Annotated in this window: 60 protein-coding genes, 1 tRNA gene and 1 pseudogene (1 of these 62 only partly in view); 33 read left to right on the plus strand and 29 right to left on the minus strand. The window is 61.1% G+C overall.

The genetic code is table 11. From position 1 onward, the window contains the following. Positions 1-1,227: the 3' portion of a peptide chain release factor 3 gene (locus tag QM780_RS15070; RefSeq protein WP_415071261.1), read on the plus strand. 393 nt of this gene lie to the left of the window's left edge; 1,227 of the gene's 1,620 nt are visible here — the last part of the coding sequence; its start codon lies off the left edge, out of view; the stop codon is at positions 1,225-1,227. Positions 1,228-1,408: 181 nt separating this feature from the next. Here QM780_RS15070 and QM780_RS15075 read toward each other — a convergent pair whose 3' ends face one another. Next, entirely contained in the window at positions 1,409-1,720 is a 312-nt protein-coding gene (locus QM780_RS15075) for a hypothetical protein (protein WP_415071262.1), read from the minus strand. Between the two features lie 165 nt (positions 1,721-1,885). Here QM780_RS15075 and hisF point away from each other — a divergent pair, with 165 nt between their 5' ends. Beyond that, the gene (hisF, locus tag QM780_RS15080) at positions 1,886-2,662 is read left to right on the plus strand and encodes an imidazole glycerol phosphate synthase subunit HisF (protein ID WP_415071263.1); all 777 of its coding nucleotides are present in this window, start codon (positions 1,886-1,888) and stop codon (positions 2,660-2,662) included. Positions 2,663-2,902: 240 nt separating this feature from the next. Here hisF and nth read toward each other — a convergent pair whose 3' ends face one another. After that, on the minus strand, positions 2,903-3,655 hold the full coding sequence (gene nth, locus QM780_RS15085; protein WP_415071264.1) for an endonuclease III: 753 nt from the start codon (positions 3,653-3,655) through the stop codon (positions 2,903-2,905). Between the two features lie 92 nt (positions 3,656-3,747). Here nth and QM780_RS15090 point away from each other — a divergent pair, with 92 nt between their 5' ends. Beyond that, a complete protein-coding gene (locus QM780_RS15090) occupies positions 3,748-4,224 on the plus strand; it encodes a DUF2244 domain-containing protein (RefSeq protein ID WP_415071265.1) in 477 nt (158 codons plus the stop codon). 140 nt (positions 4,225-4,364) lie between these two features. Here the strand turns inward: QM780_RS15090 and QM780_RS15095 are convergent, their stop codons facing one another. From QM780_RS15095 to trxB, 10 genes are all read right to left on the minus strand, one after another. Further along, entirely contained in the window at positions 4,365-4,577 is a 213-nt protein-coding gene (locus QM780_RS15095; RefSeq protein WP_415071266.1) for a hypothetical protein, read from the minus strand. A 16-nt stretch (positions 4,578-4,593) separates the two neighbouring features. Continuing rightward, positions 4,594-4,989: a VOC family protein gene (locus QM780_RS15100; RefSeq protein ID WP_415071267.1), complete on the minus strand. Its 396-nt coding sequence runs from the start codon at positions 4,987-4,989 to the stop codon at positions 4,594-4,596. A 16-nt stretch (positions 4,990-5,005) separates the two neighbouring features. Then, on the minus strand, positions 5,006-5,614 hold the full coding sequence (gene leuD / locus QM780_RS15105; protein WP_415071268.1) for a 3-isopropylmalate dehydratase small subunit: 609 nt from the start codon (positions 5,612-5,614) through the stop codon (positions 5,006-5,008). Between the two features lie 15 nt (positions 5,615-5,629). Beyond that, positions 5,630-6,061 carry a hypothetical protein gene (locus QM780_RS15110; RefSeq protein WP_415071269.1) on the minus strand — a complete coding sequence of 144 codons (432 nt, stop codon included), beginning with the start codon at positions 6,059-6,061 and terminating at the stop codon, positions 5,630-5,632. Positions 6,062-6,281: 220 nt separating this feature from the next. Then, a complete protein-coding gene (locus QM780_RS15115) occupies positions 6,282-6,779 on the minus strand; it encodes a hypothetical protein (protein WP_415071270.1) in 498 nt (165 codons plus the stop codon). A 186-nt stretch (positions 6,780-6,965) separates the two neighbouring features. Beyond that, a complete protein-coding gene (locus QM780_RS15120; protein WP_415071271.1) occupies positions 6,966-7,376 on the minus strand; it encodes a metallopeptidase family protein in 411 nt (136 codons plus the stop codon). 70 nt (positions 7,377-7,446) lie between these two features. Then, positions 7,447-8,259 (minus strand): class I SAM-dependent methyltransferase, encoded by an 813-nt coding sequence (locus QM780_RS15125; RefSeq protein ID WP_415071272.1) that lies wholly within the window; start codon positions 8,257-8,259, stop codon positions 7,447-7,449. A 145-nt stretch (positions 8,260-8,404) separates the two neighbouring features. Then, positions 8,405-9,811 (minus strand): 3-isopropylmalate dehydratase large subunit, encoded by a 1,407-nt coding sequence (gene leuC / locus QM780_RS15130; RefSeq protein ID WP_415071273.1) that lies wholly within the window; start codon positions 9,809-9,811, stop codon positions 8,405-8,407. A 263-nt stretch (positions 9,812-10,074) separates the two neighbouring features. Beyond that, positions 10,075-10,968 carry a LysR family transcriptional regulator gene (locus QM780_RS15135; RefSeq protein ID WP_415071274.1) on the minus strand — a complete coding sequence of 298 codons (894 nt, stop codon included), beginning with the start codon at positions 10,966-10,968 and terminating at the stop codon, positions 10,075-10,077. A gap of 173 nt (positions 10,969-11,141) precedes the next feature. Beyond that, positions 11,142-12,110 (minus strand): thioredoxin-disulfide reductase, encoded by a 969-nt coding sequence (gene trxB / locus QM780_RS15140; protein ID WP_415071275.1) that lies wholly within the window; start codon positions 12,108-12,110, stop codon positions 11,142-11,144. A gap of 166 nt (positions 12,111-12,276) precedes the next feature. Between trxB and QM780_RS15145 the strand changes: the two genes are divergently transcribed. Beyond that, complete coding sequence (locus QM780_RS15145) at positions 12,277-13,578, plus strand: MFS transporter (protein ID WP_415071276.1); 1,302 nt, start codon at positions 12,277-12,279, stop codon at positions 13,576-13,578. On the opposite strand, the gene radC is transcribed toward QM780_RS15145, so the two are convergent. The 3 genes from radC to rplS all read right to left on the minus strand — a co-directional run bounded on the left by radC (position 13,575) and on the right by rplS (position 16,015). After that, positions 13,575-14,336 (minus strand): RadC family protein, encoded by a 762-nt coding sequence (gene radC / locus QM780_RS15150; RefSeq protein ID WP_415071277.1) that lies wholly within the window; start codon positions 14,334-14,336, stop codon positions 13,575-13,577. The genes QM780_RS15145 and radC overlap by 4 nt on opposite strands. Positions 14,337-14,351: 15 nt before the next feature. Continuing rightward, on the minus strand, positions 14,352-15,173 hold the full coding sequence (gene map / locus QM780_RS15155; protein WP_415071278.1) for a type I methionyl aminopeptidase: 822 nt from the start codon (positions 15,171-15,173) through the stop codon (positions 14,352-14,354). A 149-nt stretch (positions 15,174-15,322) separates the two neighbouring features. Beyond that, the gene (rplS, locus tag QM780_RS15160) at positions 15,323-16,015 is read right to left on the minus strand and encodes a 50S ribosomal protein L19 (RefSeq protein WP_415071279.1); all 693 of its coding nucleotides are present in this window, start codon (positions 16,013-16,015) and stop codon (positions 15,323-15,325) included. Between the two features lie 288 nt (positions 16,016-16,303). On the opposite strand from rplS, the gene QM780_RS15165 reads away from it, so the two are divergent. Both QM780_RS15165 and QM780_RS15170 read left to right on the plus strand, forming a co-directional pair. Continuing rightward, positions 16,304-16,648, plus strand: a complete 345-nt coding sequence (locus QM780_RS15165) for a hypothetical protein (protein ID WP_415071280.1) — start codon at positions 16,304-16,306, stop codon at positions 16,646-16,648. Positions 16,649-16,768: 120 nt separating this feature from the next. Next, complete coding sequence (locus QM780_RS15170) at positions 16,769-17,161, plus strand: hypothetical protein (protein ID WP_415071281.1); 393 nt, start codon at positions 16,769-16,771, stop codon at positions 17,159-17,161. A 263-nt stretch (positions 17,162-17,424) separates the two neighbouring features. Here QM780_RS15170 and QM780_RS15175 read toward each other — a convergent pair whose 3' ends face one another. The 10 genes from QM780_RS15175 to hrcA all read right to left on the minus strand — a co-directional run bounded on the left by QM780_RS15175 (position 17,425) and on the right by hrcA (position 28,798). Beyond that, the gene (locus QM780_RS15175) at positions 17,425-19,098 is read right to left on the minus strand and encodes a L,D-transpeptidase family protein (protein ID WP_415071282.1); all 1,674 of its coding nucleotides are present in this window, start codon (positions 19,096-19,098) and stop codon (positions 17,425-17,427) included. 135 nt (positions 19,099-19,233) lie between these two features. After that, positions 19,234-19,962, minus strand: a complete 729-nt coding sequence (gene trmD, locus QM780_RS15180) for a tRNA (guanosine(37)-N1)-methyltransferase TrmD (RefSeq protein ID WP_415071283.1) — start codon at positions 19,960-19,962, stop codon at positions 19,234-19,236. A gap of 166 nt (positions 19,963-20,128) precedes the next feature. Then, on the minus strand, positions 20,129-20,416 hold the full coding sequence (locus QM780_RS15185; RefSeq protein WP_415071284.1) for a DUF1330 domain-containing protein: 288 nt from the start codon (positions 20,414-20,416) through the stop codon (positions 20,129-20,131). Between the two features lie 112 nt (positions 20,417-20,528). After that, entirely contained in the window at positions 20,529-21,536 is a 1,008-nt protein-coding gene (locus QM780_RS15190) for a L,D-transpeptidase family protein (RefSeq protein WP_415071285.1), read from the minus strand. Positions 21,537-21,670: 134 nt separating this feature from the next. Further along, on the minus strand, positions 21,671-22,480 hold the full coding sequence (gene pyrF, locus QM780_RS15195) for an orotidine-5'-phosphate decarboxylase (RefSeq protein ID WP_415071286.1): 810 nt from the start codon (positions 22,478-22,480) through the stop codon (positions 21,671-21,673). Between the two features lie 209 nt (positions 22,481-22,689). After that, positions 22,690-23,289, minus strand: a complete 600-nt coding sequence (locus QM780_RS15200; protein WP_415071287.1) for an NADPH-dependent FMN reductase — start codon at positions 23,287-23,289, stop codon at positions 22,690-22,692. A gap of 94 nt (positions 23,290-23,383) precedes the next feature. Next, the gene (dnaJ, locus tag QM780_RS15205) at positions 23,384-24,532 is read right to left on the minus strand and encodes a molecular chaperone DnaJ (protein ID WP_415071288.1); all 1,149 of its coding nucleotides are present in this window, start codon (positions 24,530-24,532) and stop codon (positions 23,384-23,386) included. Between the two features lie 158 nt (positions 24,533-24,690). Then, the gene (gene dnaK, locus QM780_RS15210; protein ID WP_415071289.1) at positions 24,691-26,616 is read right to left on the minus strand and encodes a molecular chaperone DnaK; all 1,926 of its coding nucleotides are present in this window, start codon (positions 26,614-26,616) and stop codon (positions 24,691-24,693) included. A 352-nt stretch (positions 26,617-26,968) separates the two neighbouring features. Next, positions 26,969-27,616, minus strand: a complete 648-nt coding sequence (gene grpE / locus QM780_RS15215; protein ID WP_415071290.1) for a nucleotide exchange factor GrpE — start codon at positions 27,614-27,616, stop codon at positions 26,969-26,971. Positions 27,617-27,706: 90 nt separating this feature from the next. Beyond that, positions 27,707-28,798, minus strand: a complete 1,092-nt coding sequence (hrcA, locus tag QM780_RS15220) for a heat-inducible transcriptional repressor HrcA (protein ID WP_415071291.1) — start codon at positions 28,796-28,798, stop codon at positions 27,707-27,709. Positions 28,799-28,949: 151 nt separating this feature from the next. On the opposite strand from hrcA, the gene rph reads away from it, so the two are divergent. From rph to QM780_RS15255, 7 genes are read left to right on the plus strand one after another with little or no spacing between them, the layout of a single operon-like run. Continuing rightward, positions 28,950-29,663: a ribonuclease PH gene (gene rph / locus QM780_RS15225; protein WP_415071292.1), complete on the plus strand. Its 714-nt coding sequence runs from the start codon at positions 28,950-28,952 to the stop codon at positions 29,661-29,663. Positions 29,664-29,683: 20 nt separating this feature from the next. Then, positions 29,684-30,109 carry a DUF1772 domain-containing protein gene (locus QM780_RS15230; RefSeq protein WP_415071293.1) on the plus strand — a complete coding sequence of 142 codons (426 nt, stop codon included), beginning with the start codon at positions 29,684-29,686 and terminating at the stop codon, positions 30,107-30,109. Beyond that, positions 30,094-30,528: a VOC family protein gene (locus QM780_RS15235; RefSeq protein ID WP_415071294.1), complete on the plus strand. Its 435-nt coding sequence runs from the start codon at positions 30,094-30,096 to the stop codon at positions 30,526-30,528. The genes QM780_RS15230 and QM780_RS15235 overlap by 16 nt, the downstream gene beginning before the upstream one ends. Continuing rightward, the gene (gene rdgB, locus QM780_RS15240; RefSeq protein ID WP_415071295.1) at positions 30,525-31,403 is read left to right on the plus strand and encodes an RdgB/HAM1 family non-canonical purine NTP pyrophosphatase; all 879 of its coding nucleotides are present in this window, start codon (positions 30,525-30,527) and stop codon (positions 31,401-31,403) included. The genes QM780_RS15235 and rdgB overlap by 4 nt, the downstream gene beginning before the upstream one ends. Further along, the gene (gene hemW, locus QM780_RS15245; protein ID WP_415071296.1) at positions 31,396-32,697 is read left to right on the plus strand and encodes a radical SAM family heme chaperone HemW; all 1,302 of its coding nucleotides are present in this window, start codon (positions 31,396-31,398) and stop codon (positions 32,695-32,697) included. The genes rdgB and hemW overlap by 8 nt, the downstream gene beginning before the upstream one ends. Positions 32,698-32,706: 9 nt before the next feature. Beyond that, complete coding sequence (locus QM780_RS15250) at positions 32,707-33,288, plus strand: YqaA family protein (RefSeq protein WP_415071297.1); 582 nt, start codon at positions 32,707-32,709, stop codon at positions 33,286-33,288. 26 nt (positions 33,289-33,314) lie between these two features. Beyond that, complete coding sequence (locus QM780_RS15255; RefSeq protein ID WP_415071298.1) at positions 33,315-33,842, plus strand: disulfide bond formation protein B; 528 nt, start codon at positions 33,315-33,317, stop codon at positions 33,840-33,842. A gap of 1,134 nt (positions 33,843-34,976) precedes the next feature. On the opposite strand, the gene QM780_RS15260 is transcribed toward QM780_RS15255, so the two are convergent. Together QM780_RS15260 and QM780_RS15265 are read right to left on the minus strand one after the other, a co-directional pair. Then, positions 34,977-35,537 (minus strand): HNH endonuclease, encoded by a 561-nt coding sequence (locus tag QM780_RS15260; RefSeq protein WP_415071299.1) that lies wholly within the window; start codon positions 35,535-35,537, stop codon positions 34,977-34,979. Positions 35,538-35,670: 133 nt separating this feature from the next. Further along, positions 35,671-36,366, minus strand: coding sequence for a DNA-3-methyladenine glycosylase family protein (locus tag QM780_RS15265; RefSeq protein ID WP_415071300.1), 696 nt, complete (start codon positions 36,364-36,366; stop codon positions 35,671-35,673). A 354-nt stretch (positions 36,367-36,720) separates the two neighbouring features. Here QM780_RS15265 and gluQRS point away from each other — a divergent pair, with 354 nt between their 5' ends. The 11 genes and pseudogenes from gluQRS to QM780_RS15320 all read left to right on the plus strand — a co-directional run bounded on the left by gluQRS (position 36,721) and on the right by QM780_RS15320 (position 45,841). Beyond that, a complete protein-coding gene (gene gluQRS, locus QM780_RS15270; RefSeq protein ID WP_415071301.1) occupies positions 36,721-37,581 on the plus strand; it encodes a tRNA glutamyl-Q(34) synthetase GluQRS in 861 nt (286 codons plus the stop codon). A 236-nt stretch (positions 37,582-37,817) separates the two neighbouring features. Next, positions 37,818-38,219: a hypothetical protein gene (locus QM780_RS15275; RefSeq protein ID WP_415071302.1), complete on the plus strand. Its 402-nt coding sequence runs from the start codon at positions 37,818-37,820 to the stop codon at positions 38,217-38,219. A gap of 95 nt (positions 38,220-38,314) precedes the next feature. Further along, positions 38,315-39,253 (plus strand): 16S rRNA (cytidine(1402)-2'-O)-methyltransferase, encoded by a 939-nt coding sequence (gene rsmI, locus QM780_RS15280; RefSeq protein ID WP_415071303.1) that lies wholly within the window; start codon positions 38,315-38,317, stop codon positions 39,251-39,253. Continuing rightward, positions 39,250-39,633 (plus strand): YraN family protein, encoded by a 384-nt coding sequence (locus QM780_RS15285; protein ID WP_415071304.1) that lies wholly within the window; start codon positions 39,250-39,252, stop codon positions 39,631-39,633. Before rsmI ends, QM780_RS15285 begins: the two co-directional genes overlap by 4 nt. 432 nt (positions 39,634-40,065) lie before the next feature. Next, a complete protein-coding gene (locus QM780_RS15290; RefSeq protein ID WP_415071305.1) occupies positions 40,066-40,629 on the plus strand; it encodes a F0F1 ATP synthase subunit delta in 564 nt (187 codons plus the stop codon). Between the two features lie 127 nt (positions 40,630-40,756). Further along, the gene (gene atpA, locus QM780_RS15295; RefSeq protein ID WP_415071306.1) at positions 40,757-42,286 is read left to right on the plus strand and encodes a F0F1 ATP synthase subunit alpha; all 1,530 of its coding nucleotides are present in this window, start codon (positions 40,757-40,759) and stop codon (positions 42,284-42,286) included. A 25-nt stretch (positions 42,287-42,311) separates the two neighbouring features. Further along, positions 42,312-43,190: a F0F1 ATP synthase subunit gamma gene (locus tag QM780_RS15300; RefSeq protein WP_415071307.1), complete on the plus strand. Its 879-nt coding sequence runs from the start codon at positions 42,312-42,314 to the stop codon at positions 43,188-43,190. Between the two features lie 14 nt (positions 43,191-43,204). Next, on the plus strand, positions 43,205-43,609 hold the full coding sequence (locus QM780_RS15305; protein WP_415071308.1) for an organic hydroperoxide resistance protein: 405 nt from the start codon (positions 43,205-43,207) through the stop codon (positions 43,607-43,609). Between the two features lie 21 nt (positions 43,610-43,630). Beyond that, positions 43,631-45,065 (plus strand): annotated as a pseudogene (atpD, locus tag QM780_RS15310) (F0F1 ATP synthase subunit beta). 62 nt (positions 45,066-45,127) lie between these two features. Continuing rightward, positions 45,128-45,400 (plus strand): hypothetical protein, encoded by a 273-nt coding sequence (locus QM780_RS15315; RefSeq protein ID WP_415071309.1) that lies wholly within the window; start codon positions 45,128-45,130, stop codon positions 45,398-45,400. 42 nt (positions 45,401-45,442) lie between these two features. Further along, positions 45,443-45,841 (plus strand): F0F1 ATP synthase subunit epsilon, encoded by a 399-nt coding sequence (locus tag QM780_RS15320; RefSeq protein ID WP_415071310.1) that lies wholly within the window; start codon positions 45,443-45,445, stop codon positions 45,839-45,841. Positions 45,842-45,870: 29 nt separating this feature from the next. Here QM780_RS15320 and QM780_RS15325 read toward each other — a convergent pair whose 3' ends face one another. Further along, positions 45,871-46,167 carry a hypothetical protein gene (locus QM780_RS15325; RefSeq protein WP_415071311.1) on the minus strand — a complete coding sequence of 99 codons (297 nt, stop codon included), beginning with the start codon at positions 46,165-46,167 and terminating at the stop codon, positions 45,871-45,873. Between the two features lie 261 nt (positions 46,168-46,428). On the opposite strand from QM780_RS15325, the gene cyoA reads away from it, so the two are divergent. The 8 genes from cyoA (at position 46,429) to QM780_RS15365 (ending at position 53,853) form a co-directional block, all read left to right on the plus strand. Then, a complete protein-coding gene (gene cyoA, locus QM780_RS15330; protein ID WP_415071312.1) occupies positions 46,429-47,577 on the plus strand; it encodes a ubiquinol oxidase subunit II in 1,149 nt (382 codons plus the stop codon). A gap of 18 nt (positions 47,578-47,595) precedes the next feature. Beyond that, on the plus strand, positions 47,596-49,602 hold the full coding sequence (gene cyoB, locus QM780_RS15335; protein WP_415071313.1) for a cytochrome o ubiquinol oxidase subunit I: 2,007 nt from the start codon (positions 47,596-47,598) through the stop codon (positions 49,600-49,602). 12 nt (positions 49,603-49,614) lie between these two features. After that, positions 49,615-50,256, plus strand: a complete 642-nt coding sequence (gene cyoC, locus QM780_RS15340; RefSeq protein WP_415072059.1) for a cytochrome o ubiquinol oxidase subunit III — start codon at positions 49,615-49,617, stop codon at positions 50,254-50,256. Continuing rightward, complete coding sequence (gene cyoD / locus QM780_RS15345) at positions 50,253-50,657, plus strand: cytochrome o ubiquinol oxidase subunit IV (RefSeq protein WP_415071314.1); 405 nt, start codon at positions 50,253-50,255, stop codon at positions 50,655-50,657. The genes cyoC and cyoD overlap by 4 nt, the downstream gene beginning before the upstream one ends. Further along, positions 50,654-51,490, plus strand: coding sequence for an SURF1 family protein (locus QM780_RS15350; RefSeq protein WP_415071315.1), 837 nt, complete (start codon positions 50,654-50,656; stop codon positions 51,488-51,490). Before cyoD ends, QM780_RS15350 begins: the two co-directional genes overlap by 4 nt. A gap of 110 nt (positions 51,491-51,600) precedes the next feature. After that, entirely contained in the window at positions 51,601-52,836 is a 1,236-nt protein-coding gene (locus QM780_RS15355; protein WP_415072060.1) for an ATP-binding protein, read from the plus strand. 1 nt (position 52,837) lies between these two features. After that, on the plus strand, positions 52,838-53,374 hold the full coding sequence (locus QM780_RS15360; RefSeq protein WP_415071316.1) for a response regulator transcription factor: 537 nt from the start codon (positions 52,838-52,840) through the stop codon (positions 53,372-53,374). 59 nt (positions 53,375-53,433) lie between these two features. Next, the gene (locus QM780_RS15365; RefSeq protein WP_415071317.1) at positions 53,434-53,853 is read left to right on the plus strand and encodes a hypothetical protein; all 420 of its coding nucleotides are present in this window, start codon (positions 53,434-53,436) and stop codon (positions 53,851-53,853) included. A 306-nt stretch (positions 53,854-54,159) separates the two neighbouring features. Here QM780_RS15365 and QM780_RS15370 read toward each other — a convergent pair. Then, positions 54,160-54,236: transfer RNA gene (locus QM780_RS15370), tRNA-His, on the minus strand. Positions 54,237-54,658: 422 nt separating this feature from the next. On the opposite strand from QM780_RS15370, the gene QM780_RS15375 reads away from it, so the two are divergent. After that, complete coding sequence (locus QM780_RS15375; RefSeq protein ID WP_415071318.1) at positions 54,659-54,829, plus strand: hypothetical protein; 171 nt, start codon at positions 54,659-54,661, stop codon at positions 54,827-54,829. Positions 54,830-54,846 lie beyond the last annotated feature (17 nt).

The raw sequence follows: 54,846 nt of genomic DNA on the forward strand, positions 1-54,846 counted from the left end.
CGCAAGCTGTTCGAGGTTTGTCGCCTGCGCGACATTCCGATCATCACCTTCATCAACAAGATCGACCGCGAGGCGGAAGATCCGTTGACGCTGCTCGATCAGATCGCGGCGGATCTGGCGCTCGACCTGGTGCCGATGGCGTGGCCGGTCGGCATGGGCGTCGATTTTCGCGGCGTGCTCGACCTCGTCGGCAACAAGATTCTGCTGCCTGAGAACGCCGAGCGGGGTGCGTCTTATGGGCATTCGCAACCGCTTGAGACGTTCGAAGGCCTGCGGCGGATCGAAGGGATCGACGAGCGGATCGCGGACAGGACGATCGAGGGCGTGGAGCTGGCGCAGGGCGCACTGCCACCATTCGATCTGCAAGCTTTCCGCGAGGGACATCTGTCGCCGGTGTTCTTCGGCAGCGCGCTTAAAAATTTCGGCGTCGAGCAGCTGCTGGACGCACTTGGGCAATGGGCGCCGGGGCCGCTGCCGAGGGCTGCGACGCAACGCACGGTGATGCCCGGCGAAGATCAGGTGACCGGCTTCATCTTCAAGGTGCAGGCCAACATGGATCCGAACCACCGCGACCGCATTGCGTTCATGCGGCTGTGTTCGGGGCGGTTCAAGCGCGGCATGAAACTGCTGCATGTGCGCGACAACAAGCCGATGACGATTTCGTCGCCGACATTCTTCTTCGGTCAGGGCCGCGAAACGGCGGACGAAGCCTGGGCGGGCGATATCATCGGCGTGCCGAACCATGGCACGCTGCGCGTCGGCGATACGCTGACGGAAAAGGAAGCGCTGAAGTTCACCGGCATTCCGAATTTCGCGCCGGAGCTTTTGCGCCGCGTCGTCATTCAAGACGCGATGAAGGCGAAGCAGCTCAACCGCGCTTTGGATGATCTGGCGGAAGAGGGCATCGTGCAGGTGTTCACGCCGGTCGCCGGCGGGCGGCAGATCTTGGGCGTCGTCGGGCAACTGCAGTTCGAGGTTCTGCAGTCGCGCGTGGCGAACGAATACAGCGTGCCGGTGACGCTGGAGCAATCGCCGTTCGAGCTGGCGCGCTGGATTTCGTCGGATGATCCGGCAGAGCTTCAGAAGTTCGTCAACGCGCACCGCGGCGAGATCGCGACGGACCGTGACGGGGCGCTGGTGTTCTTGGCCGAAAGCCCATGGATGCTCAAATACAAGACGGAGCGGTTTCCGGACGTCAAATTCGCGGCGCTGAGGGAGCGTGGGTGATAATCAGCGCCGCCGCTATCCGAGAGGGCAGGGGCGACTGCCACGGCGCCCTAGTAAACGGGACATGTGCGAAGAACATTGCCACTCACGGCGGCCGCCCCTGAAGACGAAATGTCGGAGTATTGCGATCGGAAGTTTGATGTGCGTCAAAAACTTCGCGATCTAACCATTGTGCCGCACGTCAGAGCGAAATGTTGGGTTCGCGACGTGTCGGATGCGAGAATTTCTCTTCAACGCTTGTGAGCCAGGTCTGAAGCGCGCCTTCGAGGGCGTCTGTTTGTGCGGAAGCCTTGCTGTGCTGAAGTTCCGTCACGGTGCCTTCGCCGTCGAGCGATTTGCGGATGGCGGCGTGTTGGTCAGCGAATTTCGCCAATTCGTCGGCCTGATCGCCGATGATGCCATGGGCTTCGAGCTGGCTTTTGGCCTGAGCAATGCGCTCGTCGATCGCTGCCAGCCGGGCGCGAAGGTTGGTCGGAGCAAATTCGTCTACCATGGGGTACCAGATTCCTTGCAGTTTTCACGCGCAACAGCGCTAAACGGCTAAACGCCGCGCAGCCGCCGAAGTTCCCGCCATGCATATATATCCAATGGGCTCGACGGCAACGGACGCACCGTGATACTTGGCCATTAAGTTTAGCAGAAAGCGCTTCCTGCCACTATGCTGAAAGTTCGCATCATTCCATGTCTCGACGTCAAGGACGGGCGTGTCGTTAAGGGTGTCAATTTCGTCGATCTGATCGACGCCGGAGATCCGGTCGAGGCGGCGGCCGCCTACGATGCGGCGGGCGCTGACGAGCTCTGTTTTCTCGACATTACGGCAAGCCACGAGAACCGCGACACGATCTTCGATGTCGTCGAGCGGACGGCCAACCGCTGCTTCATGCCGCTGACGGTCGGCGGCGGCGTGCGGACGATCGAAGACATTCGCAAGCTCCTCGAAGCGGGCGCTGATAAGGTTTCGATCAATACGGCGGCGGTCAATAATCGCGCGTTCGTGAAAGAGGCGAGCGAGAAGTTCGGCGCGCAGTGCATTGTCGTCGCGATCGACGCCAAGCGCGTTTCCGGCGAGGGCGAGCCGCCGCGCTGGGAGATTTTTACGCACGGAGGGCGAAAGCCGACGGGCCTCGATGCCGTGCAATACGCGCGCGAGGTCGCCGAACTCGGCGCGGGCGAAATTCTGCTGACGTCGATGGACCGGGATGGAACCAAAGCCGGGTTCGACGTCGAGCTGACCCGGGCGGTGTCGGATGCGGTGACGATCCCGGTGATTGCATCGGGCGGCGTGGGCACGCTGCAGCATCTGGTCGAGGGTGTGACGGGCGGCCATGCGAGCGCGGTGCTGGCGGCGTCGATCTTTCATTTCGGGACGTACTCGATCCCGCAGGCGAAGGCCTATATGGCGGACGCCGGACTCGCGATGCGATTGGATACCTAGTGAAATGTCATCGTCGGGCTTGTCCCCGCGGATCCATCGGGCAGGATGCTTCATGGCGAAATGGATCCTCGGCGTAAAGCCGAGAATGACATGTATTGGGGTTTGCTTCTCCTCCGTCATGCCGGCGTAGGCCGGCACCCAGACAAGCATCAGTTTCGAGACAGTGTCTGTTTGACTGGATCCCGGCCTTCGCCGGGATGACGATGTTGAGGTGTGGTTCGCGGGCTTGGCAACCAACGGCTAAGGCGCGGGCGTCTTGTCCGGAAAGCGGCAGATGTCGGCGATGAGGCAGCGCCAGCACTCGGGTTTGCGCGCCTTGCAGACGTAGCGCCCGTGTAAGATCAGCCAGTGGTGTGCGTGCAGCAGATATTGGTGCGGGATCACGCGCAGAAGATCTTCCTCGACGGCGAGCGGCGTCGTTCCATTCGACAAGCCGATGCGATTGGCGACGCGAAAGACGTGGGTATCGACCGCGATCGTTGGTTCATGGAAGGCGATGTTCAAGACGACGTTTGCTGTTTTGCGGCCAACGCCGGGGAGTGATTCCAGGGCGTCGCGGTCGTGAGGGACGCGGCCGCCGTATTCGTCGACAAGACGTTTCGATAATCCGATCACGTTCTTGGCCTTGGCGCGATAAAGACCGATGGTCTTGACGTAGTCGCGCAGCTTGTCCTCGCCGAGCGCGAGCATCTTCTGCGGCGTGTCGGCAACCTTGAAGAGGGCGCGCGTCGCCTTGTTGACGCCGGCGTCGGTCGCCTGGGCGGAAAGGACAACGGCGACAAGAAGCGTGAACGGATTAACAGATTCCAGTTCGCCCTTGGGCTCAGGGTTCTCGGCGTGAAAGCGCCGGAAAACCTCACGAATTTCGGCTTCGCTGAGGAGCCGCGCCTTGCGGGGTTTGCTTGCGGCAATTGCAGCGGGCTTTCCGGCCTTGCGTTTTACGGCGGAACTCCCGATGCTTGTGGGGCGTACAACCGGGGGGACTTTAGCCATCAGGACTCCGGTTCTCGGCGCCAGTTGCGCCCGAGAGATGGTGTGGTGAGACGGATAGCCGGCCACGAGACATGAGCGATAATCGAAGCGAAATGCAATCCGGGAAAGACGCGCGGTTCGTGCTTCATCCCCATCGTTCGCTGACGCCGAACGGTTTCCTCATCATGATGTCGCTCATCAGTCTCGTCAGCTTCATCGTCGGCATCGTGTTCTTTCTGATGGGCGCGTGGCCTGTGTTCGGCTTTTTCGGGCTCGACGTGGCGCTGATCTATTGGGCCTTCAAACTCAATTACCGCTCGGGCCGTGAATACGAGACGGTCGATCTGACGCCCGAGCTTTTGACGCTTACGCATGTCCATCCGTCGGGAAAGCGCGAAGCCTTCGAGTGCAATCCCTATTGGGCGCGCGTCGCGTGCAAGGTCGACCGGCCTGACGGGCGCACGTCGCTCTGGCTTTCGGCGCAAGGAAAGGCCGTCCGGTTCGGGACGTTCCTGACGGATGCCGAGCGGCGTGATTTTGCCGATGCGCTGACCGGGGCGCTGGTCGCGTCGCGAGGCTCGAAGTTTTGATATTTTCCGTCATCCCGGCGAAGGCCGGGATCCACTCAAATCTCGACTGACAGATGATGATACTTGCCTGGGTGCCGACCCCGGCCTTCGCCGGGGCAGGCTCTACGTCGGCATGACGGAGCAAGGAGCACACGCGGAGCCTAGTCGTTCAGCATGGTCAGCGCAGCGCGGCGATCGCCGGGCTTTAATTTCAGAAATTGCGTGCGCGCGGCCTTGATATCTTTTTCGCTGCCGGTTTCGGCGGCGACCTTCAAGGCTTTGGTAGCGGCGTGATCGGCACCGATCAGAAACGACAGGGCGCCTGCAAGACGTCCGGCGAGCGCCGCATCGAACTTGAAATCATCGTCCGCCATCAGGGACCTTCAATCGTTACTGAAAGCGGCCGCCGCGCTGCAAGACTTCGATCTTGTAGCCGTCGGGATCGTCGATGAAGAAGAACGTGCCGAATGGCTTGCCGTCGTGCGTCATGTTCTTGATGTCTTTCGGCTGATAGCCGGCGGCGATGATTTTCGCGCGCGTGGCTTCGAGATCATCGACGGCGAAGGCGATGTGACCGTAGCCGTTGCCGAGATCGTAGGATTCGGTACGGCCCTTGTTGACCGTCAGCTCGACCTCGAAATCGTTCTCGGCATTTTTCAGATAGGTGAGAGAGAAATCCGGCCAGTCGCGGCGTTCGGAGACTTTCAGGCCGAAGCAGGTCTCGTAGAACTTCACCGAGCGCGCTTCATCGAGCACGCGGATCATCATGTGGATCGCCTTGGCCATTTTCTTTTTTCCCGGATCAGAGCCACGGGCGCGAAGACGCCGTCGCGCTTTCGAAGGTGTCGATCGACTTGCCCTTTTCGAGCGTCAGGCCGATGTTGTCGAGGCCGTTCAGCAGGCAATGCTTGCGGAATGGATCGATGTCGAACTTGATCACGCCGCCGTCGGGGCCGCGGATCTCCTGCTTTTCGAGATCGACCGTCAGCGTGGCGTTGGCGCCGCGGCCGGCGTCGTCCATCAGCTTGTCGACTTCCGATTGCGGCAACTTGATCGGCAGAATGCCGTTCTGGAAGCAGTTGTTGTAGAAAATGTCGGCGAAGTCGGTGGCGATGACGCAGCGGATGCCGAAATCCAAAAGCGCCCAGGGTGCGTGCTCGCGCGATGAGCCGCAACCGAAGTTGTCGCCTGCGACGAGAATCGTCGCCTTGCGATACTGTGGCTTGTTCAAGACGAAGTCTTCGATCTCCTTGCCGGTCGCGGGATCGTAGCGCATTTCGTAGAATAGCGACTTGCCGAGGCCGGTCCGCTTGATCGTCTTCAGGAACTGCTTCGGGATGATCATGTCGGTATCGACGTTGCGGATCGGCAGGGGTGCCGCGACGCCGGTCAGAACCGTGAATTTGTCCATGCTCAAATCTCCTCTTCAGGCGCGCAACGTGTCAGCCAGCGCCCGGAAATAGCCTTCGGCCGAGGCAAGCCGCCGAGCGTGCCGGAAAGCGCCGAACTCCCGGATGGCGGCTTCAAGATCGAAGGGCTTTAGATGTTCCAGGCGCCGTTTAACGCCAGCCCGCTTGCGGCCGTCAAGATCAACTTCGAGTGTCGCGACAATCGTTTCGAGATAGCCCGAAATGCGCCCCAGCTCCCGGGTTGCGGCGAGAAGCGCCGGGAGATCGTGCGGGTCGCCCTCCAGAACCGTGAGACTACCGGCCGCGCGGGCCAAAGTGGCAGCAACTTCCTCGGCATAGAGGGCGACTTTCTCACGGCGCTGCCCATCGATTTTGGCGGCGAGCGCGAGCCAGCGGTTAACCGTGCGTGCGAGGTCGGAGAGGCGTTGGGCGTAGTCGGCAAGCCGCATGGCAGATCCTTCGGTCGAGCGGATCTGCGAGTTTACGGCCGCCGCGGAGGGCGGGGATAAGTTTTTGCCGGTCTGCCTCAGGCTTGACTGGATCCCGGCCTGCGCCGGGATGACGGAGGAAAACCGGATCGGCTCAGTTGTCATCCTCGGCTTTAGGCCGAGGATCCATTTTGCTTCCGGTTGCGCTGCCCAACGGATCGCCGGGCCGAGCCCGACGGGGTTAGCGGATGCTGGGGTCCTCGAAGCACTTGCGCATGTACTGGCAGCGATAAGAGCCGGAGAAATGCATGGCATCGCCCTTGGCTGGGGTGATGAACGTGCAGATCTCGTCAAGGCCTTCCTGCTTCAGCCAGCCCTGACGACGGCCGCGCTGAACGGCAAAGCAGTCGGCGGTTTCCTCGTCGGGACCGCGGAACTGATGGCCGCACTCGTGCGCGTAAATCCACTGCTTGACCGGGGTCGAGACCTTGTCGAGCAGGCGCGGGTTCATGATCAGGAAGCCCGGATAGGCGGCGCCGTAATCGTCGAGTTTGTTGTCGATGACGGTCGGGCGCTGGCCGCAATACTGCGTGTTGCCATCGAGTTTGAATTTGCCGGGCGGGACGATGTAGCTCTCGCCGCCGACGGTGGAGATGTACTGCTCGGGCGTCGGAATGCCATCGCGCGGCGTCGCGGACGTGTCTTGCGCTTCAGCCGATGGCGAAAACGCGATCGCCATGGTCAAGCAACCACCCAGGACGAACCTGGAAAGGAATCGTCGTACGCTCATCCGCTCAAACTTTCAGACATTGCCCCCGCCTGCGTTCAGCCTGCCCCTACAACATGACCTGAAATGTCCTTAGGCTCAAGCTTAGCCGTCTTGTGACATAAACAGGGTTAAGCCGATGTGACTTCCGGCCACGGTTCAGTCACTTATGCGCGATTCGATGGTTTCCATGTCATCGTCGGAAAAGCCGAAGTGATGGCCTATTTCGTGGACGAGGACGTGGGCGACGAGGTGGCCGAGCTCTTCCTCGCCGGAGGCCCACTCATCGAGGATGGCGCGGCGATAGAGAAAGACCATATCCGGCTCGCGGGTGTGATCGCCGACGCTTTTGTGGTCGAGACTGACGCCCTGGTAGAGGCCGGTCAGTTCGAACGGGTCTTCGATATCGAGTTCATCGAGGATGTCGTCGGATGCCAGATCCTCGATGCGAATGACGATGTCTTTGGCGAGTGTGCGGAATTCGACCGGCAACCGGTTCCAAGCGGTTTCGGCGAGCGCTTCGAAGTCGGCAAGGCCGGGGGCCGTGGCGTTGCTCCAATCGGTCGGCATCAGGCGCGCTCCTCGTGGCTGGAGCCGAGGAGATAGGTCGGGCGAGCCGAAATGGGAAGGCCTGTTTCGATCAGCGCGTCTTGTCGGCGACGATGAGGAGTTCCTGCAACGTGAAATGCAGTTCACCTTTGTCGTCGCGGCGCGGCTTCAGGAATGTTCTGAGGGGCACGGGCCCCGAAGCCAAGATGCGGTCGAGTTCGGCGACCGTCTCGGGCGTGCAACGCATGCGCTCGACCCATGAGGCGAAGTCGAGTTCCTTTTCCATCTGCTCACGGGCAGCGATGGTGAAGCCGTTCGACTTCAAGAGATCGACCCAGACTTGCGGCGGCGGCGCGAAGCCGTGACTGGGGTCGCGAAGTTTCTCGAAGCTGTTGTAATCGGCGATCGCGGTTTTGATTTCATCGGCGCTGGCGTTTGGCAGGCGCTCACGATCCGGCGCGACGTTGTCGACGAGTGCGAAACGGCCACCGGTTTTGAGCACGCGGCGTACTTCGCGGACGAACGCTTCGAGATTTGGGAAGTGGTGCGCGGCGAGGCGGCAGCAGACGAGGTCGAAGCTTTCGTCGGGAAACGGCAGCGCGTCGGCAGCGGCCTTCGCCGTCAGCATGTTGGCGATGCGGCGCGCGTTCGCGAGCTTTGCGGCTTCGAGCAGCATCTCGTCGGTGACGTCGCTTGCGATCATGCTGGCGATATGCGGCGCGAAGATCGCGGCGGTGTGGCCGGCGCCGGTGGCGACGTCGAGCGCTTCCCAGGTTTTTTGAGGTGCCGTGAGTTCGACGATGCGGGCGAGGCTTTCGCCCTGCGCGTGAACTGCCGATGTCGCGTAATCGGCAGCCGCGCGGCCGAATTGGGATTGAACGGAAGCTGTCGTGTTGTCAGCCATGGCGCACATCCTCTTTTGTCATCCCGGCCGCAGCGCAGCGGAGAGCCGGGACCCATCAATCAGCAGACCCGTAGCAACAGTCTGGGTCCCGGGTCTCGCCACAAACGCGGCTCGCCCAGGATGACAGTGTGCGTTTGGGCGCGGATTACGCCTGCCACTCCCGCACATCGACGAAGTGACCTTCGAGGGCGGCGGCAGCGGCCATGATCGGCGACACGAGATGCGTGCGGCCCTTGTAGCCCTGACGGCCTTCGAAGTTGCGGTTCGAGGTCGAGGCACAACGCTGGCCGGGCTTCAACTGGTCGGGGTTCATACCGAGGCACATCGAGCAGCCGGGCTCGCGCCATTCGAAGCCCGCGTCCTTGAAGATCTTGTCGAGGCCTTCGGCTTCCGCCTGTTCCTTCACGAGGCCAGAGCCAGGAACGATCATCGCATAAGCCAAGCGGGATGAAATTTTCTTGCCATCGACGATCTTGGCGACGGCGCGCAAATCTTCGATGCGGCCGTTCGTGCACGAGCCGATCCAAACGACGTCGAGCGGGATATCGGTGATTTTGGTGCCGGGGGTGAGGCCCATGTAGTCGAGCGCGCGCTGCATCGAAGCGCGCTTGTTATCATCATGCACGTCGGTGGGATTGGGAACGATGCTCGCGACCGAGGTCACGTCCTCGGGGCTCGTGCCCCATGACACGATCGGCGGCAGCTTCGCGGCGTCGAGGCGAACCTCGCGGTCGAAGTGCGCGCCTTCGTCCGTGCGCAGCGTCTCCCAATATTTCATCGCGGTGTCCCAGGCCGCGCCTTTCGGGGCCTTGGGGCGATCCTTGAGGAAAGCGAAGGTTTTTTCGTCGGGTGCGATCATGCCGGCGCGGGCGCCACCTTCGATCGACATGTTGCAGACCGTCATGCGGCCTTCCATCGACAGCGAACGGATGGCTTCGCCCGCATACTCGATGACGGAGCCGGTACCGCCGGCGGTGCCGATCTCGCCGATGATCGCGAGCGTGATGTCTTTCGCGCCGACGCCGTTGGGCGCGACGCCGTCGACCGTCACGCGCATGTTCTTGGCTTTCTTCTGGATGAGCGTCTGCGTTGCGAGGACGTGCTCGACCTCGGACGTGCCGATGCCGTGTGCGAGCGCGCCGAAGGCGCCGTGCGTCGACGTATGGCTGTCGCCGCAGACGATGGTCGTGCCGGGCAGCGTGAAGCCCTGCTCGGGTCCGACGACGTGGACGATGCCCTGGCGCTTGTCGCGCTCGTTGAAATATTCAATGCCAAAGTCGCGGGCGTTCGTTGCCAGCGTTTCGACCTGCACGCGGCTTTCCTCGTCGGCGATGCCCTTGGTGCGGTCGGTGGTCGGCACGTTGTGGTCGACGACGGCCAGCGTCTTGTCTGGCGCGCGAACCTTGCGGCCGGCCATGCGCAGGCCTTCGAACGCCTGCGGGCTCGTCACCTCGTGCACGAGGTGGCGATCGATGTAGAGAAGGCTCGTTCCGTCCGGCGACTGCTCGACCACGTGATCGCTGAAAATTTTATCGTAAAGCGTCTTAGCCATGACTTTTCGTAAGCCTTTTGGGATGCGGCGGATCAAAACGAAGGCGTTAGATAGCGTCAGAGCGGCATTTCCGCAAATCAGCGCTCGTCGCAGCGCCGATCAGCAAAAAGCCGGGCTACAGGAGCCCGGCAGTTGTAGGAGTTGGCAGTCTACGCGAAGCCCGGGGCGGCGGTGGCAATCAACCACCCAGAGCGCCGCGTTCATGGCTCCGAAATGGTGGTTTACCGCCCGGCCCGCAAGGCCGCGCTGCGACGGAAACGTGTTTAGTTTCCTCTATTTTTTGCAATCTTCGACAGCAGGAAATCGCGCAGGAGCTGGACCTTCTTGGAGGATTTCAGCTCCTCGGGATAGGCATAGACCATGTAGAGCGACGGTTGCTCGATGTCGGTCAGCACGGGCACGAGTTCGTTAAGATCGTCCGTCAGATAATCCGGGATCATGCCGATGCCGATGCCGGCCTTGATGGCGTATTTGATGGCGACGACGCTATTCACGCGAAGGGCGGCTTCGCGCATCTCGCCGTTGCTGCGGCCGGCCGTTTCGATCCAGGACATGGCATCGAGATGCTGGGCCGAGGGGCCGGTGTAGCCGATGATCCGGTGCTGATCGAGGTCGGCAAGCGTTTTGGGCGTGCCGTATTTGCGGATGTATTGCGCGGATGCAAAGGCGCGAACCCGGCTTTCGAACAACGGCCGGCGGATGAGGTCGGCCTGCTCCGGTTCCCGGGTCCAAATGGCCGCGTCGGCGGCGCGCATGCCGATGTCGACCTGATCGTCGTTGAGGATCAGCTCGATGCGGATTTCAGGATAAAGCTCGCCGAATTCCTTAAGGCGCGGCGTCAGCCAAATGGTGCCGAAACCGATCGGCGCCGTGACGCGCAATTCTCCCGACGGCTTCGTGGTCGAATTGGACAGAAGCGTTTCGGCGGTCTGCAGCTTGGCGAAAACCTCGGCGACCGTGCGATTCAGAAGCTCGCCCTGTTCGGTCAGGACCAAGCCGCGGGCGTGGCGATGAAAGAGGGTGACGCGCAAATTGGCTTCGAGAGCCGAGATCTGCCGGCTGACGGCGGACTGGCTCATGTGAAGCTGCTCGCCGGCATGCGTGAAGCTTCCCGCCTCCGCTGCGGCGTGGAAGATTTGAAGCTTATCCCAATCCATTCGGAAGCTCGCCAGTGGGGGGTTACTGGGATTGATCAGACTTTAGCCATGCACCTGAAGCAATGCAACGAAAGCATGGCAGATATCAACCCATACGGGGGTATGGGTGCGAACCTGTCGCGCGCGGCGGCAGATCGGATTGATCTGGCTATAAGATTGATGGCCGGCGGGGCTTATTCGGCGGCGTCGGCCTGGTCTTCCATACGGGCCAGATAACGCTCGGCTTCGAGCGCCGCCATGCATCCCATTCCTGCCGCGGTCACGGCCTGACGGAAAACCTCGTCTTTGACGTCACCGGCCGCGAAGACGCCGGGGATCGCGGTCGCGGTCGAATCCGGCGCGGTAATGAGATAGCCCGACGGCGTCGTCTCAAGCTGACCCTTGAACAGTTCGGTTGCCGGGGCATGGCCGATGGCGATGAAGACGCCGTCGGTCTGCAATTCCGAGGTCATGCCGGTTTTGACGTTCTTCAGAACGACGCCGGTCACTGATTTCGGGTGCGGGGCGCCGATGACTTCCTCGACGACGCTATCCCAGATGACGCTGACTTTCGGGTTCTTGAACAGGCGTTCCTGCAAGATCTTTTCGGAGCGCAGGAAGTCGCGGCGGTGGACCAGTGTCACCTTGTTGGCGAAGTTAGTCAGGAACAGCGCTTCCTCAACGGCGGTGTTGCCGCCGCCGACGACGACGACATCCTTGCCCTTGTAGAAGAAGCCGTCGCAGGTGGCGCACGCCGACACGCCGTGGCCTTTGAAATGCTCTTCGGACGGCAGGCCGAGCCAACGGGCTTGCGCGCCGGTCGCGATGATGAGCGCGTCGCAGGTGTAGTTATCGCCGCTGTCACCTTCGAGGCGGAACGGTCGGGCGCGCAGATCGACTTTGTTGATGTGGTCCATCACGATGTGGGTGCCGACGTGCTCGGCCTGCGCCTGCATCTGCTCCATCAGCCAGGGGCCCTGGATCGGATCGGCGAACCCCGGATAGTTTTCGACGTCAGTGGTGATCGTCAGCTGGCCTCCGGGCGTCGAACCCTGGATCAGGGTCGGCGAAAGCATCGCGCGGGCGGAATAGACCGCTGCCGTGTAGCCGGCCGGGCCGGAGCCCAGGATGATCACCTTGGCGTGGTGGGGTTTCTTGGTCATGGCTCACATCTCCGCCCGCAACCCGCGGATCAGGGTTAGCTAATTAGGGGTGCGGGTTGGCTATCGTCAATGTCGCCGGGACGGGGCAAAACGTTTCCGGGGACGATGTGCGGCACAGCGGCACGGGGCGTGCTAAGGTTGCGGAAAAACAAGGGGGAAAGCCAGCGTGCAGGATGCCAAGGCCGCGCCGGGCCTGAGCTTCGGCCAGCGAATCAGAGCCATCCTGATCGGCTCGTCGGGCAATCTGGTCGAGTGGTACGACTTCTACGTTTACGCAGCCTTTTCGCTTTATTTCGCCAAAGCCTTCTTTCCGGAGGGCGATCAGACGGCGCAGCTTCTGAACACGGCGGCGATCTTTGCCGTCGGCTTTCTGATGCGGCCGATCGGGGCGTGGCTGTTCGGGCGGATGGCCGACCGGCATGGGCGGCGCATTTCGCTGACGGCGTCGGTGCTGTTGATGTGCTTCGGCTCGGCGATGATCGCGGTGACGCCCGTTTACGCAACGATCGGGGTCGCGGCGCCGGTCATTCTTCTCATCGCGCGCATGATCCAAGGATTGAGCCTCGGTGGCGAGTACGGAACGAGCGCGACCTATCTTTCCGAGATGGCGACAGCGAAGCATCGCGGCTTCTATTCGAGCTTCCAGTACGTGACTTTGATCGGCGGTCAGCTGACGGCGATGCTGGTCCTGATCGTGCTGCAGAAGCTGGTGCTGACGGCCGGGCAGCTTGAGACGTGGGGCTGGCGGATCCCGTTCGCGATCGGAGCGCTGCTCGCGCTTATCGCCTTCGTCATGCGGCGCGATCTCTACGAGACGGAATCGTTTACGCGCGCGAAACGGCGCGAGGGTTCGCTGTCGGCGCTGCTGCAGCATCCGCGTGAAGTCGCCATCGTCATCGGCCTGACGATGGGCGGGACGCTGGCGTTCTATACCTACACGACCTACATGCAGAAATTCCTGGTCAACACGGCGGGGTTTTCGAAAGACACGGCGACGCTGATCTCGGCGTCGGCTTTGTTCGTTTACATGCTTCTGCAGCCCGTCGTCGGCGCGCTGTCCGACAGGATCGGCCGGCGGCCGGTGCTGATTACTTTCGGCATTCTTGGCACGCTCACGACGGTGCCGATTTTGACGGAGCTCGCGCGCGTGCGCGATGCGTGGGATGCGTTTCTGCTCGTCGTCGCAGGACTTGCGATCGTGTCCTGCTATACGGCGATCAATGCAGTCGTGAAGGCAGAGCTTTTTCCAACCTCGATCCGGGCGCTGGGCGTCGGCCTGCCTTACGCGCTGACGGTTGCGCTGTTCGGCGGTACCGCGGAATGGGTGGCGCTTTGGCTGAAGCAAGCTGGGCATGAAACGTATTTCTACTGGTACGTTTCGGGCTGCATCGCGCTGTCGCTGATCGTCTACGCGACGATGCGGGATACGCGGGATGTTAGTGAGATCGATAAATTCAGCGGCGCCTAGATCAGCTTCAGCGCCTTCAAACTCGCGTGGCCGTTGCGGCCAACGATGACGTGATCGTGGACGGTGACGCCCAAAGGCCGAGCAGCATCGATGATCTGTTTCGTCATGTCGATGTCGGCGCGCGATGGTGTCGGATCGCCGGAGGGATGATTGTGCACAAGGATGATCGCGGTCGCTGATAATTCGAGCGCGCGCTTCACCACTTCGCGGACGTAGACGGGTGTGTGATCGACCGTGCCGTGTCCCTGCACCTCGTCGGCGATGAGCTGGTTCTTTTTGTCGAGGAACAGAATGCGGAACTGCTCGCGTGTTTCGAAGCCTTGCGCGAGGCGCAGGTAATCGATGACGCCGCTCCACGAGGTCAAAGCCGAGCGCGACTTGATCTCGCCTTTGGTCAGGCGCTCGGCGGCGGCCTTGATCAGTTTTAATTCTTCGACGGCGCGGTCGCCGACGCCTTCGATTTCCTTCAGTCGTTCGGGTTGAGCGGAAACGACTTCGGCGAACGATCCGAACCTCGTTAGCAGGCGCTTGGCAATCGGCTTGGTATCGATCCGCGGAAAGGCGCGGAACAGGATCATTTCGAGGAGTTCGTAGTCCGGCACCGCATCGGCGCCGCCATTCTGAAATCGTTCGCGCAGACGGCGGCGATGGCCGTGGCGGTCGTCGGGTTCGTTTTTCGGCTTCTCATTCGCCGGGGCAAAGAATGTCGGCTGCTCTTCGGCGCTTGTCCTGTCGCGAGACCCCCCGGAACGCGACATCGCCTTTACTCCCGATTATGCGGCGTACGGCGGGTAGTGATAGCCGGCGGGCGATTCCGTGAAGATCTCGCAGCCGGTTTCAGTGACGCCCACCGTGTGCTCGAACTGGGCGGAGAGCTCGCGGTCGCGCGTGACGGCCGTCCAGCCGTCGGCCAGGATCTTCACGTGCGGCTTGCCGAGGTTGATCATCGGCTCGATGGTGAAGAGCATGCCGGGCTCGAGCACGGTGCCTTCGCCCGGATCGCCGTAGTGCAGGATGTTCGGACGGTCGTGGAAGACGCGGCCGAGGCCATGGCCGCAGAAGTCGCGGACGACGCTGCAGCGCTCGCCTTCGGCGAAGCGCTGAATGGCGGCGCCGATGTCGCCGGTGGTGTTGCCGGGTTTCACGACGGCGATGCCGCGCATCAGCGATTCATAGGTGACATGCATCAGCCGTTCGGCGCGGCGAGAGACCTCGCCGACCGGGTACATGCGGCTGGTGTCGCCGTGCCAGCCATCGACGATCAGCGTGACATCGATGTTGACGATGTCGCCGGTGCGCAGCGGCTTGTCGTTCGGCATGCCATGGCAAACGACGTGATTGATCGAGGTGCAGGTGGAATAGCGGTAGCCGCGATAGTTCAGCGTCGCGGGAATGGCGCCGTGGTCGAGCGCGAAAGAGAGCACAAGCTCGTCGATTTCAGCCGTGGTGACGCCGGGCTGAACGACGGGTACGAGCATGTCGAGCGCTTCGGCCGCCAACCGGCCCGCCTTGCGCATTGCCGCGAAAGCGTCCGGGCCATGCAGCGGGATCTTGCCGTCGCGGCTGGCTGTTTTGGTGACTTCGATGTTGGACATGGAACTCCACGGCGGGGCTGTTTTCGCCAGTATATGTAGTGCGAAACCGGCGCCAATGAAATACGTGGCCGATCGTTGCGACACCCAAGCAAAAAGCGCCGGGAATTCCCGGCGCTTTGCACTTTCGGCAAATCTTGCGGAGGCGGCGATTACTTCGCTTCTTCGGCAGGGACCTCGGCGGCGGTGATCTCGGCGAGCAGCCGCTGGGCCTGACCGACCCAATCCTGTTTCTCGATCGCGCCCTTGAGGTTCAGCGTCTCGTCGAGGTTGGCGATATCCTCATCCGAGAGGTTCGCGATCTGCTCGATCTTGTAGGCGTTGAGCTGCTTCAGGCGGTTCTGCAGATCGACGTCGATGCCTTTGATCTGCGTCAGATCCTCAGCCTCACCCTTCGGCTTCTTGAAGCCCTTCCAGGCGGCGTTCAGGCGGCGGGCACGAGCGTCGGTGCGCTCGAAAATGCGGGCGGCCTTACCGCGGCGGCCACGGAGATAGTAAAGCTTCGCACGGCGGACCTTGCCGCGGCGAAGAACCTCGATCTCGGCAATGAAGGGCGAATAGATCGGGAAAACACGCTCGACGCCTTCGCCGTAGGAGATCTTGCGGACCGTGAAGTTCTCGTTGAGGCCGGCGCCGGAGCGGGCGATGACGACGCCCTCGTAGGCCTGGAAGCGGACGGTCGGTTCTTTCTCGACCTTCTTTTTCTTGTCTTTGGGGTCGGCTTCGGCGGCTTCGACGACTTTCACCATCACCTTGACGGTGTCGCCAGGGCCAAATTCGGGGACGCCTCGCTTGGCGAGAATAGCGTCCATCTGCTCGCGCTCGAGCTGCTGGATAAGGTTCATCTTGTTGATTCCATTTCGTTTTTTGATGAAGCAGAGGATCGGCTTGGCGTCTTTGACGACCCGAGCCGGTCATGCAACCCCGAAGGGCAACCCGTTTGAGGGGGAATATCGTTGGCGCGGGTGATAGCCGAAGAGGCCGCATTTGTCGAGTGGGGTGGGCGAGGCGGAGACGTTGGCGCGGCATCCTCGTCGCACGGCCCGAAGCCCGGGGTGTCATCAGCGGAACTGCGGCGGGCCAAGAGAACGGCGGAGTTTGGAGAACCGCAACTCTTCAAAGGAGATCCTGCAATGACGACGCAGATCGCATTCATCCTCTGTTTCGGACTCATCCTAGGTTCGGAGCTTCTTTTCTACTGGTTCACGCGCCGCCCGGCATCAGGGGCCTTTTTCGGCTCGGAGCTCGAGCGGGCGCAGAGGAAGGTACAAGTCGCGCGGGTCCTGGGCGCTACGCTCTTTTTCATTTCGTCGCTCGGGAAACTGGGAATCTATTTTGGATGGATCCCACCGGATGTCCGGCACAATTTTCTTCCGCTTCTGGGCCTACCATTTCTGCTGGCCATCGCCCATTACTTCAAAGCGCGTTGGAATGTGAAGCGCATCAAAGACGCTGCTGGAGGGGGAGTGCTAAGCTAGGTTGCGTGGGACAGATTCGAATTGCCACAGTCGCACAGGCGCGATCAATCTCTTAAGCCTCGAACGGACATAGAGACCGTTCCATCTGCTATGCTTCTAAGGCGCGAATCACACTCGGAGGTGGGAATGGCCGACTGCCCGCTCGTCATCATTCGTTGGCTCGACAGCCGGCAGCCCAGCGGCCAGTGGCGTTATCTGTCGGCGCTGCCAGAGGCCCGGCCGGTGGAAGTCGCGACGGTCGGATGGCTTGTGCGGGACACTCTCGACGTCAAGGTCATTTGCCAGAGCGTCGGCGATCTCGAATACCCCGAAAAAGCACAAGCGAGCGGGATCATGACGATACCCACTCGCTGCGTCCTTTCGATCGAAAGGCTGACGGAAGTAGAACGCGGAACTAACGCTTTTGCTGCCCCTGGTTCTGCTGGTTCGGCTGATTTTGCTGGTTCTGGGCATTTTGCTGCGATCTCTGATGATCTGGAGATTGCGACAACACTGACGCTGCAAGCTCTTTGATCTCTTCAGAGTTTAGAGACTGGGGGTTCGATAGCGCTTTCGAGGCTATCGAACTTACTCGGGCAGACGTTTTCTCATTCTGAGCCATGACAGTTACTCACTTTCTCAAAATTGAGGAACCAACTTACTTGCGCAAGCAACTGATCACGTTGCGATGCGGGAGTCGCTGCCGCGTTCCAAGTTATCCACCGATTAGTTCGTATACGCAGAAAGCGCCGATTTCAGCGTGTGATCACGCTAGCGGCGAAAATTTCGCTGCAACGTCAGTAGTCTAAGCCGAGGGCGTTGCCGATGATATTGCCGAGCGTTGCATTTTTGCTGGCGGGATAGCGGTCGTCGTCGTCATCGATATTGCGGCTCTTGGCAGCCAAGGCCTCGGGGTTGAAGTCGGGCTCTACGGGCGCGAGATGGTCGCGGCCCTTGTTGATCCTGTTCCATTGGCCGTCGAGCGCCTGGGTGATGCGCTTTTCGTGGCCGTAGATGTCGGAGAAGGTTTTCAGCTTGCCGTCGTCGGTCACCCAGGCGGTGAAGTAGACGATGTGAATCGGGATTTCCTTGGTGATCGGAATCTCGTTGTTGAGCGGGCCGGAGCGATCGAGTTCATCGACCTTGGCGGCATCCCAGCCCTTATCCTCTTTGAGGATCATCTTGGCGAGTTCCATCGGCTTCCAGACGCGGAGGCAGCCGTGGCTGAGCGCACGGGTCGCGGGTTTGAACATCCATTTGTCCGGCGTGTCGTGCATGAAGATCGTGTGCTGGCTCGGGAACGAGAACTTCACGTGCCCGAGCACGCTCTTCGATCCCGGCGGCTGCAGGACTTCGTAATTACGGATGTCGGTCGAGCCCCAGTCGGTCTGCCGCCAGTCGATGACGCGGGCGCCGTCCTTGGTGCGGATCTGCAGGCCGTACTTGCCCATCATGCCGCCGCCGCGGATGAGGTTCGGCCAAAGCTCGTTGACCATGATGCTTTCGGGCACGCGCCATGCGGGGCGCAGCACCACATATTTCAATGGCCGTGAAAAGATCGTCGTCTGCTTGTCGACGAGGCCGGCGACGATCTTTTCGGAGCGAACGATCTGGCCGTCCTTGTAAACATACTGCATGAACTCGGGGACGTTATTCAGGACGTAGAAATCGCCCATGTTGGGCCACATCCAGCGCCACTCTTCCATGTTGGCGCGAATGCGTTTGGCCGCTGGGCTCAAGCGTCCGCTGCCGTCCTTCGGCAGCATCGTCAGATAGATCTGGCGCAGCTTCTCGAACTGCGGCTGTTGCGGCTCGAGGCTGCGCAGATAGGCGTCCGGCTCATGGGTGGCCGCGAGCGCCTCGATGATGATTTTCGGGTCGATCCATTGCGGGCGGCGATCAAGGTTCGTCGTCAGCTGCTCGGAGGGATCGGGAATGCGGCCGCCGCGCGCGTCGCGGGCGTAGAGCAGGGCTGCCTTCGAATACATGATCTCGGCGTCGGCGAGGGAGTCGGTGTCCGTCATCGAGAGTGCGCCGTCGGCGAGCGTGGGAAGCTTGAAGCGCGCGACGTCGAGCGCGTAATTGCCGGCGTTTGCAATTTCAGCGGCAAGCGCCTTGGCCTCGAGCTTCACGCCTGATGCCGTCACCCACAGGGCTTCGCCGTGGCGGGCGGCGTAGAAATCGACGAGCGCCTTTTGATCCTTGAGGTCGTGCTCGTCGTCGGCGGCAGGTTCGGCGGCAAGCTTGGCGCGCGCGGCCGTCAGCACCGGGTCATCCTGGATTTGAGGCGCAGCGGCGACGGGAGCAGGCTCCACAGGCGGCGTCGCGGCGGGCTCTGCTGTTGCTGCATTCTGCGGAACCGCAGCTGCGTCCGGGTGCGCCGGCTCGGCCGGCATCGGATCGGCCATCGCAGGGCATGCGAGCAGCATCGCAGCCGATACGCCAGCGAGCAGTTTTTTATAGCTTCCCATTGCCGTCTCTCGATTGGTCACGCGCACGTGCCGAGAGTTCCGTCCGCATGGCCGGTGGCACGGCCAGCGAATCTTTCCCCCGCGGTATTTGCCCAAGAAATCCTGGCCGTGCAAAGGCGAAGCGGTGACCGGCTCTCACTTTCGGGAGCGGGTGGGATCAATAAGATCCGGGCGGCGGGCGGCCGTCAGGGCTTCCGACTGGCGCTGCCGCCAGTCCGCGATTTTCTTATGATCGCCGGAGAGCAGAATGTCGGGAATGGCGCGCCCCTGCCATTCGCGGGGTTTGGTGTACTGCGGATATTCGAGCAGTCCCGTCTCGAAGCTTTCGCTCGTCAGGCTTTCGCTGGCGCCGAGGACGCCGGGGAGGAGGCGAACGCAGGCCTCGATCAGGACCATGGCGGCGACCTCGCCACCGGCCAGCACGTAGTCGCCAATCGATATTTCGCGCAGGCCTTGCGCGTCGATGACGCGCTGATCGACGCCTTCGAAGCGGCCGGCGAGCAGCGTTACACCCGGCCCTTCGGCGAGGTCGCGGGCGAGTTTCTGGGTCAGAGGCGTGCCGCGCGGCGACAGATAGATCAGCGGCGCATCGGGCGAGCGTTCGCGGGCATGATCGAGCGCAGGGCCCAAGACGTCGGCGCGCAGCACCATGCCGGCGCCGCCGCCTGCGGGCGTGTCATCGACCTGACGATGGCGGCCCAAACCGAAGTCGCGAATTTGAATGGTGTCGAGCGACCAGATTTGAGCTTCGAGCGCCTGTCCGAGCAGCGAGATACCGAGCGGCCCCGGAAACATCTCCGGAAACAGCGTCAGCACCTGCGCTCGCCAGGGTGGCCGTCCGTCGCTGGTCGGGAAGTGGGCCATTTATGTTGTCATCCTCGGCTTCATGCCGAGGATCCATCGTGCAATCGCGTTATTGCCCGATGGATGCTCGGGACAAGCCCGAGCATGACATTGCTGGAGCTTGCCTGTCTCTCAACTTCCGTCATGCCGACGGAGGTCGGCATCCAGCCAATTGTCGGGGTCGACGTCAAACACCCTCGACGATGGTCATGTGCATGGTACCGGCGCCCTGGCGAAGGGCTTTTGCCTCGGCATATTCGGACGAAGTGGCGTACCCTTTTGCGTGTTCGTAGCTCGGGAACTCGAGGATGACATTACGGGCCACGCCCTCGCCTTCGATGGTTTCGCTTTTGCCGCCCCGGGCGATGGGCTTGCCTTCGAACTTGTCGAGAGCGGCCTTCGTCTTAGCGGCGTACTGAGCCCACTTATCTGGGTCGGTGACGATGGAGCGGGCGATAACGTATCCCTTGGGCATTGGCTTCTCTTTCCTTGAACGCGGCATGCGCGGGTGTCCGGACGGGGCAGCCATAGCCGGATGCATGCCGTTTCGGCAACCCAGTGCGGCGGAAAGAGGGATTTTCGCGGCGCTATTTAGCGATCGACTGGAGAGCGCCGAGGGAGGTGTCGCTGCTTGTTGCGATCGACTGCTTGCGCGGCGCGGGATTTGCTGTCGGCGTGCTCGACGTCGTGCCGAGGATGTAGTCCTCCCAGCCGGGGCTCGCAACTTGGACACCCTTGAGCTTCTGGCCCTTGGCCTCCAGACCCGGATCGGCTTTCGCCAAACGCTTTTTGATGCGCGGCGATAGCGGGGCGAGGCGCTTGCCGATGAGCGCCGGGCAGGCGGCGTTCGGATCGTCGCCGACGGGCATCAGCGGATTGACGACATAGCGCCTGCCGCACATGCCGATCTCAGGCCGCTCACGCGTGCGGGCAAAATCGTCGTAGGCTTCTTTCAGGGGTTGCCAGGTGTCGCGCGCCGGATTGTCGGCATGGCGGGCCATATTCGCCGCCGTCATGCGGAAGGGGAAGACGTGGACTGGCACGGAGGATTCTCCGGCCGCGAGCGAATCTCGGACAAACGCGTAGATCTCTTCGATGCCCTGATCCGACATCGCAAAGCAGCCGACGCTTTTGCAGTCGCCGTGCACCATGATGAAGCTGCCGGTGCGGCCGAGGGCGCGGTCGAGAGCGTTCGGATAGCCGATGTTGAAGGCGAGATGGTATTTGCTGTCCGGTTTCAGCGCGCCGGGCGTCACGCGGTAGAAGCCCTCCGGCGACATGCTATCGCCCATCGTGCGCTTGGGTCCGAGCGTGCCGCCCCAATTGCAGACCGGGAACGTTTTGACGAGGGCATAGCGGCCGTTGTCGCGGGCCTTCCAGACTTCGAGCTCGGATTCTTCCTTGAAGACGCGGATGTAGACCGGGGCTCCGGTCGGAATGTCTTTGAGGAGAAGGGCTGCTTCGACAGAGGAGGGCAGCGGCTTTTCGGCGGCCTGCTCGTCGGCCGACGCGACCGGCGCCAGAGCTTGGATTGCGACCGCGATCGCCATGGCGACGAGGCGCATCTGCCGGGTAAAGAACCAAAGCCAACGCATACTGTCCGTGAACCCCACCAACGCTTAACCATCATGGACCGCCCAGTTGATCGCCAATGACGGTTAAGGAGAGGTAAACGGTGAAGTGTGCGCTGGGCGTGGTGAGAGATGGGCGATGATGAGGCAGGTTGGAATCAGTGACGATCGCTGATACGCGCTGCGCACATCTCGCGAACAATCTGACGGGCAACGGCGGCCGGATCATTCGCTTTGTAAATCGGACGGCCGACGACAATGTATGACGCACCAGCTTCCATCGCTTCTGCTGGGGTCATAGTCCTTGTTTGATCGCCAATTTCGCTGCCTGCTGGGCGAATGCCCGGAACCTTGATAATGAAATTTGAATTGGTGACTTGTCTGATGGATTTTGCTTCGTGACCGGATGCGATGACACCGTCAAAGCCTTCCTCTTCAGCCATTTTTGCGCGATGAACTGCAAGTTCCAGCGGCGTCTGGCCAAACACGCCTTCCTCTCGCAAGTCATTTTCATCAAAGCTTGTAAGAACAGTCACTGCAAGTAGCTTTAGATTCTGTTCTCGCTGACTGTTCCTTCCGGCGACAGCAGCACGAAGAGTTTTGCGGTTAGTCGCATGCACCGTAAGAAATTGGAACCCGGAGCTAGCCACGTTCGCGACTGCTCGTTCGACGGTGTTTCCAATGTCTAGGAGCTTCATGTCCAGGAAGACTTGATGTTCTTCCTCGATGAGGTCTCGTGCAAATGCGAGACCTCCTTTGCTCATCACCAACTCAAGTCCAACTTTGAAAACTCCAGCGCTGTCCCGAAGTTTGGCGCAGAGCTTGCGAGCATCTGGAACGGTCGGTGCATCTAGCGCGACAACAAGTTTACTTTTAGCGTCCTGCTCGCTCAGGTGCGAGAAAGATTGACGAACCACTTCGCCTTCCCAATTTTGGAATCCAGAATCGCTCAAGGCATCCAGTGCCATGTTAGTCCCCAGTTTATCGGGCTAAAGCGCGACGCGAAACTGCGTGCGTAAGACGCGCGACTTATACGTTAAGCGGAAGCGAATCAAGCTGGGCAGCTAGATTTCTGACTCACCGATCAATTGTTAACAACCATTGATCGTCCGAAAACTCGTTGCTGTGATTCAATTGACGCAGTGATCGCGTCTGGAACGAAACGTAAACAAATTGTTTAACCGTGCAGCACGCGCGCCGCCCGCGCGAGTCTTTGAATAACGGCTTTGAACTGCTCCGTCTGGTCCTTGTTCTTCAGGTGTCCGTGTTCGTCGAAGGCATCGGCAGCACGCGGAAGCAAGAACTGGTTGGGCAGAACGAACGCGCCGGTGCCAAGTTCCAGCATCAGACGCAGTTGCGAAAGCCCGCGCAATCCGCCCATGCCGCCGTTCGAGGCCGCACCGAGCGCGAAGACGCGCGTGCGGAAGACTTCGAGCGGGCCTTCGCCGTCGTCGCGGATGTGACTGATCCAGTCGAGCGTGTTTTTCAGAAGCGGCGTGAACGAGGCGTTGTATTCCGGGCTGACGATGAAAATGCCGGTGTGGGCCATCATCAGGTTCTTGAGCTTGTGAGCGTTGTCGGGCTGGCCGGAAGCGGCTTCGAGATCGCCGTCGTAGATCGGCATCGGATAGTCGGCGAGGTCGGCGAAGGTCGAAGGAATGCTGTTGGCTTCGGCGATCATGGCGCCGAGCTTCGCCACGCGCTTGTTGAACGAGTTCTGACGGGCGCTGCCGGCGAAGAAGAGAAGACGCGGGTCGGGCGCAGAAGCGTCGGTCATCGGGATTCAAAGTCCGGGTGTAAAAGCGAGAGGCGTTTGCGGCCGGACCCTAGCGGCTTTTGAGCCCTTGGCAAGGTTGCGGTTTGCCGACGGCTCAGCCGCTCTTGCCTTCGAAGAACTCTTTGACGCGCGAGAAGAAGCCGGCGCTTTCGGGGCTCGTTTCCTTATGGCTCGCGCGTTCGAATTCTTCCAGAAGCTCGCGCTGCTTGCGCGTGAGGTTCTTCGGCGTCTCGACGTCGACCTCGATGTACATGTCGCCGGAGACTTTGGCGCGCAGCACCGGCATGCCTTTGCCGCGCAGGCGGAACTGCTTGCGGCTTTCGGTGCCTTCGGGAATTTTCACGCGCGTGGTCGTGCCTTCGAGTGTGGGCACGTCGATCTGACCGCCGAGCGCGGCCGTCGTCATCGAAATCGGCACCTTGCAGAAGATGTCGGCGCCATCGCGCTGAAAGAACTCGTGCGCCTTGATGGACAGGAAGATGTAAAGATCGCCGGGCGTGCCGCCGCGAAGACCGGCTTCGCCTTCGCCAGCGAGCCTGATGCGCGTGCCGTCCTCGACGCCGGCCGGAATATTGACCGACAGCGTCCGTTCCTTCTGGACGCGGCCGGAGCCGGTGCAATCGGAACAGGGATCGTCGATCATCTCACCGCGACCCTGGCAATGCGGGCAGGTGCGCTCGATGGTAAAGAAGCCCTGGCTGGCGCGGACTTTGCCGATGCCGCCGCAGGTCGTGCAGGTTTTGGCTTTGGTGCCGGGCTTGGCGCCCGTACCGGAGCAGGTCTCGCATTTGACGCTGGCGGGAACGCGGATTTGCGCGGTCTTGCCGGTGTAGGCTTCGGTCAGCGAGATTTCGAGATTGTAGCGGAGGTCGGCGCCCGCTTCGCGTCCGGAACGGCCGCCGCGCGCCTGGCCGCGCCGTCCGCCCATGAGGTCGCCGAAGAGATCATCGAAGATGTCGGACATCGAGGAGGCGAAGTCTGGGCCGAAGCCCGGGCCACCGCGGCCACCCATGCCGCCTTCGAAGGCAGCGTGGCCGAACTGATCATAGGCGGCGCGCTTCTGCGGATCTTTCAGCGCTTCGTAGGCTTCGTTGACTTCCTTGAAGCGGCGTTCGGCTTCTTTGTCGCCGGCATTGCGATCCGGGTGGTATTCCTTCGCGAGCGAGCGGTAAGCCGATTTTATTTCGATTTCGGTGGCGACCCGCTTGATGCCCAAGACTTCGTAGTAATCGCGCTTAGCCATGATGCGCTGTTCTATGACCCGTTGATGCCATGTTGATGGGCTGCGAAAGTCGCAACAATAACAAGCAATTATCTCAATTTTTCGCCCTCAGGCCGGGCGTTGCACCTGGAAAGAAGCGGGTGCCACGATAACCTGAGGGCGAATCTTGGATTCGACTCTTAAGCCGATTTCTTCTTGTCGTCTTTGACTTCTTCGAAATCGGCATCGACGACGTCGTCGCCGCTGGACGAATTCTCGGACGACGCTTCAGCGCCACCCATGCCTTCGGCACCACCCTTAGCCGTGTAGACGGCCTCGCCGATCTTCATGGCGACCTGGGTCAGCGCGGTCGAGGCAGAGCGGATGGCTTCGGCATCTTCACCGGCGATGGCGTCCTTGGCAGCCGTGATGGCGGCTTCGACTTCGCCCTTGATCGCGGCGACGGCCGGGATCGAGCCGTTCTCTTCGAGCGACTTCTCGGTGCCGTGGATCAGGGCTTCGGTCTGGTTGCGGACCTCGACCAGCTCACGCCGCTTCTTGTCCTCGGCGGCATGGGCTTCGGCGTCCTTGACCATCTTGTCGATGTCGGCGTCGGAGAGGCCGCCCGAGGCCTGGATGCGGATCGACTGTTCCTTGCCCGTCGCCTTGTCCTTCGCGGAAACGTGGACGATGCCGTTGGCGTCGATGTCGAAGGTGACTTCGATCTGCGGCACGCCGCGCGGCGCCGGTGGAATGCCGACGAGGTCGAACTGGCCGAGGATCTTGTTGTCGGCGGCCATTTCGCGCTCACCCTGGAAGACGCGGATGGTGACTGCGTTCTGGCTGTCTTCGGCGGTCGAGAAGGTCTGGCTCTTCTTCGTCGGGATCGTGGTGTTGCGGTCGATCAGGCGCGTGAACACGCCGCCCAGCGTCTCGATGCCGAGCGACAGCGGGGTCACGTCGAGCAGGAGAACGTCCTTGACCTCGCCCTGCAGAACGCCGCCCTGGATCGCAGCGCCGATGGCGACGACTTCATCCGGGTTGACGCCCTTGTGCGGCTCCTTGCCGAACAGCTGTTTGACGACTTCCTGAACCTTCGGCATGCGCGTCATGCCGCCGACGAGAACGACTTCGTCGATCTCGGCAGCCTTGAGGCCGGCGTCCTTCAGAGCCTTTTCGCAAGGCGCTTTGGTGCGGTTGATCAGGCCATCGACGAGGCTTTCGAGCTTGGCGCGCGTCAGCTTCATCGTCAGATGCTTCGGGCCGGTTGCGTCGGCGGTGATGAAGGGCAGGTTGATTTCGGTCGAGGGTGCGCTCGACAGCTCGATCTTGGCCTTTTCGGCGGCTTCCTTCAGACGCTGAAGCGCGAGCTTGTCGGAGCGCAGGTCGATGCCCTGCTCTTTCTTGAACTCGTCGGCGAGGTAGCTGACGAGGACCATGTCGAAGTCTTCGCCGCCCAAGTGCGTGTCGCCGTTGGTCGACTTCACTTCGAAGACGCCGTCGCCGATTTCGAGAATGGAAACGTCGAAGGTGCCGCCGCCGAGGTCGTAGACAGCGATCGTCTTGGCGTCCTTCTTCTTGTCGAGGCCGTAGGCGAGCGCTGCCGCCGTCGGCTCGTTGATGATGCGGAGGACTTCAAGGCCCGCGATCTTGCCGGCGTCTTTCGTCGCCTGGCGCTGGGCGTCGTTGAAGTAAGCGGGAACGGTGATGACCGCCTGCGTGACCTTCTCGCCGAGCTTGGCTTCAGCGGTCTCTTTCATCTTCTGCAGGATGAAAGCGGAGATCTGCTGCGGGGAATATTGCTTGCCGTGGCTTTCGACCCAGGCGTCGCCGTTGGCACCCTTCACGATCTTGAACGGAACGAGTTTCTGGTCCTTCTGGACTTCAGGGTCGTCGTAGCGGCGGCCGATCAGGCGCTTGATCGCGAAGAACGTGTTGGTGGGGTTCGTGACCGCCTGGCGTTTGGCCGGCAGGCCGACGAGACGTTCGTCATCGGCGGTAAATGCAACGATCGACGGGGTGGTATTGGCGCCCTCGGCGTTTTCGAGGACCTTCGGCTTGCCGCCGTCCATGACGGCGACGCACGAATTGGTCGTGCCGAGGTCAATACCGATAACTTTTGCCATTACAGTAATCCTTCTCAGTTGCGGCAGACCGGGTGGACCCTATTTGGCATCCAACGTGCTCCCCAACGAGAGGTTAGAGGCACCGGTCCCCAGGATTTCAATTGTGTGACCGACGGTTATATAGGCGCCTGTTTTGGGCGTGCAACGCTTCTTATCCCCTCAATGGATCAACTTTATCGCCTTTGGATTGCGCCCATCCGGCTTTGCCCGCTTTGACCTAAAGCATCGATTTGTGTGCTTTTTTCCGCGATTGAAGCGCCAGCAGGCGGCTAGGCGGCAGGGCTTTGCTTTCTTTTCAGCGTTTGCAAAGTCCTAACGCGGTAACGTCGTCGCAGGCGGGCGGTCCAGCCGCTCAAGCGTCGGCTTGAGGCGGCTCTTTCGCCGTAGCCGATGCGGTGTCGTCGGTCTTGGCGGGCTTTGGTCCGCCACGCGAGACGACGACCATCGCCGGACGCAGGTTGCGGTCATCGATCATGTAGCCGACCTGATAGACCTGGAGCACGGTTCCGGCCGGGACGGACGTATTTTCCTGCTCCATGACCGCCTGATGGTGATGGGGATCGAACGGCTTGCCGGTCGGATCGATGATGCGGACGCCGTGACGCTCAAGCGCCGATTTATAGTCGCGCTCCGCCAGCGTCACGCCATCGAGCAGCGATTTCAGCGCGGGGTCGGTCTCGACAGCGTCCTTCGGCACGGCGGCGATGGCGCGCTGGAAATTGTCGCCGACCGAGAGAATGTCCTTGGCGAACTTGGTGATGGCGTATTTGCCGATGTCTTCCTTTTCCTTTTCGAGACGGCGGCGGACGTTTTCGGTCTCGGCAACGGCGCGCAGGTACTGATCCTGCTTGGCCGCGATTTCGGCGGACTTCTTTTCGAGATCGGCCTGAAGGGCAGCGATCATGGCTTTGAGTTGCTCGACGCCGACCTCGCCCCCTTCCGCGGAGGCAGCGGGGCCCGGTTGGCTCGTCTCGTCGATGGCCTTCTTGTCGTCGCTCATTTTTCTCTTCGCTGGAAAGGCTGTGCAAATTCCGGTGCCGGGATATCGGCCGCCGGGCCGTAAAAATCAAGGCGGTTGGGCTGCGTGGGATCAGCCGATCAGGCGGCTGACGAGCTTGGCGGTATAATCAACCATCGGAATGATGCGGGCGTAGTTAAGCCGCGTCGGACCGATGACGCCGAGAACGCCGACGACATGGCGCGTCTGGTCCCGAAATGGGGCAACGATCAAGGATGATCCCGACAGCGAAAACAGCTTGTTCTCCGAGCCGATGAAAATGCGGACGCCATCGGCGATTTCGGATGCGCCCAGCAACTCGACGATATCTTGCTTGGACTCGAATGCATCAAAGAGCTGACGGATGCGCTCGAGGTCTTCGGCGGCGGTGACGTCTTTGAGAAGATTGCTTTGCCCGCGCACGATCAGGCTCTTGCGATCATCCGACACGCCCGACCATTCGGCCAGGCCCGCCTGGATGACCTTCTGCGTCAGCTGATCGAGCTCGGCCTTAGCGGCACTCAGCGATTTTTCGAGTTCGGCTTTGGCGTCGGTCAGCGTCAGGCCGCGCAGGTGGGTGTTCAGGTAGTTCGATGCTTCCTGCAGCGCCGACGGCGGCAAACCTTCGGGCAGCGTGATGATGCGGTTTTCGACGTTCTGGTCTTCATCGACGAGGATGACGAGGCCGCGGCCGGGTTCGAGCGGCACGAATTCGATATGGCGTAGGCGGGCGACCTGCTTCTCGGCCAGCACCACGCCGGCGCAGCGCGACAGGCCCGACATCATCTCGCCGGCCTCAGCCAGAAGCTGGTCGACCGACTTGTCGCGGCGGAAAGCGATCTGGGTTTCTATCTGGCGGCGTTCTTCGGGTGTGACGTCGCCAACCTCGAGCAGGCCGTCGACGAACAGGCGGAGTCCGAGCTGGGTCGGCAGGCGGCCGGCGGAGGTGTGCGGCGAGACGATGAGGCCCAGCTGCTCCAGGTCCGACATGACGTTGCGGATCGAGGCGGGCGATAGCGCGATAGGCAGGGCGCGCGACAGGTTGCGGGAACCGACAGGTTCGCCCGTCGCAAGGTAGCTCTCGACGATGCGCCGAAGGATGGTCCGCGACCGCTCGTTAAGCTTTTGCAGTGGGGTTTTGCCGTCCAGCAGGGTCGCGGCCACGATTTGCTCTTCTATGCGCATCGGTAAAATCTATGAATGACGGGCCTCTACGTCAAATATTGCGCCGCCGGGCGGCCCGGCGCACCCCCCATTTCGACTAAAGGTTTCCGGTTGAAGGCCGGGGGGGCCTTCATTAGGGTCGCGGCCGCAATACCAACAATTCAGGGAACTCATGCGACCTTCCAAACGCAAGCCAGACGAGTTGCGCCGTGTTTCAATCGAGCGGGCCGTTTCCAAATACGCCGAGGGCTCCTGCCTGATCAAATTCGGCGATACCCATGTTCTTTGCACGGCGAGCTTGGAAGAGCGTCTCCCGCAATGGCTGAAGGGGCAGGGCCGCGGCTGGGTGACGGCCGAATATGCGATGCTGCCGCGCTCGACGCACGACCGGACCCGGCGCGAGGTCACGAGCGGGCATCCTTCCGGCCGGACCCAGGAAATCCAGAGGCTGGTCGGACGGGCGCTGCGCGCCGTCGTCGATCTAACGAAGCTCGGCGAACGGCAGATCACGGTCGACTGCGATGTCATCCAGGCCGATGGCGGCACGCGGACGGCGTCGATCACTGGAGCATGGGTGGCTCTGCATGATTGCATCCAATGGATGAAAATGCGCGACATGGTGAAAGACACCGTGCTTCGCGATCATGTGGCCGCCGTCTCGTGCGGGCTCTACAAGGGAGAGCCGGTGCTCGATCTCGATTATGCCGAGGACAGCAACGCGGATGCCGATTCCAATTTCGTCATGACCGGATCTGGCGGCATTGTCGAAATCCAGGGCACGGCGGAGACGACACCGTTCACGGAAGAGAAGTTCACCGAGTTGATGGGGCTTGCCAAGAAGGGGATCGGCGAACTCGTTCAGCTTCAGAAGCTCACGGTCGCTTGAGGCTTTGAAGGAGCCTGACCATGTTCGGACCTTTCGCTCTCGCCGTCGCCGCGCTCTTCACCGGCGCGGCGATCTATATCAACTGGGCGGAACAACCGGCACGGCTTTCTCTTGATGACCGCTCGATGCTCGACGAATGGAAACCCGCGTACAAGCGCGGGTTTCTGATGCAGGCGTCGCTGGCGGTCATCGGTTTCGTTCTCGGAACACTGGAATGGATCGTAACCGGCAAGGTCATCTGGCTCGCGGGCGGGGCGGCGCTGCTCGCCAACTGGCCGTTCACGTGGTTTGCGATCATGCCGGTGAACAAAACGCTCGAAGCAACACCCTCCGAACATGCCGATGACGAGACGCGCGCCCTCGTCGAGCGCTGGGGCTGGCTGCATGCGGTCAGGAGCGGGCTCGGCGCATTCAGCCTCGGATTGTTCCTATGGGCATCAATCTGAAGCCGGCACCCGCGCCGCTCGGGATTCTCGAAACGGTGCTTTACGCGCGCGATCTCGATGCCATCGAGTTGTTCTATCGCCGCGTGTTCGGGCTGGATCCCTTCGCTGCCGCAGCTGGCCGGCACATCTTTTACCGCTATGGACCGCAGATGCTTTTGATCTTCAATCCGGATGCTACGCGCATTCCGCCTGCCGATGACGCTCTGCCAGTGCCGCCTCACGGCGCGGAGGGTGAAGGGCACGTGTGTTTTCGTGCGACGACCGTCGATATCGCGGAGTGGAGAGCGCGGCTCGATGCGCTCGGCGTTCCGATCGAGGCGGATTTCGAATGGCCGCGGGGCGGACGCTCGATCTATTTCCGCGATCCGGCCGGCAACTGTCTCGAATTCGCGGAAGCCCGCATCTGGGGGCTGTCGTGAACAAACTTTGGAAAGGCATGAAGCTCGTGGTTGCGAGCCACAATCCGGGCAAGGTGTGGGAGATCAACCAGCTCATTCAGCCGTACGGGCTCGATGCGGTTTCGGCGGCAGAGTTGGGTCTCGAAGAGCCGGAGGAGACTGAGGCCACATTCGAAGGCAATGCGCGATTGAAGGCGGTTGCGGCGGCCAAGGGTTCGGGGCTTCCGGCGCTTGCGGATGATTCCGGTCTGGAGGTGGAATGTCTGGGTGGCGCGCCCGGCATTTATTCGGCGCGCTGGGCCGGCCCGGGCAAGGATTTCGGCGTCGCGATGAAGAAGGTCGCCGACGAAATCACTGCGCGTCACGGCTGGGCGGGGCAAGCTCCGCGCGCGAATTTCATTTCGGTGCTTTGTCTCGCCTGGCCCGATGGCGACGCGCAGATTTTCGAAGGCCGCGTGTTCGGGCATCTTGTTTGGCCGGCGCGTGGCGGCAACGGCTTCGGATATGATCCGATGTTCGTGCCGGACGGCGAAACGCGGACGTTCGGCGAGATGGAGCCGAAAGAGAAATATGCGATTTCGCACCGGACGCGGGCGTTCGCGGCCTTCAAAGCCGCGATGCTCGACGGCATCGCACCCACGCCAACAAACGTCAGCGGGGGCCGAGACGTCGACGCGTTCGCGGCGGCGGCGGCCAGTCTTTCAACCCGCGTGGAAGCCGCGGCGTTCGTCGCGCGCATGAAAGATGATCTCGTTGCACATGGAGCCGAGTGGAAGAACGCGACGCTCGAAGGTTATCTCGATGCTCTTGCGCGCGAGCTTCAACGTGCACCGTCGAACGAAGAACCGGCTTGGCGGCAACTGGCGAAAGCGATGCTGGCGGCGAGCAATGACTGATCGCGACACACCGTTTGGCGTTTATGTGCATTGGCCGTTTTGCGCGCAGAAGTGTCCGTACTGCGACTTCAACAGTCATGTGCGCCACAAGGGCTGGGACGAGGACCGGTTTCTTGCCGCCTATCGGCGTGAGATCGATTGGGTGGCGGATCGGATCGGCTCGCGTTCCGTCACAAGTGTGTTCTTCGGTGGCGGCACGCCGTCGCTGATGCAGGCGAAGACAGTCGGCGCCATCGTCGAGCACATCGGCAAGCGCTGGGGCATTGCGCAAGACGCCGAGATCACGCTTGAAGCCAATCCCGGTAGTGTCGAAGCTCAGCGCTTCCGCGACTTTCGCGCAGCAGGCGTCAATCGCGTTTCGATCGGTGTGCAATCGCTGCGAGACGATGAGCTGCGTAAGCTCGGACGCATTCACAGCGTCGCAGAAGCAAAAGGCGCGATCGAGATTGCGCGCGCCACGTTCGACAGGTTTTCGTTCGACCTTATTTATGCACGGCCGGTGCAGACCGCGGATGCGTGGCGTCGCGAGCTTGCCGAGGCGCTCGATCTCGCGGGCGATCATCTCTCGCTCTATCAGCTGACGATAGAGCCGGACACGCCGTATGCGGCGTTGCATGCAGCGGGAAAGCTGGTCGTGCCGGACGACTACGATGCCAGCGCGCTTTACGAAATCACCGAAGAGATGACGACGGGCCGCGGGCTCGCCGCTTACGAAGTTTCGAACTACGCGCGGCCTGGGGCGGAAAGCCGGCACAATCTTCTCTATTGGCGCTATGGCGAATACGCCGGCATCGGGCCGGGCGCGCACGGCCGCATCGTTGCCGATGCCGCGCGCGAGGCGACGATTGCCGAACGCAATCCCGAGGGGTGGGTCGCGCGCGTGGAAGAGAACGGCAACGGCATCGTCGAATTGACGGCGCTATCACGAAGTGAACAGGCGGACGAGATGCTGCTGATGGGTCTGCGGCTTTCGGAAGGCGTCGATCTTGGCCGCCTTGCAAATCTTGGCGGAGCACGTCCGAGCGCGTCAGCAATCGAAGAGCTCAAGGACCTCGGCTTGCTTCAGTCCGGCGCGTCGGCGGGTCGGACCGGATCGGGCGACTGGCGTGCGAACGAGCTCGACGAAATTATCGCATGCGCCGGACCTGGGCTGCCGCCCGATGTCTCGTCGATGACGTCTAACCGCATTCGAGTGACACCACAGGGCCGCCTGGTGTTGAATGCCGTCGTTGCCAAACTGTCAGACAGCTTTCAGCCTGCGGACGGTGTGGACAAGCGACGGGCCGCCGGTTAAGCAACTGACATGCTTCGGGGACTTTACGATTGGACGATGCGGATGGCGGCCAGCAAGGAGGCCCCATGGGCGCTCGCCGCGGTCTCGTTCATCGAAAGCTCGTTCTTTCCCATCCCTCCCGACGTGATGCTCGTTCCGATGGTGTTGAGCGACCGCCAGAAGGCTTGGTGGTACGCGACGGTCGCGACGATCGCGTCGGTGCTCGGCGGCATTCTGGGCTATGCGATCGGCTATTATCTCTACGATGCGGTAGGCCTGCCGATCCTGAGGTTTTACGGGCGTGAGCACGCGCTCGATAGCTTCATGACGTTCGTGCAGGAATACGGCGTGCCAGCCGTCATCATCAAAGGCATGACGCCGATCCCGTATAAGGTCGTGACGATCGCGGCGGGCGTCGGAAAGATGAACTTCATGGCTTTCATCGGCGCCAGCATCGTCGCGCGGGCCATGCGCTTCTATCTGGTTGCCGGTCTCCTATATTTCTTCGGCGAGCCGATCAGGGCCTTTATCGAGAAGCGGCTCGGGCTTGTGACGACGGCGTTCGTCGTGCTGCTGGTCGGCGGGTTCGTCGCCGTCCGGTATGTTTTCTAGTCAGGTTCGAGCCGGGATTTGTCAGCATGGCTTTTACAGAGCAATCGGGGCGAGGATCGGACTACCGGCTCGGTGCGCTGGCGCTGTTCCTTGCGGCCTTCACGATCCTGACGGCGCTCGGCTTTCAGTACATTGGCGGCTACGTGCCGTGCATGCTGTGCCTGATCGAGCGCTATGCCTACTATGCCGGCATCCCCGTCCTGTTCGTGGCGCTCATACTGACTGCGGGCGGTTGCCGGCGCTGGGCGGCCGTGCTCTTCTTTCTGGTGGCGCTAGCGTTTCTGGCCAATGCCGGTCTCGGCGTCTACCACGCCGGTGCGGAATGGAAATTCTGGCCGGGCCCGGCGACGTGCGGGGGCGGACAATCGCTGACCACTTCGGCCGGCAATCTCCTGGACGAAATCCAGCACACCAAGGTGATCAAGTGCGATGAGGCGTCATTGCGCTTTCTCGGCATTTCGTTCGCCGGCTGGAATGTCGTGGCGTCGGCGCTGCTGATGGCGATCTCGTTTGCCGCCGCGTTCGCCGCTTGGGCGCGCAGCCGCACGGTTTAGCGCCGCGATTTGATTTTCCACAATTGTCGATGCACGCAAAAACGTTGATTTCGTTGCGTGCCTGAAACAGTCAAGGCAACATGCAGCTGAATATCATGGGGCAGCCTGAATCGCGCCTTCGCGTTGCCCGAATGTGACGGCTATTCTTGCTTCGTTCGCGGGACACACGAGACTGAGTTTCAAAGTCGTGTGGATATGTTCAAGCGTAGGGAGCCTTCTCCGTGGCGTATGCGTTGCGTTTTTCGAGTGCGGTGCCTGGGACGGCGGCCATCGAGCCATTGGCGGCGCCAGGATCCGCCCCAAATTTGAGTAAGCGTAGCGTTGTTGCGTCCCGCTTGTTGCGTAGCGTTGCGTCTGAGTGCGGACAGTCGCCGAAAGCGGTCCTGTCCGGGGCGTTTAACAAACTTAGGCGAACTGCTTCGACAAAATCGTCAAAGCGTATGTCCTTGCGGTTCGCCCGCACCTCTCGCGACGATCACTTGGTCGGGTCCGAGACGCGTGCGGATCAGGAGGATTGGGGTTGGCGTGCGGTTGGAGATGTGGCGAGCGAGGTGGTCCGAAATGCCATCGTTGCGGCCGCTCTTGCCAAAGGCAGATGACCCGAAAGGGCGCAAGTTCAGCGTTGCGTGCGCGTCGAGATGTAAAGCGTTGGCATAAAAAGGATTTCGGAGAGCATTGGCTTTCCAACGAGCTGGCAGACGCACGGAGCGTGATTCGAGTTAGCCCTCAATCGAGACATCATGTGACACGGTCTCGCGTAGTGATGTCACAGCGCTCTGTGTGTCTGCCGCCTAAGTTTGGAAACGCGAAGCTCCTGGAATCGTTTCACGATCATAGGTTATACGGAGTCCGATCCAATGACCCCCTCGGTTCCAGATTATTTGAGTCCCGTTCAATGGCACCAAGCCGTGGCCGTCAGCCGTGAGCAGTGCGCGCGGATTTTTCGGGATGGCGGCGCCCCTGCCGATGCGCTGATTGCTTTCGGGCTGAAATCCGAAGCAGGTGCTAGCTGGGAACGCGTCGTTGATCTCATCGCGTCCGAGCTTTGCGCGCATCCGATCAAGCGAGCGGCTTAAGCTGGCCCGCGCTCATCAACGTCATGGCTGCCTCAAGGGCGGCCATGCGGCGAAGCGGCTACGGTTCGAGTTCGGTATCCCAGTAGAGATAATCGAGCCAGCTTTCGTGCAGGTAATTCGGCGGGAATAGCCGGCCGTTGCGGTGCAGCTCGAAGACCGTCGGGCGATAGGGTTCGTGCGCCGGGAACATTCCGGCGGCGCGCGGCATCAATCCGCCCTTCCTCAGATTGCACGGCGCACAGGCGGTAACGACGTTGTCCCATCGCGTTTGTCCGCCGCGCGAACGCGGAATCAGATGGTCGAACGTCAGGTCGCTCTTGTCGCCGCAGTACTGGCAGGTGAAGCGGTCGCGCAGAAAAACGTTGAACCGAGTGAAGGCCGGATACAGCGCGGGCTTCACGTAGGTCTTGAGCGAAACGACGCTCGGCAGCTTCAGCTCGAACGATGGGCTGCGGACGTAGCGCTCGTATTCCGAGACGATATTCACCCGGTCGAGAAACACCGCTTTCACCGTGTCCTGCCAACTCCACAGGGACAGCGGATAGTAACTGAGCGGCCGAAAATCGGCGTTCAGCACAAGAGCCGGACAATTGTCCGGTATTGTCACGTGAGCATTCACAGTCGCGCAAACCTCGCGGTTTTTCGATCCGACGAATCGCGTCTTGGCCCCACTTGGACGCCGGGATACTAGCCGCGCATATCAGTTCTGTGAAGCATTCGGTCCGATCTGTCGCGGAAACGAATTTCTCTTGTTATTTCAGGTGGTTCGAAGATTTTTTCGAAGCCGTCTTTTGGGCTTTCCCCAGGAGAGCGCGGCGCGCCACGGCATAATCGGCCCACAAGAGTTGCGCAGCGATGGCGCGCGCGGGGCGCCAGCGTTCGGCGATTCGGGTCAGCTCTTCGGCGGTCGGACGGCGCTCAAGTTTGAAATGATGCTGGGCCGCGAGCTGAAGCGCTAAATCGCCAGCCGCAAAGGCGTCGCGGCGGCGCAAGGCGAACAAGAGATAGATGTCGGCCGTCCACGGGCCGATGCCGTGGATTGCCGTCAGTCGCTCGATGATGATGTCATCGGGTTCGGCGTTGAGCATTTCGAAGTCGAGGCCGTCTTGCAGGACCGCCAGCGACAAGGCGCGAAGCGTCCGGATCTTGCCGCTCGAAAGGCCGAGACGCTTCAAATCGTCGTCGCTGGATGCGGCGATGATTTCCGGCGTCAGCGGAAAAAGCGCTTCCGCGATGCGGCCCCAGATCGCGGCGGCGCTTTGGGCGGAGAGCTGCTGGCCGACGACGATTTTCGCAAGACCGGAGAAATCGCCGGAAAAATCTCTGAGCGGCGGCAAGCCGGTGCGTTTCAAAATGCGCGACATGACTTTGCACTGATCGGCGAGCATCGTCGCGGCAGCCTTGAGCTGGCGCTCGGTCGTTACGGTAATGTGTCGCGGACGGGCCAATGAAAATCTCCTATCCCGATTTAGCAGATTATCCTTGGTCCGCAATTTCATCCGGGGATTCATGATGGTGCACGCGCTATTTGATCCCGAGTCTAGCTTCGACCATAAGATTCTCGCGGGATTTCGTTTGCCTGCAGGGTGTGCATGCGTCACGGTTTTGCCATTGCCAGAGGTGCAAGCTTCGCGCATCCAATTTGCGGACCATTGACGTCCGACACCGGAATATAGAATGCGAGCGGAAATTCAGAAGCCGCCGCGGCCGACCCTATCGACAGTTGAGTCCATGAGTCATCAGATCACCGCGCATAAATATCATCATCGCTTACAGCCAAATCGAGCGAGCGATCGCGCCCGATGACATCCGTTACGCGATTTGCGCCGTCGCCCAACGGGCTTCTGCACCTCGGACACGCGCTCTCTGCCATCATCGCTCACGATACCGCGCGCAGAAACGGCGGACGCTTTTTGTTGCGCATCGAGGATATCGATATCGAGCGGCGGCGGCCGGAATTCGTCTCGGCGATTTTCGAAGATCTCAATTGGCTGGGACTGACCTGGGAGGAGCCGGTGCTGGTGCAGTCGGAGCATTTCTCCGACTATCTCGCTGCAGCGGATCGTTTGATCGCGATGGGTTTGCTTTATCCGTGTTTTGCGACGCGCAAGGAAATTGCCGACGCGGCTGATCCGACAAAGACCGATCCCGATGGCGCGCCGCTTTATCCGGGTATCTGGCGCGGCGCATCTGCGGAAGCAGTCGGCGCGCGGATGGCCGCGGGTGAAACGCCCGCACTGCGCATCAACATGGACGGCGCGATGCAGGCCTTGCGCGCGAAACGCGGTGACGAGCCACTGACATTCATCGAAGTCGCAGACGATGGCTCAGAGCAAACAATAACGACTGATCCGGCGCGCTGGGGAGATGCCGTCATCGTGCGCAAGGAAGTGCCGGCGAGCTATCATCTTTCCGTCGTCGTCGATGATGCGCGGCAAGGCGTGACGCATGTCACGCGTGGACAAGACCTGCTGGCGGCAACGGATCTGCAGCGGCTTTTGCAAGAGCTGCTCGATTTGCCGGCGCCGGTCTATTCGCATCATCGCGTCATCAAGTGGTCGGACGGGCGAAAGCTTTCGAAGTCGAACCAGGATATGGGGCTGCGCGCGCTGCGCGACGAAGGGGCGACTGCGGATGATATCCGTCGCGTGATTTTCGCCTGAAGGTCTGAAGCGAGAGGAATTTGCTGGGCCGACTGCATTCACTCGAAATTTGATTCGGGTGCATCGCGATATTCAAAGGCCATGACGATTCCGATCCCGGATTCCCGGGCGATATTTTCGGAATTTGTCCTTAATTTAAAAAATGAGATAAAAACGGCCTGCGCATTACTTGTTATTTTGACCAAATCACGGCAATTTTAATTGTCTCCTAACCTATTCCCCAGATTCTCGAATTTATGGCAGATACATCGAAAATTGCCGTTGCCTATATATCCGCTGCAATTCAGCGGGCGGTTTCGGCTGCTTGGCAATTCGCCGTCTGGGCTTTTGGAGAAGTCGCGGTTCAAGCGGAATTGCCGAAGGTCTCCGCGCCGCGCCGGCTATCGTTGGCGGATCAGTGGACTTACCTCAACGATATCGTAATGGGCGCTGCGCGCCGCGCCGAGGAGGCGACCCGCTGTCATGCGTCTGCAACTCAGCAGCTTGATCTGGCGCAGTATGCGCTGACCTCGCTGGTCGACGAGTTGTCCTCCGTCATGGACATGGGCGGCCGGGTTCGCCGTCGCGCCACCGTGCATGTGCTCGGCGTTTCGCACGCTCCGGCCATACTGCCGATCGGCGAGGCTATCGCGGCTTAAGCCGGCATTCGCGAAACTGGCCGCAAAAGCTTTCAGTCGCACCTGCGGGTTGATAAAGGTGGGTCTCATTATTGCGAGTCCGCTGGGTCATTCTGTTGGATCACGACCGTACATTTTCCGATTCGGAGCCGGCCGCCGGGCGCGTTGCAGGGTTGGGACCATCGGCGCGAGCGGAAGCGGCGATAGCGGCGCTCATATCCGAACCGCTGGCGCCGGGGCTTTATCTCGTTGCGACGCCAATCGGAAATCTCAGCGATATCAGCCTGCGCGCGCTTTCGGTGCTGGCGCGGGCCGATACGATATATTGCGAAGACACGCGGCATTCGGCCAAGCTTCTGCAGCATTATGCCATTACAACCCGGACGCGGCCGTTTCACGATCACAATGAAGAGCGCGAAAGCGAGCGCATCATTGCCGAATTGAAATCGGGCAAGCGCATCGCGGTGATCTCGGATGCCGGCACGCCGCTTCTTTCCGATCCGGGATTCAAGCTGGTTCGCGCGGCAGCGGCGGACGGAATTCCGGTCATCGCCATTCCGGGTGCGTCGGCGCTTCTTGCGGCTTTGACGACCAGCGGATTGCCTACGGATGCGTTCTTCTTTGCGGGGTTCCTGCCGCCGAAGCAGGCGGCGCGGCGGGCGCGCCTGGCGGAACTGTCGGCCGTTCCGGGCAGTCTGGTTTTCTATGAGGCACCGCATCGGGTAGCGGAAACGCTTGCCGATATGGCGAGCCTTTTCGGCGGCCGGCAGGGGGTTGTGGCTCGCGAACTGACGAAGCTTCACGAAGCCATTGTGCGCGGCAGTCTGACGGAGATCGCGGCAACTTCGGTGGACGGCCTCAAGGGCGAGGTTGTCATTGTGGTCGGGCCGGAGCAGGCTCAATCGGTCAGCGATGACGCGCTGGCCGAGCGCCTTGCGCGCGCGCTTGAGGTCATGAGTCTCAAGGACGCGGCGAAGGCGCTGGCGGATGAATTCGGGGTGCCGAAGTCGCGCGTTTACGGGCTTGGGATCAAGGCGAAGGACGCGCGGCCATGAGCTCCAACGTCAACGATGAATTTCGGCAGCGGCTCGAACGCCGGCGGCGCCATCGCAGCGGGCTGACGGCGGAGACGATCGTCGCGGCCGTTTATATGGTGACGGGGCATCGCATTCTGGGCAGGCGCTTCAAAACTCCGGTCGGCGAAATCGACCTGATTGCGATTCGCAAGCGCCGGGTGGCCTTCATCGAGGTGAAGCGGCGGCAGACGACGGAAGATGCCGAAGACGCCATCACGCTGACGATGCGCCGGCGGGTGCGGCGCGCAGCCGACCTCTGGCTGGCGCGCAATCCGCAATATCAGGATTACGATGTCGGGTTCGACTTAGTGTTCGTGCTGCCCTGGCGGTTCCCGATCATCATGCGCGACGCACTCTGACATAAAAAAGGACCCGCTTTTGGCGGGTCCCGAAGTGCTGGGACGTGAAGTGCAGGGACCTAAACTTGCAGCGCGGGCCATTGGCCGATCGCGTGTTGAAGCTTGTTTAGCAATCCCAGGCTGAACGGAGTTTGAACGGCGGCCCAGACCTTCGTTCAGGATTTAGGGCGCGCTCTGAGCAAAAGGCGCGAGGAAACGCCCGAAATTCTGGCTTCTTGCAAAATTGTAATGCGGCAACGCGCCCTCTTGGCGCACTGTTGAAGCGTTCGGGAGTGCATGTTAAGGACAGCCCGGCTTTGGAAGGGGGCGGCTGGTGGGTTCCGGCCCCGTTCGCTCTTTTTTTGTCAAAAGCCTTTCCTCGGAGCGGGCGCAATTTAGGGCCTTTTTTGTGCCCCGCCCTCTATGCGCCCCAAGGCGCGAAGTGAGAGCGACGTGGCGACAGACGATACAAGCGTTGATGGGGTGGCCGGGCGGTATGCGTCGGCCTTGTTCGAACTCGCAAACGAGAGTTCGGCAGTTGAAACGATCGAAAAAGATCTCGTGAATTTTCAGGCGCTGCTCGATGAGAGCCCGGATCTCGTGCGCCTCGTCCGCAGCCCGGTGATCGCAGCCGACGATCAAAGCAAGGCGATCGTGGTTATTCTCGATAAAGCGGGCATCGGCGGCCTGACCGCCAACTTCCTGAAGCTCGTGACGGCCAATCGCCGGCTGTTCGTCATCCAAGACATGATCAAGGCCTATCGCCTGCTCGCCGCCAAGGCGCGCGGCGAGATCTCGGCCGAAGTGACAAGCGCGTTCGCTCTCAACGACGAACAGATCGCTGCACTGAAAGAGACGCTCAAGGCGTCGGTCGGCAAGGACGTGACGCTGCAGTCGCGCGTCGATCCCAGCATTCTCGGCGGCCTGATCGTCAAGGTCGGCAGTCGCATGATCGATTCCTCGCTCAAGACCAAGCTTCAGAACATGAAGGCGGTGCTGAGCGGAGCCGGAGCCTAAAAAGCTTCGCGGTTCCGCTGACGGTCGTCGGGCCGGCCAGCGACACGGCGAGGTTTGCGCTTAACAATTGGAATAAGGAGCCGATCCAGGCTCCGATAAATGGAAACGACCAAGGAACGAGGTCTCAATGGAAATCCGGGCCGCAGAAATTTCTTCGATCCTCAAGGATCAGATCAAAAACTTCGGCAAAGAAGCCGAGGTTTCCGAGATCGGGCAGGTGCTGTCGGTGGGCGACGGCATCGCACGCGTCTATGGCCTCGACAACGTCCAGGCCGGCGAAATGGTCGAGTTCCCCGGCGGCATCCGCGGCATGGCGCTGAACCTCGAAGCCGATAACGTCGGCGTCGTTATTTTCGGCGACGACCGGACGATCAAGGAAGGCGACACCGTCAAGCGGACCGGCGCCATCGTCGAAGTTCCGGTCGGCAAGGGCCTGCTCGGCCGCGTGGTCGACGGTCTCGGCAATCCGATCGACGGCAAAGGCCCGATCAAGTTCGACAAGAAGATGCGCGTCGACGTCAAGGCGCCCGGCATCCTGCCGCGCAAGTCGGTGCATGAGCCGATGGCGACCGGCCTCAAGGCGATCGACTCGCTCATCCCGATCGGCCGCGGGCAGCGCGAGCTCGTGATCGGCGACCGCCAGACCGGCAAGACGGCGGTCATTCTCGACACCTTCCTCAATCAGAAGCCGCTGAACCAGGGCACCGACGAAAGCGCGAAGCTTTATTGCGTGTATGTCGCCGTCGGCCAGAAGCGCTCGACGGTCGCGCAGTTCGTCAAGGTTCTCGAAGAGCGCGGCGCTCTCGAATATTCGATCGTCGTCGCCGCAACGGCATCCGATCCGGCGCCGATGCAGTACCTGGCGCCGTTCACCGGCTGCACGATGGGCGAATACTTCCGCGACAACGGCATGCACGCCGTGATCGCCTATGACGACCTTTCCAAGCAGGCCGTTGCCTATCGCCAGATGTCGTTGCTGCTTCGCCGTCCGCCGGGCCGCGAAGCTTATCCGGGCGACGTTTTCTATCTCCACTCTCGTTTGCTGGAACGTGCCGCGAAACTCGGCGATGCTTCCGGCAACGGTTCGTTGACGGCGCTGCCGGTCATCGAAACGCAGGGTAACGACGTGTCGGCGTTCATTCCGACCAACGTGATTTCGATCACCGACGGCCAGATCTTCCTTGAGTCCGACCTCTTCTATCAAGGCATCCGTCCGGCCGTGAACGTCGGTCTGTCGGTGTCGCGCGTCGGCTCTTCGGCGCAGACGAAGGCGATGAAGCAGGTCGCCGGCAAGATCAAAGGCGAGTTGGCGCAGTACCGCGAAATGGCGGCCTTCGCGCAGTTCGGCTCGGACCTCGATGCGGCGACGCAGAAGCTGCTCGCTCGCGGTGCGCGCCTGACGGAGCTTCTGAAGCAGCCGCAGTTCTCGCCGCTCAAGATGGAAGAGCAGGTCGCAGTCATCTTCGCCGGTACGCGCGGCTACCTCGATGCCATTCCGGTTTCGGCTGTCGGCAAGTTCGAGCAGGGCGTTCTCGCCGGGCTTCGCTCGGAGAAGACGCTGCTTGAGACGATCGGCAAGGAAAAGGCACTGTCGGCCGACTCGGAGAAGAAGCTCGTCGAGTTCCTCGACAAGTTTGCCAAGGGCTTTGCAGCTTAATCGGGTTCCTTGAGGAGAACGCCCGATGGCGAGCTTAAAAGACATGCGCAACCGCATCGCTTCGGTGAAGGCGACGCGGAAAATTACCAAAGCCATGCAGATGGTGGCGGCTGCAAAGCTGCGCCGGGCGCAGGAGGCCGCGGCCGCCGGACGGCCCTATGCCGAGCGGATGGCATCGGTGCTCGGAAGCCTTGCATCGAAAGTGTCGGACAAAGCCGGCGCTTCGCCGCTGCTGGTCGGCAACGGCAAGGACCAGGTGCATCTGCTGATCGTGATGACGGCCGAGCGCGGTCTTTGCGGCGGCTTCAATTCGAACATCGCCAAGCTGGCGCGCAGTGATGCGCAACGGCTGATCGCGAACGGCAAGACGGTGAAGATCCTGACGGTCGGCCGCAAAGGCGCGGACAACCTGCGGCGCGATCTCGGCAAAAATATCGTCGAGCGCAAGGATTTCCAGGGCGTTCGCCAGTTGACGTTCGCGCACGCCGAAGACGTCGCCAAACGCGTGCTGGAGATGTTCGAGGCGGGCGAGTTCGACGTCGCGACGCTCTACTTCTCGGAATTCAAGTCGGTCATTGCGCAGAAGCCGACCGCGCTTCAGCTCATCCCGGCGACGGTCAGCGAGTTGGCGGATGCCAAGGGTGCCGGCGCGGTGCACGAATACGAGCCGAGCGAGGAAGAGGTTCTGGGCTTCCTGCTGTCGCGCAATATCTCGACGCAGATTTTCCGCGGCCTGCTTGAGAATTCCGCGTCGTTCTATGGTGCGCAGATGACGGCGATGGACAACGCCACGCGCAACGCCGGCGACATGATCAACAAGCTGACGATCAAGTACAACCGTCAGCGTCAGGCCAACATCACCAAGGAACTGATCGAGATCATTTCGGGCGCGGAAGCGCTCTGATCGAGAGGTAAGTCATGGCATACGTGACGCGTGCAACAACGAAGGGCGGCCGAGACGGCCGTGCCGTTCTCGAAGACGGCAAGCTCGCCCTGGCGATGGCGCTGCCGAAGGATCTCGGCGGCAGCGGCGAAGGCCACAACCCCGAGCAGCTTTTCGCGCTCGGCTGGTCGGCGTGCTTCGGCCAGGCAGTCTTGCTTCTTGCCAAAAAGCACGGTCTCGACGGACAGGCCGCGAAGGTGACATGCGAGGTCGAACTCGACAAGGATGCGACGAGCTTCGGCCTCAAGGCGCATCTGACACTGGCCATTCCCGGCGCCGACAAGGACAAGCTGCAGGCATTGATCGAAGATGCCCATCAGATCTGCCCGTATTCGAAGGCGACGCGCAACAACATCCCGGTGACGCTTTCAGTCGCCTGATCAATTTCACTGGAGAAAAAAATGCCACAGAACGTAGGGAAGATTTACCAGGTGACAGGTGCCGTCGTTGACGTGCACTTCGCTGACAAGCTGCCGGAAATTTTGAGCGCGCTCGAGACGACGAACAACGGCCAACGCCTCGTTCTCGAAGTTGCGCAGCATCTCGGCGAGAACACCGTGCGCACCATCGCCATGGACTCGACGGAAGGTCTGGTTCGCGGTCAGCAGGTCATCGACACAGGCGCGCCGATCTCGGTGCCGGTGGGCGATGAAACGCTCGGCCGGATCATGAACGTCATCGGCGAGCCGGTCGATGAAGCCGGCCCGATCAAGACGAATGCAACGCGCGCCATCCATCAGCCGGCGCCGACGTTCGAGGATCAGGCGACGGAAGCGCAGATTCTCGTCACAGGCATCAAGGTCGTCGATCTGCTCGCGCCTTACGCCAAGGGCGGCAAGATCGGCCTGTTCGGCGGCGCCGGAGTCGGCAAGACGGTTCTGATCATGGAGCTGATCAACAACGTCGCCAAGGCGCACGGCGGATACTCGGTGTTCGCAGGCGTCGGTGAACGTACGCGCGAAGGCAACGATCTCTATCACGAAATGATCGAGTTCGAACGTCAACAAGGATCCGAAGAAGAACAACGGATCGGCGGCCGGTTCGAAGTGCGCGCTGGTTTACGGGCAGATGAACGAGCCGCCGGGCGCGCGTGCCCGCGTGGCGCTGTCGGGCCTGACGGTCGCCGAGCACTTCCGCGACCAGGGTCAGGACGTGCTGTTCTTCGTCGACAACATCTTCCGCTTCACGCAGGCGGGCTCGGAAGTGTCGGCGCTTCTCGGCCGTATTCCTTCGGCCGTCGGATATCAGCCGACGCTCGCGACCGACATGGGCGCGCTGCAGGAGCGCATCACGACGACGCAGAAGGGTTCGATCACCTCGGTTCAGGCCATCTACGTTCCGGCCGACGACTTGACCGACCCGGCGCCGGCCACCTCGTTCGCTCACCTTGATGCGACGACCGTGCTGTCGCGCTCGATCGCGGAAAAGGGCATCTATCCGGCGGTCGATCCGCTCGACTCGACGTCGCGCATGCTCGACCCGCGCATCGTCGGCGAAGAGCACTATCAGGTGGCACGTAAGGTTCAGGCGATTTTGCAGAAGTACAAGTCGCTGCAGGACATCATCGCGATCTTGGGCATGGACGAGCTTTCCGAAGAGGACAAGCTGACTGTTGCCCGCGCCCGCAAGATCGAGCGTTTCATGTCGCAGCCGTTCCACGTCGCGGAAGTGTTCACCGGCTCGCCGGGCAAACTCGTCGCGCTCGCGGATACCATCAAGGCGTTCAAAGGCCTGTGCGAGGGTGAGTACGATCACCTGCCGGAGCCGGCGTTCTATATGGTCGGTTCGATCGACGAAGCGATCGCGAAGGCAGAGAAGCTCGCGGAAGCGGCATAACAAGAGGCTACGCGCTTCGAGCGGAAGGTCCGTCCGAAGGCGCCGCCAGGAGAAATGAGTTCATGGCGGAAGCCGGAAAGACGTTTGGAAGCTGCTGCGAGGAGCTAAAAGAGGCTCTCGAAGGCGGGGACTTCGAACCCTTGATCACGGTGGGTCCCGACGAGGTCATCTATATGACCGTCGGGCTCGTCGATCTCGAGGAAGACGAGCCCGGGCTCGTCGATCATCCGCTTTTCTTCTGCCCGTTCTGCGGCACCAAGCTGCAGACGCCGGAAGAAGTGAGGGCCAAGGCCGGCGCCGAAGATGACGGCGAAGAAGAACCGCGCCCAGCATAATAAAAAAATCAGGTCGAATGCCTTCGGAGGATCGGAAGCGTCATGGCAGGCACATTCAGATTTGAACTCGTCTCCCCCGAGCGGGTGCTGATGTCGGTCGATGCCGATCAGGTCGTGGTGCCCGGCAGCGAGGGCGACTTCGCGGTTCTGGCCGGCCACGCACCGGTGATTTCGACGCTGCGTCCGGGTGTGATCGATGTGACCGCGGGCGGCGTTCGCAAGCGGCTGTTCGTCAAATCGGGGTTCGTGGAAGTCGACCCGTCGCGTCTGACGATCCTGGCTGAGAAGGCTTACGACGTCGATGAGCTGTCGGGGGCGACGATTTCGGACGAGCTGAAATCGGCGGAAGCGGAGCTCGCCGCGGCGAAGGACGATTCGGCGAAGCGGATGGCCGATACCCTCGTCGGGGAATTGAAGCGGCTGTCGGGACGGGCGGCGTAAGCCGTTCCACCGGGTGCCTAAGCCCGCTGTCATGGCTCGCCTGCAGCATCGGGCTTGCGGTCGACCCGGAACGATCCGACATAGCGGCCGGTGTTGCGGCCCATGCCGTTGGGAAGCGGGCCGGCGTTGGTTTGAATTTCCTCGCCCTCTTCCAGGACGGCGGTTTCCAGAGCGACCGAGCGTTTGGTGAAGGATTTCCACGCGACAGTGATCGTGTGCAGGCCGTCGCCGTCAATCCAGGCGAAGACATCGTACTTTCCCGGAGCCTGGGGAACGCGCATCGCCGCCCTGAGCATGGATTGGGCGGTCTGTTGATCCAACTTCATGACGATGCCTTAAAGCCCGGGCGCGTCCGGCCGACACGCCTTCCGAACGTCGAATAAAGTGGCAAATTCCGCTCAAATCAGGTCTAGCTTTGGGACGGCTTCGACGTCGGCTGCCTGACAATAAAAGCTATACTTGAAGTGATATGTTGCCGAGAGGCATCCTGCGGCCAACTGGCGTTGGGCAAATTGTCCAATTTAGCTTCATCCCGCGCACGTTTAGCGGAGATCAGAGGAAGCTCTGGCGATAGGATGCGACCTGCCTTGAAACGTTTTCGGATATTTGCGCTGCTGCCGATGCTTGCGCTGCTCGGCGGCTGCAACGCTGTCGTACTCAATCCCTCAGGCGACATCGCCATCCAGCAGCGGGATCTCGTCGTCATCTCGACCGTCCTGATGCTGTTGATCATCCTGCCGGTGATGGCGCTGACGGCTTGGTTCGCCTGGCACTACCGCGAAAACAACAAGAGCGCGCAGTACGATCCGAATTGGTCGCATTCGACCCACCTCGAACTCATCATCTGGTCGGCTCCGCTCCTGATCATCATTTGCCTTGGCGCCGTCACGTGGATGGCAACGCATCTTCTCGATCCTTTCCGGCCGCTCAGCCGGACGGGCCCCGACAAGGAGATCGCGCAGGGCGTCAAACCGCTCAAAGTCCAGGTAGTTGCGCTCGATTGGAAGTGGCTGTTCATTTATCCGGAGCAAGGGATTGCGACCGTGAACGAAATGGCGGCGCCTGTCGGGCGGCCGCTGAGCTTCGATATCTCGTCTTCCTCGGTGATGAACGCGTTCTACGTTCCAGCGCTCGCCGGCATGATCTATGCGATGCCGGGGATGCAGACGCAGCTGCATGCCGTCATCAACAAGCCCGGCACCTTCAAGGGCTTTTCGTCGAACTACAGCGGCTCAGGTTTCTCGACGATGCGCTTCGATTTCCTCGCCGTTGACGACGCCGGGTTCGACAAGTGGGTGTCGGACGTCAAGGCTTCGAACGGCGGCAATCTCGGGCGGACAGAGTATCTCGAACTCGAACGTCCGAGCGAGAGCGTGCCCGTAAAGAAGTTTCCGACCGTCGAGCCGCAGCTTTTCAATCTGATCGTCAACATGTGCGTGCAGCCGGGCAAGATGTGCATGCACGAAATGGCGGCGATCGACGCAAAGGGCGGCCTGGGGCTTGCCGGCAACGACATCGTGCAGTCGATCGAATACGACAAGTATACGCGCCGCGGCGATGAGCCTGTCACCAAGAAGTCGTACGTCGCGAGCGTATGCACGAAAGCTGCGCCGATGGGCATGGATGCTCAAGCCGCCACCGAGGTGACGCCTGTCAGCACGATGCCGCTTGTCGGGGCGGGGCTGCCGCTGCCCGGCATGTTCCAATCGTCGACGCGAAAGCCGTCAAATTCCTGACCGGGACAAATTCCAGAGATGTTCGAAAACTTTGATCTCCAGAAAGCGATCTTCGGGCGGCTGACGCTCGAGGCCATTCCCTATCATGAGCCGATTTTGGTGATGACGTTCGTCGGCGTTGCCATCGGCGGCGCGGCGGTTCTGGGCGCCATCACCTACTTCAAGCTTTGGGGCTATCTCTGGCACGAGTGGTTCACCAGCGTCGATCACAAGCGGATCGGCGTCATGTACATCATTCTCGGCTTGGTGATGCTGCTTCGCGGTTTTGCCGATGCCATCATGATGCGGGCGCAGCAGGCCATCGCCTTCAACGGCAACGAAGGCTATCTACCGGCGCACCACTTCGACCAGATCTTCACGGCGCACGGCGTCATCATGATCTTCTTCGTGGCGATGCCGCTCGTCACCGGCCTGATGAACTACGTCGTGCCGCTGCAGATCGGCGCGCGCGACGTTGCCTTCCCATTCCTCAACAACTTCAGCTTCTGGATGACGGTTTCGGGCGCGATTCTGGTGATGGCATCGCTGTTCGTCGGAGAGTTCGCGCGGACCGGCTGGCTCGCTTACCCGCCGCTTTCGAACTATGCGTACAGTCCAGATGTCGGGGTCGACTATTATATATGGGCGCTGCAGATCGCAGGCGTCGGAACGCTTCTATCGGGCGTCAACCTGATCGCGACGATCGTGAAGTTGCGCTGTCCGGGCATGACGATGATGAAGATGCCGGTCTTTACCTGGACCGCGTTGTGCACCAACGTTCTGATCGTTGCCGCCTTCCCCGTTCTCACGGGCGTGCTGGCGCTGCTGTCGCTCGATCGCTACGTCGGCACCAATTTCTTCACGAACGACTTCGGCGGCAACCCGATGATGTACGTGAACCTGATCTGGATCTGGGGCCATCCGGAAGTCTACATTCTCGTGCTGCCGGTCTTCGGAGTTTTCTCCGAGGTGACCGCGACGTTCTCGGGCAAGCGCCTGTTCGGCTACACGTCGATGGTCTACGCCACGGTCTGTATTACCATTCTGTCGTACCTTGTCTGGCTGCACCACTTCTTCACGATGGGCTCGGGCGCCAGCGTCAACTCGTTCTTCGGCATCACGACGATGATCATCTCGATCCCGACGGGTGCGAAGCTTTTCAACTGGTTGTTCACGATGTATCGCGGCCGGATTCGTTTCGAATTGCCGATGATGTGGACCGTCGCCTTCATGCTGACGTTCGTGATCGGCGGCATGACCGGCGTGTTGCTCGCGGTTCCCCCGGCAGACTTCGTGCTTCACAACAGCCTGTTTCTGATCGCGCACTTTCATAACGTGATCATCGGTGGTGTGGTGTTCGGATGCTTTGCGGGCATCGCGTACTGGTTCCCGAAGGTCACGGGTTTCAAGCTCGATCCGTTCTGGGGCAAGATGTCGTTCTGGTTCTGGGTCTCGGGCTTCTACCTCGCGTTCATGCCGCTTTACGTTCTCGGCCTGATGGGCGTAACCCGCCGCCTGCGCGTGTTCGACGATCCGTCGCTGCAAATCTATTTCGTCGTTGCGGCGTTCGGCGCGTTCCTGATCGCGTTGGGCATCGGCTCGTTCCTGATCCAGATTGCCGTCAGCATCAAGAACCGCGAAAAGCTGCGCGATCTCACCGGCGATCCCTGGAACGGGCGGACGCTCGAATGGTCGACGTCGTCGCCGCCGCCGGTCTACAACTTCGCCTTTACGCCGATCGTCTATGATCACGATGCGTGGTGGGACATGAAGGAGCACGGCTATAAGCGGCCGATGGGAGGCTTCAAGCCCATCCATATGCCAAAGAACACCGGAGCCGGCGTCATTCTCGCGGGTCTGAGCTTCATCACCGGGTTCGCGTTGATCTGGTACATCTGGTGGCTGGCTGCACTTGGCTTCGTTGCCCTGCTGGCGACTGCGATCGGGCATACGTTCAATTACAACCGGAGCTTCAACATTCCGACACAGCAGATCGTTGAAACCGAGCGCGAGCGCACGCAGCTCCTTCAATCGGCGGGGGCTTAAGCGATGGCGACAATGACGGCGAGCGCGTCGGCTTCCAAGGCCGGTGAGGCAAAGGAAGCGCGGGCATTCTACGTGGCCGATGAGCACGAGCACGGGGACGGTGGCAGCACCCAACTCGGATTCTGGCTCTACCTGATGAACGACTGTCTCATCTTCGCCGTCCTGTTCGCGACTTACGGCGTGCTGGGCGGCAGCTATGCGGCCGGTCCGTCGCCGAAGGATCTGTTCGATCTGCCGCTTGTCGCGCTCAATACGACGATGCTGCTTCTGTCGTCGATCACGTACGGCTTCGCCGTGCTTGAAATGCAGAAGAACCGCACCAATCCGATGCTGTTGTGGCTGCTTGTCACGATGATATTCGGCGGTGCGTTCCTGTTCATCGAGCTTTCCGAATTCGCGCATATGATCCACGAGGGCGCGACACCACAGCGGAGCGCGTTCCTGTCGTCGTTCTTCACGCTGGTCGGCACGCACGGTCTGCACGTGACGTTCGGCATCATCTGGATGATCACGCTGATCGTGCAGGTGTGGAAGCTCGGGCTGACGGAGGCGAACAAGCGCAGGCTTCTTTGTCTCAGCATGTTCTGGCACTTCCTCGACGTCGTCTGGATCGGCGTTTTTACCTTCGTTTATCTCATGGGAGTGCTGCGATGAGCACGGACACCCACAGCCATCATGGGCACGGCCATATCGCGCCGACGCCGGGGCACGACGATCATGGTCACGGCGGGCATCCGGAATCGACGCTTAAGGGCTATATGACGGGCTTCGTCCTGTCGGTGATCCTGACGGCGATCCCGTTCTGGCTGGTGATGACGGGCAAGCTCGGCAGCAACGAAGCGACGACGGTCGTCATCCTGGCGCTTGCCGCAATCCAGATCGTCGTCCACATGATCTACTTCCTGCATATGACGCCGAGCGCCGAGAGCGGTTGGTCGCTAATGGCGCTGATCTTCACCATCGTCATGGTGGTGATCACGCTGTCGGGTTCGCTGTGGGTCATGTATCACCTCACCACCAACATGATGCCCATGGATCCGAGCAAACTGCCGTGACATCTCCCGCGGACGGACGCGGGGAAAAGGCAGTTCGGATTTCGGATCAGGGAAAGCCGGAGAACGGGGCAGCACGCGCGCCCCGTTCGTTTTTTTTTGTAGCGGTGGTCAGCCTTTTTGCGCTCGCAGGGATCGCGGTCTTGCTGTGGCTCGGCGTCTGGCAGATTGAGCGGCGGGCGTGGAAGCTCGATCTCATTGCGCGTGTCGATGCCCGCATCCATGCGGCCGCCGTTCCGGCACCGGGGCCTCAGGACTGGCCTACCGTCAATGCCAAGGACGATGAATACCGGCGCGTCCAGGTTTCGGGGCATTTTCTCAACGATCGGAAGACGCTCGTCTTAGCGGTGACCGATGAGGGCTCGGGCTATTGGGTTCTGACGCCACTCAAGACGACGAGCGGTTTCGAGGTGCTGGTCAATCGCGGTTTCGTACCGACGGACAGAAAAGACCGAGAGACACGACCTGCGGGAGAGCCTGCCGGAGAGGTCACGGTCACAGGCCTGCTGCGCATGACCGAGCCCAAAGGCGCTTTCCTGCGCCGCAACGACATTTCGGCGGACCGCTGGTTCTCGCGCGATGTCGATGCGATCGCGATCAAGCGTGGGCTCGACAACTATGCGCCGTATTTCATCGATGCGGACGCGACGGCTAACCCTGGCGGCTATCCGGTCGGCGGCCTGACAGTCATCAACTTTCCGAACAATCATTTGGTCTATGCGCTAACCTGGTTCGGCTTGGCGCTGCTGCTTTCGGGTGGCCTTCTGCGCTTCCTGATGGAAGAGATCCGTTTGAGGAAGAGGGTGCCAGGCAAGCGGCCCGCATCAACGGATTGAAACTGCCCCGCATGTCGAATTCAGGATCGTCCGAATCTGCGCCATCGCGTGATGACGGCGACCGTCGCGAGGCGGCATCGGTGCGCGGTGATACCGCCGGCGTAAAGAATATGCTGCTGCTGATCCAGCTGCGCTGGATCGCCGTTGCCGGCCAAGCCTTGACGATCGCGTTCGTCGCCGGCGTGCTGCGGATCGATTTACCGCTGCTGCCGATGGTAGCCATTACGGCGGCGCTCATTCTTCTCAATGTCGCGAGCTTGCTCTGGCTGCGTGGCGGCCGTGACGTCGGCGATGATGGTTTGCTCGTCTCACTGCTGCTCGATGTTGCCGCGCTGACGGGCCAACTTTATCTCAGCGGCGGCGCGACCAATCCGTTCGTGTTTCTTTATTTGCTGCAAGTGACGCTCGCCGCGGTGCTACTCGATACGCGGCGGACGTGGGCGGTGATGGTGGTGACGAGCGCCAGCTTCGCTCTGCTGACAACTTTCTATCGGCCGTTCGAACTTCCGCCGGGAAGCAAAGATCTCTTTGAGCTTCACATCGCCGGGATGCTGGTGTGTTTCGCAGTCGATGCGGCATTGCTTTTCGTATTCGTAACTCGGATCACGCGAAACCTGCGCGAGCGCGACGCGCGGCTCGCGGCCTTGAAGCAGCATGCGGCGGAAGAAGATCATATCGTGCGGATGGGACTGTTGGCGTCGGGCGCCGCGCATGAACTGGGCACGCCGCTAGCCTCCCTTTCGGTCATTCTCGGCGATTGGCATCGCATGCCCAGCATCACGTCCAATGCGGAGCTGCTGCAGGAAGTCGAGGAGATGCAGGCGGCGGTCAAACGCTGCAAGACGATCCTAACGGGCGTTTTGCTGTCGGCAGGCGAAGCACGCGGCGAAGCGCCCCGTGTCACGACGGTTTCGACGTTCTTGGAAGATTTGATTGCCGAATGGCGCGCAGCGCGGGCGCCTTCGGCTTTCGACTACGTCAACGCTTTCGGTCCCGATCTATCGATCGTTTCGGATTCGACTTTAAAGCAGATCATCTTCAACGTTCTCGATAACGCCTATGACTCGTCGCCAGACTGGGTCGGCGTGCGCGTTGCGAGGGAGGGAGACAGCCTCGTTCTGCGGATCCTGGACCGCGGCCCGGGCTTCACGCCGCAAATGCTGGCGCAATTCGGAAAGCCCTATCAATCGAGCAAAGGCAAGCCCGGCGGTGGGCTGGGGTTATTCCTGGTCGTGAATGTGATACGCAAGCTCGGTGGCATCGTCTCGGCGGCCAATCGGCCGGAGGGCGGCGCGGTGGTGATGCTGAAGCTGCCGCTTGCCGCCCTAGCACTTGGAGCCCGTTAGCATGGAGGCCACGAACCGGAGGTTGGTGATCGTCGAAGACGACAGCGCCTTCGCCGCAACTCTCATCCGTTCGTTCGAGCGCAGGGGATATCAGGTCGATCATACCGAGGGGCCGGATGAGCTTCGCAATATCCTGAAAGTGCGCACACCGGGATTTGCCGTGGTTGATCTGAAACTCGCCGGTGCGTCGGGACTGACTTGCGTCGAAGCGCTTCACGCGCACGATGCGGACACTGTGATCGTGGTGCTGACGGGCTTTGCAAGCATTGCGACTGCGGTCGAGGCAATCAAGCTCGGGGCGCGCCACTATCTGGTCAAGCCGTCGAGTTCGGATGATATCGAGGACGCATTCGGCCGGGCGGCGGGCGATGCCGGAGTAGCGCTGACGGAGAGGCCGACTTCGATCAAGACTGTCGAATGGGAACACATCCATCAGACGCTGGTCGAGACGAACTTCAATATTTCCGAAGCGGCACGGCGGCTTGGGATGCATCGGCGGACGCTGGCGCGGAAACTTGAGAAGCGGCGCGTCAAGTAGGCTGTTTCGCTTAAACCCTTCTGCTAGATTAGCTCTGTGAGCTGAGGGGTTTTCGCATCATGCGTCGTAGTCAATTCACTATTCGTCCGTCGAAGGCCTTTGTCCGCGTATTCAGTTTTGCGCTTTTGGCCATCATCGGCTTTGCCGAGGCCAAAGAAGCGCACAGGGCGCCGCCCTGCGATGTCGATTGCGTAAGCCGCGATGCCGGATACGCCTGGGGCAAGGAACTCGGCATCAACGATCCGTCGGAGTGCGGAGGAAATTCGAAGGATTTCATCGAAGGCTGTCAGGCTTACGCGACCAAGCACGAAGACCAGATGGCCGTGCCGGATGACGAACAAGCGGTCGAGGATGACGAACAGGTCAAGGTCGACGGACTGACCGTCGACGATAATGTCAACGTCCTTACAGGGCCGAGTGCCGATCCGGATTCAAATCTGCCGTTGCCGAGCGAAGCTCCGCCGCCGGGCCAGGATTGAGGGCGGCAGCGGCTTATAAAGCGGCAAATCTAATTATGCGGGACCTGGGGTCCGGAAGCGGGTGCCGTGGGCGCTGGTGTCGCGGGTGTGGGCCTATCCGGAAAGGGCCAACCGGGCCAATAGAGCTTGGCCAGGATCACAAGCGCAAAAATGTAGATCGCGAGCAGGAAGGCGCGGCGCGAATTCAGGTCATGCTTGCGCTTGGGGACGGGCGAATTCGAGGAATTGTCGGAGGCCATGCCGGTCAAGCCTTCAGAGGAACGCGCTTCAACCAGGGGTGGCGCCGATTTGATCGTGCATTCAAGGTGGTACCGCCTCCCAGAGTTGAACCGGGGACCTCTAGATCCACAATCTAGCGCTCTAACCAACTGAGCTAAGGCGGCATACGTTGCTCGGCACAGTTGTAGCCGAAGCTACGGGCCGGATTTTTGGCCGTTTCACCTGTGCCACCCCAAATAGCAACGAGATGCCGAACGGCGCTCTGTCGCCCAAATTGGGGGAGCACTGCTATCACCACAGGTATCACCACGGGTCAAGTCCGAAGGCAGCGACCGTTAGGAGCATTTCGCGAGAAGATCCTGAAGTTTCCAAGCCGAAGCTCACGAGACCGGGCAATCCGGACTGCCCGAATGCCGCAGACGCCAGAACCAGCACGTGCGGCCATGAACTCGTCGTTTCGGGGTGCCAATCGTAAGCTGGCCGGCCGATCCAGACCGGGGATAGATCGGAACCTCACCTGTTGTGCAGGGAACGAATCGGTCAGCTTAGGGATTATTTTGCTGGAGACGCGAGAGGCTTGAACGGCATGGACAAAGGGCAGCAAGCGCGCGTCGATCTCAGACCGGTCCCCGAGGCCGACAAGGCGAGGTCTCCGGGCGCGAAAGGTAGCGCAAACCGCCAATCATCCGAACGACTTGCGGATCCGCTTTATCTCGTCATTTCGGCGGACAAGGTTCGGGTGGTCGAGAAGCCTTGAGGGCTTTCCATTCCATC

Source organism: Hyphomicrobium sp., assembly GCF_047600905.1.
Classification (GTDB): Bacteria; Pseudomonadota; Alphaproteobacteria; order Rhizobiales; family Hyphomicrobiaceae; genus Hyphomicrobium_B.

What these genes read in the sequence shown, in the direction of transcription:
- QM780_RS15200 (WP_415071287.1), bottom strand. Translation starts at nt 23,289, where the DNA reads ATGACCGACGCTTCTGCGCCCGACCCGCGTCTTCTCTTCTTCGCCGGC.
- QM780_RS15090 (WP_415071265.1), top strand. Translation starts at nt 3,748, where the DNA reads ATGCAATCCGGGAAAGACGCGCGGTTCGTGCTTCATCCCCATCGTTCG.
- QM780_RS15230 (WP_415071293.1), top strand. Translation starts at nt 29,684, where the DNA reads ATGTTCGGACCTTTCGCTCTCGCCGTCGCCGCGCTCTTCACCGGCGCG.
- QM780_RS15190 (WP_415071285.1), bottom strand. Translation starts at nt 21,536, where the DNA reads ATGCGTTGGCTTTGGTTCTTTACCCGGCAGATGCGCCTCGTCGCCATG.
- hisF (WP_415071263.1), top strand. Translation starts at nt 1,886, where the DNA reads ATGCTGAAAGTTCGCATCATTCCATGTCTCGACGTCAAGGACGGGCGT.
- trxB (WP_415071275.1), bottom strand. Translation starts at nt 12,110, where the DNA reads ATGACCAAGAAACCCCACCACGCCAAGGTGATCATCCTGGGCTCCGGC.
- QM780_RS15285 (WP_415071304.1), top strand. Translation starts at nt 39,250, where the DNA reads ATGAGCTCCAACGTCAACGATGAATTTCGGCAGCGGCTCGAACGCCGG.
- QM780_RS15275 (WP_415071302.1), top strand. Translation starts at nt 37,818, where the DNA reads ATGGCAGATACATCGAAAATTGCCGTTGCCTATATATCCGCTGCAATT.
- grpE (WP_415071290.1), bottom strand. Translation starts at nt 27,616, where the DNA reads ATGAGCGACGACAAGAAGGCCATCGACGAGACGAGCCAACCGGGCCCC.
- nth (WP_415071264.1), bottom strand. Translation starts at nt 3,655, where the DNA reads ATGGCTAAAGTCCCCCCGGTTGTACGCCCCACAAGCATCGGGAGTTCC.
- cyoC (WP_415072059.1), top strand. Translation starts at nt 49,615, where the DNA reads ATGACGGCGAGCGCGTCGGCTTCCAAGGCCGGTGAGGCAAAGGAAGCG.
- dnaJ (WP_415071288.1), bottom strand. Translation starts at nt 24,532, where the DNA reads ATGGCTAAGCGCGATTACTACGAAGTCTTGGGCATCAAGCGGGTCGCC.
- QM780_RS15365 (WP_415071317.1), top strand. Translation starts at nt 53,434, where the DNA reads ATGCGTCGTAGTCAATTCACTATTCGTCCGTCGAAGGCCTTTGTCCGC.
- QM780_RS15305 (WP_415071308.1), top strand. Translation starts at nt 43,205, where the DNA reads ATGGCATACGTGACGCGTGCAACAACGAAGGGCGGCCGAGACGGCCGT.
- leuD (WP_415071268.1), bottom strand. Translation starts at nt 5,614, where the DNA reads ATGGACAAATTCACGGTTCTGACCGGCGTCGCGGCACCCCTGCCGATC.
- QM780_RS15375 (WP_415071318.1), top strand. Translation starts at nt 54,659, where the DNA reads ATGGACAAAGGGCAGCAAGCGCGCGTCGATCTCAGACCGGTCCCCGAG.
- QM780_RS15355 (WP_415072060.1), top strand. Translation starts at nt 51,601, where the DNA reads ATGCTGCTGCTGATCCAGCTGCGCTGGATCGCCGTTGCCGGCCAAGCC.
- QM780_RS15165 (WP_415071280.1), top strand. Translation starts at nt 16,304, where the DNA reads ATGACGACGCAGATCGCATTCATCCTCTGTTTCGGACTCATCCTAGGT.
- QM780_RS15125 (WP_415071272.1), bottom strand. Translation starts at nt 8,259, where the DNA reads ATGGCTGACAACACGACAGCTTCCGTTCAATCCCAATTCGGCCGCGCG.
- QM780_RS15315 (WP_415071309.1), top strand. Translation starts at nt 45,128, where the DNA reads ATGGCGGAAGCCGGAAAGACGTTTGGAAGCTGCTGCGAGGAGCTAAAA.
- QM780_RS15095 (WP_415071266.1), bottom strand. Translation starts at nt 4,577, where the DNA reads ATGGCGGACGATGATTTCAAGTTCGATGCGGCGCTCGCCGGACGTCTT.
- QM780_RS15100 (WP_415071267.1), bottom strand. Translation starts at nt 4,989, where the DNA reads ATGGCCAAGGCGATCCACATGATGATCCGCGTGCTCGATGAAGCGCGC.
- QM780_RS15110 (WP_415071269.1), bottom strand. Translation starts at nt 6,061, where the DNA reads ATGCGGCTTGCCGACTACGCCCAACGCCTCTCCGACCTCGCACGCACG.
- cyoB (WP_415071313.1), top strand. Translation starts at nt 47,596, where the DNA reads ATGTTCGAAAACTTTGATCTCCAGAAAGCGATCTTCGGGCGGCTGACG.
- hemW (WP_415071296.1), top strand. Translation starts at nt 31,396, where the DNA reads ATGACTGATCGCGACACACCGTTTGGCGTTTATGTGCATTGGCCGTTT.
- atpA (WP_415071306.1), top strand. Translation starts at nt 40,757, where the DNA reads ATGGAAATCCGGGCCGCAGAAATTTCTTCGATCCTCAAGGATCAGATC.
- QM780_RS15185 (WP_415071284.1), bottom strand. Translation starts at nt 20,416, where the DNA reads ATGCCCAAGGGATACGTTATCGCCCGCTCCATCGTCACCGACCCAGAT.
- QM780_RS15325 (WP_415071311.1), bottom strand. Translation starts at nt 46,167, where the DNA reads ATGAAGTTGGATCAACAGACCGCCCAATCCATGCTCAGGGCGGCGATG.
- QM780_RS15115 (WP_415071270.1), bottom strand. Translation starts at nt 6,779, where the DNA reads ATGGCGATCGCGTTTTCGCCATCGGCTGAAGCGCAAGACACGTCCGCG.
- pyrF (WP_415071286.1), bottom strand. Translation starts at nt 22,480, where the DNA reads ATGGCACTGGATGCCTTGAGCGATTCTGGATTCCAAAATTGGGAAGGC.
- QM780_RS15300 (WP_415071307.1), top strand. Translation starts at nt 42,312, where the DNA reads ATGGCGAGCTTAAAAGACATGCGCAACCGCATCGCTTCGGTGAAGGCG.
- QM780_RS15235 (WP_415071294.1), top strand. Translation starts at nt 30,094, where the DNA reads ATGGGCATCAATCTGAAGCCGGCACCCGCGCCGCTCGGGATTCTCGAA.
- QM780_RS15120 (WP_415071271.1), bottom strand. Translation starts at nt 7,376, where the DNA reads ATGCCGACCGATTGGAGCAACGCCACGGCCCCCGGCCTTGCCGACTTC.
- rph (WP_415071292.1), top strand. Translation starts at nt 28,950, where the DNA reads ATGCGACCTTCCAAACGCAAGCCAGACGAGTTGCGCCGTGTTTCAATC.
- hrcA (WP_415071291.1), bottom strand. Translation starts at nt 28,798, where the DNA reads ATGCGCATAGAAGAGCAAATCGTGGCCGCGACCCTGCTGGACGGCAAA.
- QM780_RS15175 (WP_415071282.1), bottom strand. Translation starts at nt 19,098, where the DNA reads ATGGGAAGCTATAAAAAACTGCTCGCTGGCGTATCGGCTGCGATGCTG.
- rplS (WP_415071279.1), bottom strand. Translation starts at nt 16,015, where the DNA reads ATGAACCTTATCCAGCAGCTCGAGCGCGAGCAGATGGACGCTATTCTC.
- map (WP_415071278.1), bottom strand. Translation starts at nt 15,173, where the DNA reads ATGTCCAACATCGAAGTCACCAAAACAGCCAGCCGCGACGGCAAGATC.
- QM780_RS15075 (WP_415071262.1), bottom strand. Translation starts at nt 1,720, where the DNA reads ATGGTAGACGAATTTGCTCCGACCAACCTTCGCGCCCGGCTGGCAGCG.
- QM780_RS15250 (WP_415071297.1), top strand. Translation starts at nt 32,707, where the DNA reads ATGCTTCGGGGACTTTACGATTGGACGATGCGGATGGCGGCCAGCAAG.
- QM780_RS15135 (WP_415071274.1), bottom strand. Translation starts at nt 10,968, where the DNA reads ATGGATTGGGATAAGCTTCAAATCTTCCACGCCGCAGCGGAGGCGGGA.
- trmD (WP_415071283.1), bottom strand. Translation starts at nt 19,962, where the DNA reads ATGGCCCACTTCCCGACCAGCGACGGACGGCCACCCTGGCGAGCGCAG.
- radC (WP_415071277.1), bottom strand. Translation starts at nt 14,336, where the DNA reads ATGTCGCGTTCCGGGGGGTCTCGCGACAGGACAAGCGCCGAAGAGCAG.
- QM780_RS15360 (WP_415071316.1), top strand. Translation starts at nt 52,838, where the DNA reads ATGGAGGCCACGAACCGGAGGTTGGTGATCGTCGAAGACGACAGCGCC.
- dnaK (WP_415071289.1), bottom strand. Translation starts at nt 26,616, where the DNA reads ATGGCAAAAGTTATCGGTATTGACCTCGGCACGACCAATTCGTGCGTC.
- leuC (WP_415071273.1), bottom strand. Translation starts at nt 9,811, where the DNA reads ATGGCTAAGACGCTTTACGATAAAATTTTCAGCGATCACGTGGTCGAG.
- gluQRS (WP_415071301.1), top strand. Translation starts at nt 36,721, where the DNA reads ATGACATCCGTTACGCGATTTGCGCCGTCGCCCAACGGGCTTCTGCAC.
- cyoD (WP_415071314.1), top strand. Translation starts at nt 50,253, where the DNA reads ATGAGCACGGACACCCACAGCCATCATGGGCACGGCCATATCGCGCCG.
- QM780_RS15320 (WP_415071310.1), top strand. Translation starts at nt 45,443, where the DNA reads ATGGCAGGCACATTCAGATTTGAACTCGTCTCCCCCGAGCGGGTGCTG.
- QM780_RS15255 (WP_415071298.1), top strand. Translation starts at nt 33,315, where the DNA reads ATGGCTTTTACAGAGCAATCGGGGCGAGGATCGGACTACCGGCTCGGT.